Below are 55,888 nucleotides of genomic sequence, written 5' to 3'. Positions count from 1 at the left end.
CCCCGGCCCGACCGACACCGCGTCGAACCCGGCGGACAGCCCCATGGCGGACACGATCCGGGGGCTGACGGCCCTCGGCCGCTACGCGGAGCCGGACGACATCGCCGCGACCGTCGCCCACCTGGCCGGCGACGGCGGGCGCTACGTCACCGGCGCGACGATCAACGTCGACGGCGGCTGGACCGTCTGACGTTTGCCCGGGCACACCGCCCGACCGGATGCCGGCCGCTCGCCCCCCCGATCGCCCGCCCGGCCGCCGTCAGGTAGCGACCTGGACAGCGTGCGGAGCGACCTCGTCGGCCTTCTGGGCGGCGATCGCGGGGGAGCCGTGTCGGCCCGAGGACCGGTCGCGGGATGCGAGCACGGTGCCGGACGTCTTTGTCGGACCCGCCCGGCACGATGGCCGCATGACTGAAGCGCCCCCCATCGACGCGATCCCCGGCGAGACCGCCTACGCCGAGGCGGTCCAGCTGGCGGCCGACGCGGCTGCGGCCTACTACGGTGACGGCACCTCCCCGCTGGACGACGACGCCTACGACAGGCTCGTCCGTGGCATCGCCGCCTACGAGAAGGCCCACCCCGACCAGGTGCTGGAGGCCTCACCGACGGGCAAGGTCGCCGGAGTCGTGGGTGATGTCCCGCACACCGTGCCCATGCTCAGCTTGGACAACGTGTTCGGGCCCGAGGAGCTGGCCGGCTGGGCCGCCTCGCTGGAGCGCCGCCTCGGGCGTCCGGTGACCGCGTGGTCGGTGGAGCCGAAGCTGGACGGGCTGGCGATCGCCGCACGCTACCGTGGCGGCCGCCTCGTCCAGCTGGTCACCCGCGGCGACGGGAGCGCGGGCGAGGACGTCTCACACGCGATCGGCACGATCGTCGGTCTCCCCGGGCGGCTGGCCGACCCGGTCACCGTGGAGCTGCGCGGCGAGGTGATGATGACGGCCCGGCAGTTCGAGGAGGCGTGTGCGAAACGGCAGGCGCATGACGGGACCACGTTCGCGAACCCGCGCAGTGCCGCCGCGGGCACGCTGAGGGCGCAGGACCGGCCGTACGTGTGCGAGCTGACGTTCTTCGGGTACGGCGCGCTGCCGCTGCCCGATGACACCTCCGATCTCGCGACGCGGCTCCGGGAGTCGCCGCACAGCCAGGTGATGGACTGGGTCGCCGGCCAGGGTGTGCGGACCACGGCCGGGACCGCGGTCGCCGGGATCGTCGCGACGACCGTGGAGCAGGCGCAGCAGCGGATCGAGGAGATCGCGGCCGCGCGGCCGGAGCTGCCGTTCGGGATCGACGGCATCGTGGTCAAGGCGGATGACGCGGCGGACCAGGCGCAGGCCGGGTTCGGCTCGCGGGCGCCGCGGTGGGCGATCGCCTACAAGCTGCCGGCCGTGCAGAAGATCACGAGGCTGCTCCAGGTGGAGTGGAACACCGGCAGGACCGGCGTGATCGCCCCGCGGGCGGTGCTGGAACCGGTGGAGCTGGACGGCTCCGTCGTGACGTACGCGACGCTGCACAACCCGTCCGACATCAAGCGCCGCGGGCTGATGCTGAGGGACAGCGTGGTCGTCTACAAGGCCGGAGACGTGATCCCGCGGGTGGAGTCCCCGGTGGTGCACCTGCGCACCGGCGACGAGCAGCCCATCGTGTTCCCGGAGGTGTGCCCGACCTGCGGCGACGAGATCGACACCTCGCAGGAGCGGTGGAGGTGCGTGCGAGGCCGGAACTGCCGCGCGATCGCCTCGATCCGGTATGCGGTCGGCCGCGACCAACTGGACGTGGAAGGGCTGGCCGACAACCGTGTCCAGCAGATGCTGGACGCCGCTCTGATCGCCGACTTCGGCGACCTTTTCTTCCTCACACGCGAGCAGCTCCTGGGCCTGGAACGGATGGGGGAGGTGTCCACCGACAACCTCCTGACCGCCATCGACAGGGCCAGGACCAGACCGCTGAGCCGGGTGTTCTGCGCGCTCGGGGTGAGGGGAACGGGGCGCTCGATGAGCCGCCGCATCGCCCGGCACTTCGGCACGATGGAGGCCATCCGCGCGGCGGACGCCGAGGGATTCCAGTCGGTGGACGGCATCGGCCCGGAGAAGGCGCCCGTGATCGTCGCCGAGCTGGCCGAGCTGAGCGACCTCATCGACAAGCTCGTCCGCGCCGGGGTCAACATGATCGAGCCCGGTGTGGCGGCGGTGGCCGGTGACGAGGGCGGCGCGACCACCCCGGCGCCGGACGGCGACGAGCCGGTTGCTCTGCCACTGGCCGGGATGACGGTCGTGGTCACGGGCGCGATGAGCGGGCGGCTGGCAGCGTTGTCCCGCAACCAGATGAACGAGCTCATCGAACAGGCCGGGGGCCGGGCGTCGTCCAGCGTTTCGGCGAAGACCTCGCTGGTCGTCGCGGGAGAGAACGCGGGGTCCAAGCGGGCGAAGGCCGAATCCCTCGGCGTGCGAGTGGTTTCCCCGGAGGAGTTCGCCGAGATGGTCGCGCCGCTGTTGTAGGCGACCCTGTTCGTCCGCGTGCAGCCACAGCCGGCGGGCGAGCCGAGCAAGCTCAGGAGAGGTCTGATGGTGACCTGGTCCGGCCCGGCGTGGCCGGACCAGACCTCCCGGACGCCGCCTCGTCCGGGCGACGGGACCCCGGAGCGATATCTGTCCGAGTTCACCGCCGGTTCCCGGCCTGAGACGACCGATGAGGATCGGCGCGTACGTGTGAACGCACCCCTTGCAGGCCGAACAGGATGAGAAGCTCGACCACGCCGCCGTCGGCGCTGCCCAGCCAGTGCGGCACGGACGTGTCGAACTCGGCTGCTTCACCGGGCGGCAACGTCAGATCGCGCTCGCCGAGCACGAGACGCAGGCGACCGTTGAGCACATAGAGCCATTCGAAGCCTTCGTGAGTCTGCGGGGTCGGTTCGAGTGGTTCCGGCCGGCCCGGGATGATCATCTTGAACGCGTGCACCCCGCCGGGCCGCCGGGACAGGGGCACGAACGTCATCCCGAAGCGCCTGATCGGCTTGAGGTGTATCCGGGGGTCGCCGGTGCGCGGGGCGCCGACCAGGTCGTCCAGCGGAACGTCGTAGATACGAGCCAGCGGCAGCAGCAACTCCAGGGTCGCCCGGCGCTGCCCGCTCTCCAGCCGGGACAGGGTGCTCTCCGACACGCCGGTCGTCGCCGCCAGGTCGGCGAGGGTGAGGCCGCGGTCACGACGCAGCGCACGCAGCCGTGGCCCCACCGCGTCGAGAACATCGTCGTCCGTCTCGCGATCCACGAGGCCAGCTTGCCAGAACCGCAAGATTTCTTACCAGGCCTGGCCCGCCTGGCAAGACTTAGGGCAACCGAAAGAGGAGTCTTGATGAGCACCACTGATGCGGTCACGTTCTGGGACGGGGTCCACGCGGCCCGGCTGGCGGCCGGCGACCCGCAGCCGAATGCCCGCCTCACCGAGACGGTCGCGGGCCTGCCACCCGGCGACGCGTTGGACCTCGGATGCGGCGACGGCGGCGACGCGCTGTGGCTCGCCGGCCAGGGGTGGCGCGTCACCGCCACCGACATCTCGGCCGTGGCGGTCGAGCGGGCCGACGCGCCACGCCGGATCGCGACCGGGCCGGGCGGGCGCACCGCCGAGGTCACCGACCATGTCCTGCTCATCCGCCGCACCGCCTGACACGGCGGCCGCCGCCGCTCCCCGACGAAGGAAGGAGACCACGGTGCCCGGCACCATCCGCCCCAACCGCCGCGGCGACACTCCGCCGCCCCGGACCGGAGGCGACGAGACCGAGACCCTGCGCGGATTCCTCGACTACCTCCGGACCTCGATCGCCGCGAAGGTCGACGGCGCACCCGAACCGCAGGTGCGAACAGCCGCGGTGCCATCGGGCACGAACCTGCTCGGCCTGCTCAACCACCTGACCTTCGTCGAACGCGCGACGTTCCTCGGGGACGACGTCACCGACTGGCCCGCGACGTTCCGGGCCGCACCAACCGACAGCGTGGCCGATGTCCTCGCCCGCTACCGGCTGACGGTCGAGCTCGCGAACGAAGTGCTCGACGGGTGCACCGATCTCGGGGCGCCGATCCCTCGACCGCGGCCGGACCGCCCTGCTCCCAGCATCCGCTGGGCCCTCACCCACATGATCGAGGAGACCGGCCGGCACGCGGGCCACGCGGACATCCTCCGCGAACTGATCGACGGCGCGACCGGGCGCTGACCCCGGTGCCGCCGAGCTGCTCAAGGGCGGTCGGCAGCCGGAGGGGCGCTCTCGCGGTGCGGGCGGATGATGTGTCAGGCGCCGGCGGGTTCGACGTCGGCGACCACGCAGGAGATGTTGTCGGGTCCGCCGCCCTCGTTGGCCAGCTCGATGAGCCGGTGGACCGTCTCCTGCGGATCGGCCACGGTGGTGAGCACGTGGTGCAGCGTCTCGGGTTCGAGCACTGAGGTCAGCCCGTCGGAGCACAGCAGATAGCGGTCGCCCGGGTACGCCTCGCGCAGCGACAGGTCGGGCTCGGCCAGGCCGCTCGTCTCCAGTGCCCGGAGCAGCAGCGAGCGGCGGGGATGGCGGGCGGCCTGGTCGGGGCTCATGCGCCCGTCGTCCACCAGCGACTGCACCAGCGTGTGGTCGCGCGTGATCTGGTACAGCGCGCCGTCACGCAGCATGTACGCCCGCGAGTCGCCCACGTGGGCCAGGGCGAACTTCCCCTGGCCGTCCCAGAGCATCGCGGTGACCGTGGTGCCCATCCGTTCGAGCGCCGGGTCCTGCGCGGCGAGGTCGCCCAGGCGCTGCCCCGCCTCCCGTACGGCGTCCGCGAGGGTGGCCACGGGGTCGGCGGGAGCCGGGACGTCCTCCAGCTTGGCCAGGGTGGAGATGACGGCCGCGCTGGCGACCTCACCGTGTCCGTGCCCGCCCATCCCGTCGGCGATGGCGAGCAGGCGCTCGCCGGCGTGCACCGAATCCTCGTTGTTGGCACGCGAACGCCCGACGTCCGACCCAGCGGCGTACCGAATACGGTTGTGCGTCATGGTTTTGAGTAAACCATTGGTTGAGTCACTTCACAAGCATAGTGCTAGGCTCGTGTTCATGAGCCACGACGCCCAGGCGGACATCACGGCGGACACGTCGGCGCGCCCGGCCGCCGCGAGCCCGATCGAGGCCGCCGTCGAAGCGGCCGTCGAAGCGACCGTGAACGCGGGCGACATCGCCCGGCTCGCCGACGTCGGCAGGGCCGCGGTCAGCAACTGGCGCCGCCGCTACGAGGACTTCCCCCAACCGGTCGGAGGTACCGCGTCCAGCCCGCTTTTCTCGCTTCCCGAGGTGGAGGCGTGGCTGCGCAGGAACGGCAAGTCGTTCGAGGTGTCCCAGGGCGACCGCGTCTGGCAGCGGCTGCGCGCGTCGGCCGACGACCTGCGCCTGGGCGAGGTGCTGGGGGACGTCGGGGCGTTCCTGCTCTACACCCTGCGCGATCCCGACGGCTGGAAGCGGCTGTCCGCCGCCTCCGACCTCGCCGTACGGCTCCCGCGCGCGGTGGCCCGGGCGACCGCCGACCTGCCCCGGCGCGGCGGGGACGCCACGCCGGTGGAGCCCGGCGTGCTCCGGCTGGTCGCCGGGATGGCCGAGCGGCACGGCGCGGCCGGCGCCTTCGAGTTCCTCTGCGAGAGGTACGCCGAGGCGCACAGCCGCAGGCTGGCGCTGACCCGGCCCGACGTGGCCGCCCTGATGACCCGGCTGGCCTGTGCGGGGGCGCGTACGGTGCTTGACCCCGCGTGCGGCATGGGCACGCTCCTGCTGGACGCCGCCGCGGGGGCCGGCGGGGCGGCGGACGAGGTGCGGCTGCTCGGCCAGGACGCCAACGAGACCGTCGCGCTGCTGGCGGCGCTGCGGCTGCTACTGCGCGGCCGGGACGCCCGGGTCGTCCCCGGGGACGCGCTGCGGCACGACGCCTTCCCGCCGGACCGGCCGATTGACGCGCTCGGGGACGCGCTGGTGGACGCCGTCGTGTGCGACCCGCCGTTCAACGAACGGGCCTGGGGCCACGAGGACCTCGTCGGCGATCCCCGCTGGCAGTACGGCATGCCCCCGCGCGGCGAGCCGGAGCTGGCCTGGGTGCAGCACTGCCTCGCCCACGTGCGGCCCGGCGGGCTGGTGGCCATCCTGATGCCGGCCGCCGCCGCGAGCCGCCGCCCGGGCCGTCGCATCCGCGCGAACCTGCTGCGGGCGGGCGCGCTGCGCGCGGTCCTCACGCTGGCGCCCGGGGGTCCCGACCTCTGGCTGCTGCGCCGCCCCGAGCCCGGGGAGCGGCGGCCCGGCGCGATTCTCGTGGCCGACGCGGGCGACGACCCGGCCTCCGTCGAGCCGGCCTGGCGGGCCCACCTCGCGGAGACCGAACCGCCGTCCGGCGGCCGGGCGGTCCGGATCATCGACATCCTCGACGACGAGGTCGACGTGAGCCCGGCGCGGCACCTGTCGCCGAGGTCCGACACGCAGGGCTTCCCGGCGGCCAGGGAGCGCTTCAGGGAGGCGGCCGCGGCGCTGGCCGGCGACGTGCCCGATCTGGAGGTGCTCACCGGCGCCGCGGCCGGCTGGGACGCGTCGTGGGCGACCGTGGCCGAGATGGCCAGATCCGGGCTTGTCGCCATCCGGCACTCGACGCTGCGGGCGCTGCCCGCCGATGTCCCCGACGGCGAGACGCCCGAGGGTGGAGTGCCCGTGCTGACGGCCGACGACGTCGCGGCCGGGGCGGCGCCGTCACGGCGGATGCCGCCCGCCCCCGGCCTGGTCGCCGTACGCCGGGGAGACGTCGTGGCGTCGGCCGTCACCGCCCGGGTCGTCACCGTGGAGGGGGCGCTCCTCGGCCCGCATCTCAGCCTGTTCCGCGTCGATCCGGACAAGGTGGACCCCGAGTTCCTGGCGGGGTTCCTGCGCTACGCGGCGGGCGGCGGCCGGCCGCACCTGGGCAGCAGCCGGGTGGAGGCCCGCCGGGCCCGAGTCCCCCAGCTTCCCCTGGACGTCCAGCGGACGTACGGCACGGCCTTCCGGCGGCTGCTCGCGCTGGAGGACGGCCTGCGCGAGGCGGCCGCCGCGGGGGAGGCGCTCGCCCGGCTCGGGGTCGAGGGGCTCGTCGACGGACGTCTGCGCCCCCGCGGGTGACGCGCCGATGGTTCCCCGTGGTTGAGACCCGGTTGCCGAGCCCGAACATCGCGGACGGATCCGGTAGCTTTTTCCCCGATAGGCCGACGGGAGGGGCGCATGGTCATCGGCGACCGGTATGAGCTGGACGACCTTCCCCTGGGCCAGGGCGGCATGGGCGCCGTGTACGGCGGGCATGACCGGCGGCTCGACCGCAAGGTGGCGGTGAAGTTCCTGCGGCTGCCCGACGGCCCGGACGAGGAGCTGCAGCGCCGGTTCCTGCGCGAGGCGCGGATCCTCGCCAAGCTCGACCACCCGGGCGCGCCCGTCCTGTACGACTTCGGCACCTACGAGCAGCGGCTCTTCCAGGTCATGCAGTTCATCGAGGGGGTGACGGTCGCCGATCTGCTGAGCGAGCACGGCCCGCTGCCGGTGCCGTGGGCCGCGGCCGTCGCCGCCCAGGCGTGCGCCGTGCTGACCGCCGCGCACGAGCTGTCGATCTGCCACCGGGATCTCAAGCCGACCAACCTCATGCTCTGCCCGGACGGCAGCGTGAAGGTGCTCGACTTCGGGCTCGCCATGCTGCGCGAGAGGGATGTCGCAGGGGTGACGGCGCAGTTCACCCGGATCGGGCAGATCCTCGGCACCCCGGCTTACATGTCTCCCGAGCAGATCCAGCGTGGCGTCGCCGGGCCGAAGAGCGACCTGTACTCTCTCGGCTGCGTGCTGCACGAGATGCTGACCGGCAATCAGCTGTTCACCGGCCCGACGGAGTACGCCGTGTTCGACAAGCAGGTGAAGGAACGGCCGCCCCGGGTGCCGGGGGTCCCCGCCGAGCTGGACCGCCTGATCGCCGAACTGCTGGAGAAGGAGCCGGACAACCGGCCGCCCGACGCGCACACGCTGTTCGAGCGGCTGCAGCCGTTCGCGGTCGACCTGCCCCCGCTGCCCGGCTTCCTCAACCCGTCGACGGTCCCCAGCCCCGGGCGCATGTACGCCCAGATGGTCGGCCGCGTCCGCTGAGAACGCTTAGGCGCGCCAGGCGGTCAGGACCTCCTCGACCCGGGACCGGATCCGCTCGCGGGCGGTCATCCGGGGCACCCCGGACATCAGCAGCTCGTCGTAGTCGGTGTCTAGGTGGCGCACGCTCGCGACGACGGCGAGTGTGATGGCGCCCTCGTCCAGCACGCGGGCGGCGGCGGTGCGGCCGACCCGCCCGCTGCCGCGTACGGCGGCGTGCGCGGCGACGGCCTCGGCCCGTTCTGCCGGGCAGCGGGGGAACAGACGGCGGATCTCCACCGCCATCCTCGCCTGGAACTCGGCGTCCTCACCGGCCCTTCGCTCGCGGTCGCGTTCCCGGCGGCGCAGCCGCGCCTCCTCGTCGGCCAGGCACTGCTCCTCGGCCCGCGTCAGCGCCTCCTCCTCGACCAGCACGCCGAGCCGCTCGTATCTCTTGCGCCGCCGGTTGAAGCGGACCACCACCGCCGACAACCCGCTCTCCTTCTTGGCGCGGCGGCTCAGCGCCGCGTTCCCCGCGGGGAGGAGGCACAAGTGGTCCATGTCGGCGCAGGTCAGGCAGTGCGGCCGGTCGTCCTCCATGATCAGGTACGGCCCGGTCTCCCCGCAGCCTGCGCAGGTCCACGCGTCCAGCGGCGCGACCACCACGAGGTCGGGGGCCTTGTTGTGCCGTTCGGCGATCTGCCGCCGCCGCGCCTCGCTCAGCTCCGGCGAGAGCCAGTGGACGCGGAAGGCGCGCTCCAGGTCCTCGTCGCCCGCCGTCGTGAAGCGCAGCGGCCGCCGGTCGCGGGTGCCCGCCGTGTACGCCGCCTCGCTCTCCAGCAGGTCCCGGGACAGGGCCCACGCGCGCAGGTGCGACAGCGCCTCCTCCATCCGGACGGCGTCCACGGCGGCCAGCCGTTCCAGGCTGTCGGCGCGGCCCTGCCGCCAGGTCTCCACGTGGCGGTCGTGCAGCCACCGCAGGCCGGTGAGGACGTCGATCGGGGTCACGTACTTGCGGGTGGCCAGGGCGATCTCCGCCGCCTGGGCCACCCGTCCGCCGAGCTTGCTGCGCATTCCCCCAAGACTGCCCTATGCCGGCGTGCGCGTACGCCGGTTCACGGCCGCCAGCAGCCCCACGGCCGCCAGGCTGGAGATCGTGGCCGACCCGCCGTACGACACGAACGGCAGCGGCAGCCCGGCGACCGGCAGCAGGCCCATGGTCATCCCCACGTTGACGAACGTCTGGAACGCCAGCCAGCACACCACCCCGCCGGCCACGGCCGTGCCGAACGGCGTGGGGCTCTTGGCCGCGATCCACAGGCCGCGCCACAGCAGGGCGAGCATCAGCAGGATCACGCAGGCGGCGCCGACGAAGCCGAGCTCCTCGCCCGCGACCGTGAAGATGAAGTCGGTGTGCTGCTCGGGCACGAAGTGCCCCGCCGTCTGCTCGCCGTGGAACAGGCCCTTGCCCAGCAGGCCGCCGGAGCCGATCGCGATCCTGGCCTGGGTGGCGTTGTAGCCCACGCCCATCGGGTCGGCGTCCGGGTCGGCCAGCACCATCAGGCGCTGGAGTTGATAGGGCCGGATGAGGTCGAGCCGCCACACCAGGAGCAGCGCGGCTGCCCCGGCGGCGGCGAACGCCGCGAACCACCTCTTGGGCGCACCGGACACCGCGATCATCCCGGCGGCCACCACCAGGAAGACGAGCGCGGTGCCGTAGTCGGGCTGCAGCGCGATCAGGCCGACCGGCAGTGCGGCGAGGCCCAGGGCGAGCAGCACGGCCCCGGCGCCCGGCCTGCGCTCGCCGTCCCGCGGCTCGCCGAGCGCCGTCGCCAGCGCGAGCACCGTGGCCGCCTTGGCGAACTCGGACGGCTGGAACTGCAGCCCGTCGCCGAGCACTATCCACGCGTGCGAGCCGTTGACCGTACGGCCCAGCGGGGTCAGCACGGCGACCAGGCCGGCCAGCCCGATCAGGTACAGCACCGGAACGTAGGCCCGCAGCACGCGCAGGTCGATCCGCGAGACGGCCCACATGAGCACGAAGCCGATGCCCACGCTGAGCGCCTGCCGCTGCGGCAGCGTCGAGCCCGGCTCGTTGCGGGTGGCCGACCACACGAGCAGCAGCCCGATGGCCGACAACGCGGCCGCGGGCAGCATCAGCCCCAACGCGGGGAGCAGGGCGAGCCGCGCCTGCGAACGCCGCCTCGTCGCGCGGCCCGCCGGCAGCCGTACGGACAGGGGACCGAGCGTCGTCATCGCACGCCTCCCGGGTCGTGTCGGGAGACCACGCGCCGCCGCGCGTGGCCCAGGCCGGCGAGGGGCGGCGTTCGCCGGACGCGCTCCGGCAGCCGGGCCGCGGTCGCGGCGGCAGGTGCGCGGCCCGCGACGAGGCGGGTCAGGGCCGCATGGGCGGGCGGGCGGCGCGTCACCGCCCGCCGTCCTTCTTGTGCTTCTTCTGGTCCTTGTGCTTCTTCTGGTCGTGGGAGAGAGCGGCGATGCCCTCCCAGATCTCCCGCGCGGCGGGGGCCGCCGTGGTCCCGCCCGTGCCGCCCTGGGAGACGACGACCACCACGACATACTTGGGCTTCTTCAGCGGGCCGAAGGAGGCGAACCACGAGGTGTCCTGCCTGCCGTACGCCTCGGCGGTGCCGGTCTTTCCGGCGATCGGCAGGCGCTTGAACGCGTACCCGTCGAACGCCCCGGCGGCCGTGCCCGTGCGCGGCACGCCGGCCAGCGCGTCGCGGATGAACCGCAGCGTCTTGCGCGACGCGTCGACCTTGCCCACGACGGGCGGGGTGATCGTGCGGACGACGGTGCCGTCGGCGCGCACGACCTGCTTGCCGATCCTGGGGCTGAAGACCGTGCCGCCGTTGGCGAGCGCGGCGTATCCCCGGGCGAGCTGGAGCGGCGTCACCAGCACGTCGCCCTGGCCGATGGAGAAGTTGGCCGCGTCTCCGGCCCACCAGACCCCGCCGGAGCGGCAGTTGTCGGCGGCGAGCGCCTTGAGGTAGGCCGCCCGCCTACGGTCGGACATCTCCGGATAACCGGTCTTGGCCCGGCGGCAGGAGTCCGCCTTGGTCCGCTCCCAGTTGGCCTTCTTCCAGGCGCGGTCGGGCACCCTGCCCGCCGCCTCGTGCGGCAGGTCGACGCCGGTGGCGGTGCCGAACCCGAACTCCCCGGCCATCACCTGCATCGGGTCCTTGGGCCGCTTGACCGGCTTGAGCCCGCCGTCGCGCCGCCACATCTTCTCCGCGAACCGGTAGAAGATCGTGTCGCACGACACCACCAGGGCCCGGCGCATGTCCATCCGGCCGAGTTCGGCGCTCTCGAAGTTGTGGAACACCCGGCCGCCGATCTTGTAACCTCCGGGGCAGTCGTAGGAGGCCCGCAACGGGTAGCCCGCCTTCGCCGCCGCGGCGGTCGAGGTCACCTTCCACGTCGAACCCGGCGGCCACTGCCCCTGCACGGCGGCGCTGACCAGCGGCAGGTCCTCGTAGTCGCGCTGCGAGATTCCCCCGGTCCACACGCCCGGGTCGTAGGTGGGATAGTCGGCGATCGCCGTCACCCGCCCGGTCTTCGCCTCCAGCACCACCGCCGCGCCGCTGTCGGCGGGCTCGCCCCGCTTGCGCGCGGCGGTCACGGCCCGGGCCAGCGCCCGCTCGGCCACCTTCTGGACGCGCGCGTCGATGCTGGTCACCAGGGTGTCCCCGGCCACGGCGGCCTCCTCGCGGACCAGGCCGGTGACCTTGCCCGTGCTGTCCACCGCCATCTGCCTGATGCCGGTACGCCCGGCCAGCTCGCGGTCGTACTCCGCTTCCAGGCCGTCGCGGCCGATAAGCTCCGGGCCTCCCTCGGGGTCGTCGGGCGAGGGCGGCTGCAGGTAGCCGAGCACGTGCGCCGCGGCCGAGCCGAGCGGGTAGGTCCTGACCGGCCGCAACGCCGTGCTGACGCCGGGGAACTCGCTCTGCCGCTCGGCGATCCACAACGCCGTGCGCACGCTCACGTCGTCGGCGACGACGATGGGCTGGTACGGCGAGCCGGGCCAGCACGGCCGGGGCACGTTCCCGGCGCACAGCCGCGCCCGGTCGGCGATCTCCTGGTACGGCCGGCCCAGCGCCCGGGCGAGCCGGGTCAGCACGTCCCTACCGCCGTCGGGCTGGTGGATGAGGGCCATGTAGTCCACCGACACCTGCGGCTTGGTCTCGTTGGCCACCAGCGGCCGGCCGCGCACGTCGAGGATCCGCCCCCGCACCGGCGGCAGCACGACCGAGCGCACCCGCGCCTCCGTGGCCGCCCTGACGTACGACGGGCCGGTGACGACCTGCAGGTACCACAGGCGGCCGAGCAGGGTCAGCATGAGCGCGGTCACCACGACGAACACGAGCGTGAGGCGGCCCTGGGGCCGGTTGCGACCCGGACTGAGGAGACGCTGCTGGACGCTCCTACGACCCGGGCTGAGAGGACGCTGCTGGACGCTCCTACGCAAGCCGCCTCCCGGGCGCGTACGGATCGCGAGGTCTGTCCCGTGGTCCGCGCACCCGCCCGAACGACCGGCGGCGGGGCAGCAGGGCGAGCGCACCGGTCACGAGCGCGGCCAGGCCGGCGGTCCAGGCGAGGGCGCCGGGCGCGAGGGCCGTTCCCCAGGGCGTCCCGTCGAGCAGGGCCGCGAGCACGCCCCCGGCGAGCGTCGCGCCCAGGGCCACGGCGGCGGCGACGGCGGCGCGCCGCCCGGCCGTGGCGTCCGCGGTGAGCCGCGTGCACACCCACCCGGCCAGGCACAGAACCAGGGCGAGCCGCCCGATGGTGTGGTCGGCGGGTGGCGCGATGTCGGCGGCCAGGCCCGCGGCGAACCCCAGGAACGCCCCCGCTCCTCCTCCCGCAGCCCGGGGCCGCAGCAGCGGCGCGAGCGCGACCACCCCGACCAGCACGACGTCGGGCCCGCCGCCGGGCAGCGCCAGCCCGTTGACGACGGCGACCTGGAGCACGGGCGCGACGAGGACGACGAGTAAGGACAGGACGACCGCCTTCATCACGCCCCCTTCGCCTTGTCCGGGCCGCTCTTGTCCGGCAGCGGTCCGAGGACCACGGTGACGAGGCCGAGCGCGGTGAAGCGGGCGAAGGGCCGCACGAGCGCCGTCCTGGTCAGCGCGTCCGGCGCGGGCTCGACCGCGACCACGGTGCCGATCGGCACGTCCGGCACGTACGGCCGCATGTCGCGCGAGCCCAGCGTCACCACCCGGTCGCCCGGCTTCACCTCGGCGGAGGCGTTGAGCAGGCTCAGCCGCAGCAGCCCGCGCTCGGGGACGCCGGTCACCAGGCCGACCTCCCGCGAGCCCTCGAGCCGTGCGCCGATCGAGGCGCCGGAGGCGGTGGCGAGCTGGACCGTCGCCGTACCGGGACCGGACCGCAGGACCCGGCCGACCAGCCCGTTCCCGTCGAACACGGTCATGTCGCGGGCCACGCCGGCCTCGGAACCGGCGTCGACGGTGACCGTGCCGTCCCGGCCGAAGCCGACGACGTGGGCGGGCACGGCCCGGTAGCCGTCCGCCGGAGCAGGGGAGGAGGTCACGCGGCGGGCGGCGAGCAACTCGGCGCGCAACCGGGCGTTCTCGGCTTCGAGCTCCGCCACCCGGTGTTGTCCCGGCGCCCATCGGACGCCGGCGGACGCCGCGTCCTCCAGCCCGCCGAACACGGCCGACCCGAACGCCCGCAGCGGGTCGAGCGGCGTCAGGGTGTCGGCGACGATCAGGGCGACGGAGACGAGCGCCAGCAGCACGGGCGTCCGGCGTCCGGCGGCCCTCATCGACGCGTTTCGGGAAGGAACACGTCCTGCATGTCGTCGAAGCGCTCGACGCACCGGCCCGCGCCCAGCACCACCGACTGGAGCGGCTGGTCGACGAGGTGGATCGGCATGCCGACGGCGTCTCCGAGCCGTTCGGCCAGCCCGTCGAGCAGCGCGCCGCCGCCGGTCAGCACGATGCCGTTGTCGATGAGGTCGCCCGCCAGCTCGGCCGGGCACTGGTCCAGCGTGGTCTGCACGGCGTCGACGATCGTCTGGACCTGGTCCTCGATCGCCTCCCTGACCTGGGCCCGGTTGATCGTGGCGGTCTTGGGCAGGCCGGTCACCAGGTCACGGCCCCGGATCGGCAGCGAGGCCTCGTCGTCGCCGCCCGGCCGCGCGCTGCCCATCTTGATCTTGATGTGCTCGGCCGTGCGCTCGCCGAGCATCAGGGAGTGTTCCTTCTTGACGTAGTTGACGATCGCCTCGTCGAGCTCGTCGCCGCCGACCCGCACGGACTTCGACACGACCACCCCGCCGAGCGAGACGATCGCGACCTCCGTCGTGCCGCCGCCGATGTCCACGACCATGTTGCCGGTGGTGTCGCCCACGTTGAGTCCGGCGCCGATCGCCGCGGCCATCGGCTCCTCGATGATGTGGACGCGGCGGGCGCCCGCTTCGTACGCCGCCTCCCTGACCGCGCGCTGCTCCACGCTCGTGGTGCCGCTCGGCACGGCGACGACGACCCGGGGCTTGGCCAGGTAGCGGTTCTTGTGCGCCACCTGGATGAAGTGCCGCAGCATGCGCTCGGCCGCGTCGAGGTCGGCGATCACGCCGTCCTTGAGCGGGCGCAGCGTGGCGATGTGGGGCGGGGTGCGCCCGATCATCTCCTTCGCCGCGGTCCCGACCGCCACGATCCTGTCCGTGTGCAGGTTGATCGCCACCACCGAGGGCTCGTCGAGGACGACGCCCTTCTTGCGCACGTACACGAGCGTGTTGGCTGTGCCGAGATCGACCGCCATGTCCCGGCCGAGCAATCCCCACGGGAAACCCATCGCCGACCAGCTTTCAGAGAGGAGGGAGAGCACGCGTGATCGCTGCCCGGCGGCCCCGCCTCTAAACAGAACGGCCCCTCCCGTACGAACCGGACACGCTAGGCGACGCTGAGATAGAGGTCTCTCGCCAGCTTCGTCACCCGCTCCGCCGACTTCGTGAAGGACGCCCCCGAGGGCTGCAGGGTGAGCACCACCATGATCAGTCGGTCGCCGATCACGCCAGTAGTGTGGAGCACCGGACGGCCGAAATCAACCGGGTTGCCGCCCATTGTGACCGCCCCGATACGGAGTGACGCCACCGTCGCGCGGGTGCACTTGACGGGAGGAACCGCGCCGTATCCCGACCACCCCTGCTTGATCGCCCAGGGCCTGGGGACGGCGCGCGGGATCCCGAAGTACTGGTCGAAGCCGTCGCTCGCGCACTTCGACGCACTGTGCAGGTTGCCGAGGACGAAGTCGCGGACGCGGGGTTCGGCCCGCCGCAGCAGATACCGGTAGACGAGCGCCATGTCGGCCGCGCTGACGGCGGTGTAGCCCCAGAATCCGGGTTTGGCGGCGGGCGGCGGGGCGGTTTCGGTCAGGCCGATCCGGCGGGCCATGCGGCGGACGATCTCGCCCTGGCCGCCGCGCCGCCACAGGGCCGTCGCCGCGTCGTCGTCGCTGCCGCGCAGCATGGGCGTCAGAAGCGCCCTGTCCCGGGCGGGCACGGCGCCCTTGTGCCGCTCCAGGTAGTCGACGGCGATGAGGATCTTCACCACCGACGCCGACCGGAACCGGTGGTGCGCCAGATGCCGGGCGACCGTCTTGCCCGTGGTCACGTCCACCACGGCGTACCCCGCCGTCACCCCGGCCGGCACCCGCACGGTCCCGGCGGGGGAGCGGACCGGACGGGCGGCCTCGGCCGCCGCCTCCCCGGCGGCGGCGCCGCCCGCTCCCGGCGTCTTCGGGGCCGCGGACGCCGCCGTGTCCGTGTCCGGGTTCGGGGACCGCGTCGCCGGCCGGGCGTTCGCCGCGCACCCGGTCAGCAGTGCGGGAAGCACGGCGGCGACGGCCAGAAGCGAGGCGGTTCTCGATCGGGTCACCCGACCATGCCTACCAGATCGCCGCGAAGCGCGACGGCACTCGCCTGGTCGCGCTCTTCTCAGCGGAAGGCCGCGTGGCCGGTGAGCGCCTGTCCGACGACGAGGGTGTGCATCTCGGGAGTGCCTTCGTAGGTCAGGACCGACTCCAGGTTGGTCATGTGCCGGATCACGGGGAATTCCAGCGAGATGCCGTTGGCGCCGAGAACGGTGCGCGCGACGCGGCAGATCTCCAGCGCCTTGCCGACATTGTTCAGCTTGCCCATGCTGATCTCGTGCGGACGCACCGTGCCGGCGTCCTTGCGGCGGCCGAGGTGCAGGGCCAGCAACTGCCCGGTGGCGAGTTCGGCCGCCATGCCGGCGAGCTTGGCCTGCGTGAGCTGGAAGGCGGCGATCGGCCTGCCGAACTGGGTGCGCTGTCCGGCGTACTCCAGGGCGGCGGCGAACGCGGAGCGGGCCGCGCCCATGGCGCCCCAGACGATGCCGTAGCGGGCCTCGTTCAGGCAGGACAGCGGTCCCCTGAGGCCGCGTACCTCCGGGAACGCCGCGTCGGCGGGCAGCCGGACGCCGTCCAGGACGAGCTCGCTGGTGATCGAGGCGCGCAGGGACAGCTTGTGCTTGATCACCGGCGCGGAGAAGCCGGGGGTGCCGGTGGGGACGACGAACCCGCGGATGCCCTCGTCGGTGTTCGCCCAGACCACCGCGACGTCGGCGACCGAGCCGTTGGTGATCCACATCTTCCGCCCGTCGAGGATCCAGTCGTCGCCGTCGCGGCGGGCACGGGTGCGCATGGCCCCTGGATCGGACCCGTGATCGGGCTCGGTCAGGCCGAAGCAGCCGATGGCCTCGCCGGCCGCCATGCGGGGCAGCCACTCCTGCTTCTGCTCCTTGGTGCCGTGCTTCCAGATCGCGAACATCGCCAGCGACCCCTGCACCGACACCAGGGAGCGGATGCCCGAGTCGGACGCCTCCAGTTCCAGGCACGCCAGGCCGTAGTCCACCGCGCTCATGCCGGCGCAGCCGTATCCCTGCAGGTGCATGCCCAGGAGGCCGAGCGAGCCCAGCTCCTTGGCGAGGTCCCGGATCGAGGGCAGGCCGCCCTCCTCGAACCAGGTGGCGACGTACGGATCGATCAGCCGCGCGCACAGCTGGCGCACGGCGTCGCGTACGGCCTTCTCGTCGGAGCCGAGCAGGTCCTCGATGCCGATCGGGTCGAGCGGGTCGACGGGGGCGGGGCGGCCGGGAGCGGTCATGACGGTGTCTGTCCTGTCGTAGGGAGATCGATCGGGTCGAGATCCGCGAGCGACCCGTTACCGGAGGCGAGCCAGGCGCGCACGGCGGGGTCGTGTTCGCCGAGCGCCGGCGGCGGCCCCGCCGGGCGGACCAGGTCCTCGGAGTAGTCCACGGGGTGGCGCACCTGCGGTGCGCGATCGGAGCGGGGGCGTACGGCGGGTGCCAGGCCGAGGCGTTCGGCCAGGCGGAACGCGTCGGCGAGGTCCTGCACGCGGCCGGCCGGCACCTGCTCGGTGGTCAGCCGTTCCTGCCAGTCGGCCGCGTCCGCGGCGGCCAGGAGGCGTTCCAGCGCATCGACGAGCTCCTCGCGGTGGGCCACCCTGGCGGCGTTCGTCGCGAAGCGATCGTCGGTGGCCAGGCCGGGGTCGCCGAGCACGCGGGCCAGCCGGGCGAACTGGCCGTCGTTGCCGCAGGCCACGGCGAGCAGGCCGTCGCGGCAGCGCAGGGTCTCGTACGGGGCGATGGAGGGGTGCCGGTTGCCCATCCGCTTCGGCGGCACGCCGGTCTCCAGGTAGCCCTGCGCCTGGTTGACCAGCGCGGCCAGCAGGCTGGACAGCAGGTTCACTTCGACGTGGCATCCCCTGCCGGTGCCAGCCCGGGCGGCCAGCGCGGCCAGGATCCCGATGGTGGCGTCCTTGCCGGTCAGCACGTCGACCAGGGCCACGCCCGCCTTCGTCGGCTCTCCATCGGCCGCGCCGGTGATCGACATCAGTCCGCCCACCGCCTGGACGATGAAGTCGTAGCCCAGCAGGTCGGCCCCGGCGCCGGCGCCGAAGCCGCTGACGGAGCAGTAGACGACTCCCGGGTTCGTGGCCGCCACCTGCGCGTAGCCCAGGCCGCGCCGGTCGAGCGCGCCCGGTTTGAAGTTCTCCACGAGCACGTCGGCGCGCCGCGCCAGCTCGCAGGCGAGCGTCAGGTCCGCCGGATCGTCCAGGTCCAGCGTGACGCTCCGCTTGGAGCGGTTCACGCTCTCGAAGTAGGTCGACGACGTGGCCGACCACGGCGGGCCCCACGATCGGGTGTCGTCTCCCGTGCCGGGGCGCTCGACCTTGATCACGGTCGCTCCCAGGTCGGCCAGCGTCATCGTGCAGGACGGTCCGGCCAGCACGCGGCTGAAGTCGGCCACGAGAACACCGTGCAGCGGACGGGTCACGGCCGCGCCTCCGGTTCCCGCGGCGCGCCGATCGGCGGCTCTGGGTCGCGCATCACATCTCCTCGGTCGGGGTGCGGTTGCCGGGACGTCTCGAGGCTAGGACCGGGTGCGGCCCTCGTTCTTCGGATGTTCCGCCGGAGTTCGGCGATCACCGGGCGAAACCGATGAAGATCGCCGCACCGCCGACATCCGACCGATGAGTCGGACAAAATACGCAATGCAGATGTAAGCTCCCGAGGAGGAATCGCCCGCAACAAGCCCGGGACCTGGGGCTTGAGGTGCGGCTGTAGCGTGTGGAAACGGATCACCGGCCCGCCCCGGGCGTACGAAAGCAAAGGATCGACTCCCGCATGTCCGAGAAGGGCGCCGAGTTCGAAACCGGGTTCGGCGACCCCCACTGCCAGATCGAAGGCCCGGTCGTCAGTCTCGAGATGGACGGGGGCGCGACGTACACCGTGCCCGACGTGATCGAGGCGATGCCGGCGCTCGGCGCGGGTGCCGCGGGGACGTGACCGATGCCCCGGCTCGCCGAGCTCAGCCGCGCCCTCGGGCATGACCTGCGGCCCGTCTCCGCCGGGCCGCTGCCCGACCGCGTCGTGACCGGAGTGCACGTCAGTGAGCTGACCGATCCCACGCCGTACCTTGAGGGCGGCGAACTTCTCCTGACGACCGGCATGGGACTCACCGGACAGGCCGCGCAGGCACGGTCGTACACCGCCCGGCTGGCGGAGAAGGGGATCGCCGCCCTCGGTCTCGGGCTGGGCCCGATCTACCGGGAGGTGCCCGCCGTCCTGGCCGAGGCGTGCGAGGCGGCCGGGCTGCCGCTGCTGGTGGTGCCCGATCCCACGCCGTTCCTCCTGGTGGCGCGCACGTACTGGTCGCTGCTGGCCGAGGCCGGTCAGGAGGAGGCCGACGCGACCCTCGGCGCGCACCGTGAACTCGTCCGCGCGGCCGCGGGCCCCGACCCGGTGTCCGCCGTGGTCCGGACCCTCGCGGGCGCGGTCGAGGGGTGGGCCGCCCGGCTCACCCCGCAGGGACACATCGTGGAGGTCTGGCCCCCGGAACGCCGTCGCGTCGCGCGGCAGATCGCGGGGGTGCTGGCCCGGCTGCGCGCGGCCGGCCCGCACTCCTCGGCGACCCTGCCCATCGACGGGGACGACGTGGTCGTGCAGCCGCTCAGCGCACAGGGGCGGCTGACCGGGTTCGTCGCGATCGGCTGCCCCCCGCCCATGAGGGCGCGGGACCGGCAGCTCGTCCTGGCGGCCTGCTCGCTGCTGGCGCTGCGGGACGAGCGGGGACGGTCTCACGGGCGGGCGGCCCGGGCCGCCCGCGACGCGGTGGCGCGACTGTTGCTGCTGGGCTACTGCGACGCGGCGCGCGCCCTCGCCGCCGACCTCGGCATGCCCGCGCCGCCCTCACGCCTGCGCGTCCTCGCCGTCGCGGGGGCCGCCGCGGCCGGATCCGACCTGCTCGACGCGCTGGAGCAGACGCTGCCACGCGGGCATGGGCGGATCCTCGCCGCGGCCGGCCCCGGTGAGCTGTGGATGCTGCTCGCCGACCGGAACCGGCCGGCGGTCCAGGCCGTCGTCGCCGACTTCGTCGCCGCCGGTGCTCCGGCGGCGCGCGCGGTGCTGTCCCGTGAGCTGGCCGTCCGCGACCTGGCCCTGCACCTGCCCGCGCTGCGTGCCGCGCTCGCCCGGGCGGACGGGGGGTCGGTAAGGGACCTGGCCGCGGACGGGCGGCCGTCCGCCGGCTCGCCCGATCTGGAGCCGCTGCTGTCGTACGCGCGGGCGGATCTCGTCGGCGCCGTCGTCGCCTACCTTCGCCACCGGGGGCGTTGGGAGGACGCGGCCAGGGAGCTCTCCGTCCACCGCAACACCCTCCGGCACCGCATCGGCACCGCGGCCAAGGTGCTCGGCGCGGACCTCGACGATCCCGACGTGGCGAGCACGGTCTGGCTTCGCCTGAGAGAGCGAGGCCTGGCCTGAGACCGCGGTTTCTCCCGCTACCGAGGGCTCAGCGGCCGTCGAGGAGGGGCTGCCCGGGGTCCCAGCGGGTGCCTTCCGCGGCGTCCCTGCGGCGGCGGGCGATCGCCGACAGCGCCTCGAGGACGACCCGGTTGCCGAGGTACGCCGTGATGTCCGCGTGGTCGTACGGCGGGGCCACCTCGACGATCTCCAGGCCGACGACGGGCAGCTCGTAGCAGGTGCGGCGTACGGCGTCGAGGAGCTGGCGGGCCGACAGGCCGCCTGGCTCGGGCGTGCCGGTGCCCGGCGCGTGGCCCGGGTCGCAGACGTCCACGTCAACCGACAGGTAGACCCCGTCGCAGTCGTCGAGCGCGATCGCGTACGCCTCGGTGAGGCACTCGTCGAGGCCCCTGGCGACGATCTCGGTCATCTCGTACGACCGCATGCGCTGCCCGGCCATCCAGTCGAGGATGTCCGGCCCCGGCCAGTAGCCGCGCAGCCCGACCTGCAGGAAACGGTCGCCCCGGATGGCGCCCGACTCGATGAGCCGCCGCATCGGCTGCCCGTGGCCGTGCAGGTGGCCGAACTCGATGTCACCGGTGTCGGCGTGCGCGTCGAAATGGATCATCGAGATCCGGCCGAAGCCGTGGTGACGGGCCACACCGGTCGCGTCGGGCAGGGCGATCGTGTGGTCGCCGCCGAGGACGACGGGGATCGCCCCGGAGGCCGCGATCGCGGCGACCGCGTCCTCGATCGCGCGCAGGCTGCCTTCGATGTCCCCGGCGTAGGTCTCCACGTCCCCGGCGTCCAGCACCCGCAGGTCCTTGAGGGCGTCCACGCGCAGTGCCAGGCTCGGGCGGGAGCCGTCATGGGGGAGATAGCAGGTCTGGCGGATGGCGTTCGGGCCGAAGCGCGCACCCGGACGGTGGGAGGTGCCGCCGTCGAACGGCGCGCCCAGGATGACGACGTCGGCGTCCGCGTAGCCGGCGGGGTCGTCGAGGTCGCACCGCTCGACGCCGAGGAACGTGATGTCGGGGCCGAACATCTGGCCGTAGCGGGACAATCCAACTCCTGACGAAACCGGTCTTATCGGGTATCACATGCTATTAGCCGACAAGGTGGACATGGTGCGGGCCTCGACGATGAACGGGTCGAGCAGGCCCGGGGTGCTCGCGGCGGCGAGGCGCAGTGCCTCGGCGAGGTCCACGTCGCGCACCTGGTAGCCCTGCTTGCCCGCCGCGGTGGTCGCCGTCAGCGTCGCCAGGCGGGCCCGGCGCTGGAAGAACGACCGCTCGATGTTCCAGCCGATGACGCCGTCGCACTCCAGCACCACGCGGCGGCGCACGATCGAGCCCCAGCGGGTGACCAGGTAGCCGGACGTCAGTGCGTGGCCCAGTGAGCGGTAGCGGTCGGCGGCCAGCAGGGCCGTCAGCGGCAGCAGGGCGGCGGCGGTGAGCCACGTCCACGAGGGCAGGCCGGCCCACTCCCACGCCGCGAGCAGTGCGGCCAGCACCAGCGCGTGCACGCCGTACGCACGGGTGAACCTGCGGCGCAGCGCGGCCGGGCCGTGCGCGGTCAGGCCCGCGGTGACCGGCGAGGCGGCGGCCTCAGGCGTGCCGGAGGAGACGCGGGGGAGCACGAGCCGGGCCACCGACACGGCCCGCTCACGCGGCGCGGGTGGCAGCAGCATCGACCCGCCGCGCTGGGCGCCCTGCGCCGCGCGCAGGCCCGTGGTCACCGCCGCCAGGCGGGCCCCGCGTACGGCGCGCAGGAGCAGCGGCTCGCCGACCTCGACGCCGCGCAGCCGCCGTTCCTCGATGGTGGTGGCCCGCGTGGTCAGCAGTCCCCGGGTCACGTGCAGGGTGCCCTCGGCGTGCCGGGTCAGCCGGAAGTTCCCGAAGGCCAGCACGTAGCCGAGTGTGGAGGCGACGCTCACGAACACGACCAGCACGAGCACCACCGTCGCGATCTCCAGCGGGAGCGACATCGCGCTGAACCACCGCCAGGTCTCCCGGACGGGTCCGACTCTCCCGAGGTCGACGTTGCCCTCCGAGACCAGGCGGGACACGAAGCCGGCGACGACGCCCACGGTGACGAGCCCGGACATCGTGAACGGCCCGAACCTCACCCATTCGGGACGCATCCGCGCGAGCTCGGTCTCCGCCGCCGGCGTGCTCCCTGCGGGAGGCGTCACGGTGACCGCCGTGGTGGACGCGGTGGTGGAGGCAGCGGGAGAGCGGTGCAGCAGTTCCACGCGCAGGCGGGCGGCCTCGGCGGCGGTCAGCGCGTCGAGCTTGAGCCGGCCCTCGTGCCTGCGCTCCGACGTGCCCGTCCCCACCTCCACCCGGGCCAGGCCGAGCACGCGGTGCAGCACGTGGGAGGTGACGTCCACCGTGCGGACCCGGTCGCGGGGCACGGTCAGCACCTTCCGGGTCAGCAGGCCACGGCGGACCTGCACGTGCTCCGGGGTGATCCGATAGGTCGTGGTGAACCAGCGCAGCATGCCGAGCACGACCATGAGACCGACGCCGGCGACGCTCCACAGGTGCCCCTTCCCGCCGCTGCTCGACCCCGCGACCAGCAGGCCGAGCAGCGCCGGGGCGGCCCGTACGACCTCCTGGAAGGGGTGGACCACCAGCATCCGCGGGCTCAGCCGGCGCCAGACCGTCTCCACCACGGGGTCGATCACGTGGCGTCACCCGCCGTGGCCTGCGCGGCGGCCGTGAGGTCGGCGACCAGGCGCTGGGCGGTGTCCCGGTCGAGGCCGCCGACCTTGATCGGGCCGGCCGCGGAGGCGGTCGTGACGGTGACGTTGGCGAGGCGGAAGAGCTGCTCCAGCGGGCCGCGCTCGCTGTCCACGGTCTGGATGCGGGAGACGGGGGCGATGCGCCACTCCTGCTTGAACCAGCCCGACTGCGTGAAGACGGCCGCGGAAGTGGCCTCCCAGCGGTGCACCCGATAGCGCCACTGCGGCATCACCGTGACGTGCGCCACCGCGACGACGGCGGTGACGACGAGAGCGGCCACGTGCGTGGTGACGGGCAGGGCGTTCTCGTCGTCCATCACGAGCCAGAGCACCTGGGCCGCGATGACAACGAGCCAGCCGAGGGCGGCCCGGGCGGCCCAGTACCAGACGGCGGTACGGCTCACTTGGTGCCGGGGGGATCGGAGGGTCGGGGTGTCCACGTCCCAACTCTGCCCGATCGCCCGCGTTCCGGCGTAGTGGAGCCGATCCTGTCCTTCTCAGGACAAATGTCATGCCCCGGCGTCGTACGGCGGATCAGAGGGCGGACAGGAGCTTGTGGACGTGGGAGAGCGGGTCGACGCCCACCGGGCGGACGGCGACCGTGGTGACGCCCGCCTCCCACAGTGCCCTGACCTGCGCGGACGCCTCCTCCGGCGAGCCCGTCGCCATGACGACCTCCTCGGGTGGCACCTGCAGGAACGCCGCCTGCTCCTCCGCCGCGGGCCGCATGGCCTCCCGTGCGCCGTCGCCGACGTAGAGGTGGACGAACGCCACCACTTCGTGATCGCCGGTCGCGCCGATCCGCTCGATGGTCGACCGCACCCGCTCCGGGCCGAGGCCCTCGGGAAGGATCGTGCCCTCGGCCACCCGCCCCGACAGGGCCAGCGAGCGCGGGCTCACCACTCCGGCGAGGACCGGCGGCGGCTCGGCCGGCGGGTGGACGAGGCGGACGCCGTCCAGGCGCACCTCGCGTCCGTTAAGGGTGACGGTCTCGCCGCGCAGCAGCGCCCGTACGGACGTGATCGTCTCCTCCAGCAGCGACAGCGGGGACGAGGCGGCTGCGCCCACCTGGCGCATCCACGCCTGCACGCCGTGCCCGATGCCGGCGGCCAGCCGCCCGGGGTGCAGGCGGGCCAGGTTGGCCAGCTCCATCGCCAGGAGCATCGGATTGCGCAGGGGCGCCGGGGTGATGCCGATGCCCACGCGCAGGCGTGATGTCGCGGCCAGTGCCGTGGCGGCCGAGGAGATCCCGCCCGTCCAGCCGAGGTCCTCCACCACCCACAGGTCGCAGACCGCCGTGCCGTCGAGTTCCCCGGCGAACGCCGGGAGCGACTCCGGTGGCAGGTCGCGGTCGAAGACGACTCCAAGCCTCACGGACGGCCCTCCAGTTCAGGCGAGATCGGCTCTGCGGCTTTCCGAGTATCCAGGACCCGGGGACGCGCCGCACACGGGGGCCGCGAAGGCCGGACGGCGGAGGAGATGAGTGGTGCGGGGGAGGGCCGGGCCCGGACAGGGCCGGGCCCGGATCACGGCGTCACCGCGGACAGCGGATCACTCGCCCTCGGCGGGGCGGTTGGCCTTCTTGGCCTGCTTAGCCGAGCGGGCTTCCTTTATGGCCGTCCTCTTCGCCTTGCCGGTGGACTTCACCGGCTTCTTCTTCTGAGCGTCGTCAGCCATGATTCCCCCGAATGTACGAGGATGCGCCTTATGTGCGCATCTGTGGGGGTTGATACCCAAGAGGGGCGTGTGCCATCCGGTCTGCCTCCTCGCACCGGCGAGTCACGCTTGCCGGGTGCGATGTCCTGTCGGGCTCACGCCGATGTGCGCGGTCCGGGACGTGGGATCCTGCGGTACGCCTCGGGGTCGACCTCGCGGGTCGCGTTCCAGTAGGCGAGCAGCGGGAACGGCCAGCACTGCGACACGCGTCCCCTGCTGTTCTTGTACCAGCTGCTGACCTCGGCCGCGCCCCAGACCACTCGCTTGTTCTCGGCGTCGACGGCGTCGTTGTAGCTCAGGTAGGCGTCCTCGCGGCAGTCGAGGGCCGCGTCGCCGTCGCGCACCAGCCTCTCGACGACCTTGACGATGTATTCCATGGAGAGCTCCGTGAACAGCACGGTGCTCCCGTTCAGGACGTGGTTCGTGTTGGGGCCGTAGAGGAGGAACAGGTTGGGGAAGTGCGGGATGGTGACGCCGAGATACGCCCGCGCGTCGCCGTCCCAGAAGTCCTGGAGGTCCCGCTTCCCGGTGCCGGTGACCCGCATCGTCGACAGGAACTCCGAGGCGCTGAAGCCGGTGCTGTAGACGATGACGTCGAGCTCGTGCAGGGTTCCGTCCTCGGTGCGGATCCCGTTCGCCGTGAACTCCCGGATCCGGTCCGTCACGAGGGCGACGTCGTCCCGCTTGAGGGTCCGGGCCCAGCTCCCGTTGTCCCGCAGCAACCGCTTCGCGCCCGGCGGGTACGTCGGGATCACCCGGTCGAGCAGGTCCGGCCGGTCGGCGTACTGCGCGGCGAGATGCTCGGTCAGGGCCACGCGCAGGACCTCGTTCTGCGCGGAGACCGAGCCCTCCTTGGTCCACTCGGGATCGACCTCGGCGAAGCGGCGACGCCCCTCCACCGACGTCCAGAACTGGAAGAACCGGTACCACTGCGCGTAGTACGGCACATTGCGGAAGAGCCAGATGAGCTCCTCCTCGATCTCGTCCACGTACCGCGGGGTCGGCAGCGTCCAGGGAGGGTTGCGCTGGAAGACGGTCAGGTGCTCCACCTGCTCGGCGATCGCCGGGACGACCTGGAAGCCGGACGCGCCGGTGCCGATGACGCCCACGCGCAGACCCGTCAGGTCCACGTCGTGACGCCACCGTGCGGTGTGCCAGGTCTCGCCCCGGAACAGCTCCTGGCCCTCGAACCTCGGTACCAGCGGCTGGTTGAGCTGCCCCACGGCGCTGACGACTGCGTCGAAGACCTCGGTGGCCTCCGCCCCGTCGCCTGTGCGGTATCGCACCCGCCAGTTCGCGTCCGGCTCCTGGAAACCGAGCGCGACGACATGCGTCGAGAGCCGCAGGTGCGGGGCGAGGCCCGCGTCCTCGGCGAACTTCACGAGGTAGGCCTGGATGGACTCTCGGCTCGAGAAGTAGCACGGCCAGTCCGGCTTCTGCGCGAACGAGTAGCTGTAGGCGTAGTTGTGCGTGTCGAGCCGGCACCCCGGATAGGTGTTCTCGTACCAGGTCCCGCCGACGTCCGGGTTCTTGTCGAAGACCACGACCTCCACCCCGGCCTGCCTCAGCCGGTGAGCGGCGACGAGCCCGGACAGACCGGCGCCGATGACGGCGACGCGGAAGTCGCGCTCGGGATCGAGGTCCTTCAGCACCCAGCCGGGCGCGCCGCTGTCGTGTGGGATGTCGAGTTCGTGCGCCAGCAGGGGAAGGTAGGACTCGTCCGCCCCGTGGGAGATGAAGTCCAGCAGCCGGGTGAGGCGGGCCGGATCCGGCTCGGGGCCCGTCGCGAACCCCGAGTCGCGGAAACGTCGCAGCCCGTCGAGGCAGAGCGCGCGCGCCCACCGCTGCCGCTCCTCGTCGAGGCCGCCTTGGTGAAGGGCCCCCGCAGGCGGGATCACCGAGTCGGGGCGCAGGGCGGGATCGATGAACGCGTCGTCGTCCAGGATCTGCGCCAGCGTGGTGAGGAGGGCGGGAAGGTCGGCGGTCGCGACCGCGCTTTCGAGTCTCTCGTCGCTCCACTCGGCGTGGTCGGGCACCGGTGCGGTGACCCGGTCGACGGCAGCCTGGTCCATGGTGAGTCCTTCGGTGGGTGGGAGGAGGTCAGGGGAGGCCGGACCGGCGCCCTTTCCGGGGCGGGGGCGGGGCGGGGTCAGCTCGGGACGGTCAGCTCGGGATCGGGGGCTGGAGCCGCTCCTGGTGCCGCCGCCAGGCGTCGGAGAGCCACGGGACGTATTCACCGAGGGCCGCGAACGCCTCGGGCTCCCGGCCGGCGGGTGCGGCGGCCGCCACGTACCGGTCGGGGCGGACGAGGAGCGTCACCGGCTCGGCGAAGGAGCGGGAGCGGTCCGCCACGACGATCCGGCCGTCCGCCGCGCCGGGTGTCGCGCCGGGTGTCGCGTCGAGGGGGACGACCTCGATGCCCGCGCCCGCGGTGAACCGCAGCGCGTTCCACCCCGTGCCGAGCACCGTGTCCAGCGGTGCGGTCTCGCCCCCGGGCAGGAGGACCGCCGGCTGGGAGAGGGCACGGCCGACGACGCCGGCGACGGGCTTGGGCAGCTCGCCGGGGACCGGGGCGACGCAGCCGCCGGTGAAGTGCGGCTGCCTGAGGAACTTCATCGCCGTGATCCAGCTCTTCAGCGACGGCACCAGACCGGTGCCGCGCAGCAGCAGGTCGCGCGTCAGGGTGACCTTCGCATCCGTGCTCATGACGATCTGCCCGATCCGCCGCGACAGCTTGACCATCTGCTCGGCGTGGGGGCGCCGCTCGGTCTCGTACGTCGCCACCAGCGCGTCCGTCCCGGTGCCGTGGACGGCGGCGGCGATCTTCCAGGCGAGGTTGGCGGCGTCGCGGATGCCGGCGTTCATCCCCTGTCCCGCGAACGGCGGCATCATGTGCGCGGCGTCGCCGGCGAGCAGGACGCGGCCCTGGCGGTAGCGCAGCGCGACGCGCTGGTGCGCGACGTAGACCCTCGCCCGCCGGATGTCCTCGGGGGCGATGCGGCGGTGCAGGTACGGCTCGACGAGCGTCGCCACCATGTCGGGGGTGGTCACCTGCTCGGCGGTCTCACCGGGCAGGAGCATGAACTCGAACCGGCAGCGTCCCTTGACGCCCGGGACGACCACGGCGGGCCGGGTGCCGTTGCAGTGGAACTCGGCGAACCTCTCGTGCTCGCCGGTGCCCAGCAGGTCGACGACGATCCACTCCTCGACCTGCGTGGAGCCCTCCATCGGAATGCCCAGCTGGCACCTGACGGGACTGCGCCCGCCGTCGCAGGCGATGACCCACTTGGCGTGCACGACGGTCCTGCCCTGCGGGCCCAGGACCGTCGTCTCCACGTGGTCGCCGGCGTCCCGCACGGAGAAGGCCTCCGTCTCGAAGCGGAGCGTGACACGGTCGCGCCCGCGGACGGCGTCGAGCAGCAGCTCCTCCAGCACCGGCTGGTCGAACTGGGACTTGCCCGGCTGCCCGAGCCGGGAGCTCGCCGGGCGGACCTCGGCCAGCAGCCGCCCGTCCCGGCCGAAATAACGCGCTCCGGTGTCCAGCAGCGTCTCCGGCCTGAGCCGGTCCATGATGCCGATCTGCTGCATCACCCGCAGTGTCTCGTCCGCGACGCTGATCGCCCGCGGCTCGTCGCAGGTGCCCGGGTTCTTCTCCACGACCACGACACGCACGCCGTGGTCGGCGAGGAGGGCTGCGGCGGTCAGCCCGGTGGGCCCGGCCCCGACGATCAGTACATCGGTGTCCATGACAGGGTGCATCGACTGTCTACCTTCCGACGCTGGATTCCGGGTCGACTGGCCTCAGCGCTCGCGCCGGACGGTGTTGCGCAGGACTCCGAGACCGGTGATCTCCACCTCGACCACGTCGCCCTCGGAGAGCAGGCCCTGCGGGTCCATGAACATGCCGACCCCGCCCGGCGTGCCGGTGACGATCACGTCGCCGGGAGCCAGCCGGGTGAACCCCGTGACGTGCGCGATCAGCTCGGGGATGCCGAAGTACAGGTCTCCGACGGAGGCCTTCTGGCGCACGTCGCCGTTGACCCTCGTCTCCAGCACGAGCTCGTCGACCTTCCCGAGGTCCGTGGCGGACACGAGATAGGGCCCGAACGCGCCCGTTCCCGGGAAGTTCTTGCCCGGGATCCACTGGCTCGTGGCGCGTTGCCAGTCACGGACGGTGAAGTCGTTGTAGACGGCGTATCCGGCGATGTGGTCCCAGGCGTCGGCCTCACCGACGTGGAAGGCCTCCTTGCCGATCACCAGCGCCAGCTCGCCCTCGTAGTCGAACTGGGTGGTCGACGCGGGCATGAGCGCGGGCCGCAGGTGACCGATCTGGGTGTCCGCGAAGCGGGTGAAGACCGTGGGGGCCTTCTGCTCGGTGCGGCCCGTCTCCTGCTGGTGGCTGCGGTAGTTGACGCCGATGCAGATGATCTTCGACGGGTTGGTGATCGCAGGGAGGAACTCGATCTCGGCCTCCGGCCGAGCCGGCGCGTCCAGGTAGCGGTCCCCGACCTGGCCGAAGACGCCCGAGACCACGGCGTCGCGCAGATCGGCCGCGAGGCCGAGCCCGGAGGGGCCGAGGTCGTAGGCGGTCCCTGCGACGATCACTCCCCAGGTGGGCGATCCGTCGGGGGCGGAGAAGCTGGCGTGGTGCATGGGTGTTCCTTCGGTGGGGCGTTGGTGATGAGAGAGGCGATCCGCGGGGGACGCGCGTCAGGCCACGTACGAGATGGCGTCGAGCAGCTTCTCTGTGGTCGGGTCGGCCTCGACGGCCAGGCACTCGGCCGCGATCACGCGGTCGGGGCGGAGGAAGAGAACCGAGTAGGGCTTGTCGTCGAACCACTTCTTGACCCGGCCCAGGGCGTCGCCGATGACCGTGACGCCAGGGGAGGCGTTGGCGGCCGTCCACTCGCGCTGCACCTCGGGCACCACCTGGACGAAGGCCGCACCGAGACGTTCGAGCGCCTCGACGGACTTCTCGGACAGGATCCGGCGCGGGTCGTTGTTCCAGGTCAGGACGGCCCATCGCAGGCCGATGACGTCGTCGAGTAGTTTCACCGCTCCGTCGGGCGCGGACACCTTCGGCTGGATGAACAGCCTGCCCGCCGAGCGGTTCACGCCGTGCACCGGGAGGATCGACCTCGACTTGTGGATCTCGGTCCGCACCACGGCGCCGCGGGTGTAGGTCGGCATCGGCTTGAAGCGCATCGAGGCGACGTAGCGCTTGACCGGCGGGAGATAGTCGACCGCGGTCCCGACGACGGTGCGGGCCACCTCGCGCAGCCGGCCGCGGGAGGCGAACGCCTTGCCCATGCCGACCGACAGTTCGACCATGCCGCGCACGTGGTCACGGCGCTCGATCTCGTAGGTGTCGAGCAGCGCGGGCGACGAGGTGCCCTCCAGCACCGCGGCGAGCTTCCAGCCGAGGTTCACGGCGTCGCGGATGCAGGAGTTCCAGCCCTGGCCGGCGTTCACCGGCATGACGTGCGCCGCGTCGCCCGCGATGAAGACGCGGCCACGACGGAAGGCCGAGGCGATCCGCGCGTTGTGGGTGTAGACCCGCCTGCGGATGATGTTGAGCCGTTCAGGGCTGCGCACGTGGTCGGCGAGCAGGCCGCGCACGAAGGCGTCCGACTCGGCCAGCTCGTTGTCCTCGTCGTCGCCGAGCATGAACTCCCAGCGGCGGATGCCGTGCGGCAGCCCGAAGGTGGCCCAGCTTCGTACGGGATCGGCTCCGAAGATCGCGTTCGGGGTGCCGAGCGGGTCGTCGGCGACGTCGATGACGAGGCAGCGGTCGGGCAGCGTGACGCCCTCGAAGTTGGCGCCCAGCCAATCCCTGGTGAACGAGCGGCCACCCTCCGCGCCGACCATGTATTCGGCCGTGACCCGGGTGACCTCGCCGGAGTCGACGTCCTGGATCGTGCAGACGACCTGCTCGGCGGTCTGCTCGATCTTGAGGAGCTCGTGTCCGAGCCGCACGTCGACGTGCGGGAAGCGGTCGAGACCGGTGAGCAGCGCCCGGTCGACGAGGGGCTGGATGAAGCCGTTGCGGCGCGACCAGCCGAACTCGTCGGTCTGCGGCGCCATCTCGGCGATGACTTTGCCCTGGGCGTTGACCGCCCGCACCATGTGGTGCGGGACCGTGTGCGGGAGGACCTTGTCGACGAGGTCGATGGCCTGCATCGAGCGCAGGGCCTCGTCGTCGATGCCGATCGCGCGCGGGTAGTCGATGAGATCGTGGAGCCGCTCGATGATCAGGGTTCGCACGCCGTAACGCCCGAGCAGGTTGGACAGCGTCAGGCCCGTCGGGCCGGCCCCGACGATGACGACCTGGTAATCAGCGGCACTCATGCTCGATAACTCCCGATAAGAAGCTGTGTTGCCCGGGCCACGAGGCCCACGTCGCTGCCGAGCCCGACGAAGTCGGCCTGCCCGGAGCCGGTCATGCGGCGGGCGTACTCGCCCGAGACGCAGAAGATACCGACGTCGACGCCGGCCTCGCGGGCGGCGGCGACGACGAGGTCGATGGCGTCCTTGACCGGGCCGTCCTCCCAGTCCAGACGCGGCGGGTGGCCCATCGTGAGGGCCAGGTCGGCAGGGCCGATGTAGACACCGTCGAGGCCGGCGACGGTGAGGATCTCGCGTCGCCGCTCGACCCCGAGGGCCGACTCGATCTGGACGTACGCGCGCACGCTCGCGTTGGCCGAGGCGCACATGTCCGGCCCCTGGTAGAGCCCGGGGCGCTGGGGACCGAGGCTCCTGGCTCCGACCGGCGCGAACTTCGTCGCGGCCACCAGGGCGCGGGCCTGCTCGGCGCTCTCGACGCAGGGGGCGATGATCCCTCCCGCGCCCGCGTCGAGGACGGCGCCGATGACGCCCGAGTCGATGCCTGGCACCCGCACCAGCGTGCGGCTCAGGGAGCCGGGCACCGAGCGGATGATCCGGGTCGCCGAGCCGAGGTCGTGCTCACCGTGCTGCATGTCCACGACCACGCCGGTGAACCCGCCGGCCACCGCGTGCTCGGCGATCAGCTGCGATCCGACGCTCAGGTGCAGGAACGCGGGTGCGCTCACCTGCCCTCATCCTCCGTGCCGGCGACCTCCGGACTCGCGACCACGGGCCTCGGCGCGTCGGCGTTGGTGAACACCGGCACGACGCGCCGCTCGGCGAGCAGCCACTCGTCGCCCACCTTCTCGAAGGTGTCGTGATACTCGCCCACGCTCGCGGGGGTCGCCGCGTTGGCGTGGGTGTCGCGGAAGGCCACGTAGTAGGAGGTGGCGCACAGGCGTCCCTCGCTCCAGAACACGCGGATGTTGCTCAGCACGTGGCGGACCTTGCTGGGGTTGCCCAGGCGCCGGATGCCCCACTGCCTGATGGCGTCGCGCCCGACCATGGTGCCCATCGGCCCCTCGGAGCGGCACTTCTCGCCGTACAGCTCCCAGAGGGTGTCGGTCAGGCCGTGGTCGTTGCGGTAGGCGTGCTCGGCGAGCAGCGCCATCACGGCCAGGCGGTCCTCGGTGCTCACACTGGTCATCAGTTCACTCCTCGGCGAAGCGCGCGGTCACGGACCCCACGCCGGTGATGTCGGCCCGGTAGAGCGGCCCGAAATCGAAATCCATGATCAGACCGATCGAGCCGGGCAGGAGAAGCTCGCCGGCCTGCAACGGGACGTCCTGCTCGCAGGCGGTGCGGGCCAGCCAGGCGATGGCGTTGATCGGGTTGCCCATGACGTTGCTGCCGACGCCGGAGGTGATCTCCACGCCGTCCCGGGTGAGGGACAGGCGGACGTCCCGGAGGTCCACCTTCCCGTAGGGCTGTCTGGCGCCCAGGATGATCCCGGCGCAGGCGGCGTTGTCGGCGATCGTGTCGACGATCTTCATGCCGTAGTTCTCGTAGTGGCAGTCGACCAGTTCGAACGCCGGCGCGATGTAGTCGATCGCATCCTCGATCGTTGGGATGTCCCAGGCGTGCAGGTCCTTCTTGAGGGCGAAGGCGACCTCGGCCTCGATCTTCGGCTTGACGTAGTCCTTCGGGTCGAACACGACTCCGTCGTGGAAGACCATGTCGTTCATGATCGTTCCGTAGTCGGGCTCGTGCACGCCCGCCTTGGCCTGGACCAGGGGGTTGGTGAGACCGACCTTGCGCCCGACGCGGGTCCGTCCCGAGGCGATCTTGCGCTGGACGATCCGGCGCTGGATCTCGTACGCCGAGTCGACGTCGTCGTCGGCGATGAATTCTCGGACGAACGGCATGCGGGTCCGGTTGACGTTCGCCTCCCAGAGGAGGTCGGTCACCGTGTCGAGAACCCCGCTCATGACGCCTGCTCCCGGAGGAATCGGAGGACCGCCGCGTTGAACTGCTCGGGTTCCTCCCACTGCGGCCAGTGGGCGGCGCCCTCGACGAGCACGAACCGGCCGTGCGGCATCTTCTCGGCCAGGGCGCGCCCCACGCCGGGGTCGCCCGACGGCTCGTGGTCGGTCCAGACCAGCAAGGCCGGCAGCGGCTGGTTCTCGTAGTCGGCGTCCGTGACGCTGTTGCGCCGCCTGATCTCGGGATCCTGCAGGGCGAGGATCGCGTTCATCGAGTCGATGAACCCGGGCTGGGCGTAGATGGCCTGGCGCACCGCGACGAGTTCGTCGCTGATCGCCTCGGCGTCGTGGATGACGACGTTGAGGCGTGCCTTGACGTTCTCCCAGGAGGGGTCCTCGACCGACCGGCGCGACATGCTCTGGGCCCGCGCCATCCGGTCGGCCGGGATCATGCGCCCGCCGGGCGCGCTCAGGATCAGGGAGGCGAAGCGCTCGGGGTGCCGCCGCGCCACCTTGAGGGCGATCCAGCCGCCGAGGGACTCCCCGCACAGGTGGGGCTTGTCCAGGCCGTAGTGGTCCATGAGCGCGAGCAGGTGCTCGATGTAGTCGGCGATCTCGAGCGTGCCCTTCACCAGCGTCGAGTAGCCGTGGCCCGGGTAGTCGTACGCGATGATCTGGTAGTGCTCGCCGAGCGCGCGCAGGTTGTGCGTGTAGGCCTCGATGTGCCCGCTCGTACCGGCGAGCATGAGGATGGTCTGGTCGCCCCGGCCCATGCGGAGCACGCGGGTGCGGATCCCCCCGATCTCGGGGAACTCCAGGACGTGGGGCAGATCGGCGATCTGTGCCCACAGGGTCCGGTGGTGAACGTCGCGGATCGTCATGCGAGCGACCTCGCCGTGACCACGCCGAAGCCGGCACCCCAGGGGACGGAGGACCAGTAGCCCTCGTTCACCGTCTTGTACTCGCCGAGGGCCGACAGCGCCGAGAACGCGGCCAGCCACGTGCGCACCTCCTGCGCCCCGGATCCGCCCTCGCGCGTGATCCAGTCGCCCCGCCACTCGTCGGCCTGGGCCAGATCGTTCGACCCCAGGACGCGCAGGATCTCGCGGTCGAAGGCCTCGTTGACCGGCTTGCAGTCGCCCTCGCCCCGGGCGTGCGCGTGCGCGGCCCGCATGATCATGGCCTCGCGCTCGGCGCGCTGCTCGGGGGTGACGACGGCGCTCGTCAGCCGCTGACGCACCGGCTCGGGGGCGGTGTCGAAAACCGCGATCGGCGGGTCGTGGGACAGGCCTCCCGAGGCGAGGAAGAGCACCCGCTTGCCGAGTTGTTCCGCCGTCCTGCCCACCGCCTCACCGAAGAGGCGGATCCGCCCCATCGGGCCCAGCGGAAGGCCCACACAGTTCACGAAGATCGGCACAAAGGGTTTGGTGAATTCCTTGCCGAAGATGAACTCCATCGACTGAAGCATTCCGTGGTCGACTTTCAACCGCTCCGAGCGCGGCACGTCGATGCCCTGGGCCAGTACGCCGGCGTGAAGACGTCGCGCGGTTTCCGAGTCGACGGGAAGAGGCCCGTGCCGCGTTCCCCAGTCCCCGATGCCCTCGGCCTGAGCGCCGATGCAGAACGACGGCATCATTTCGTACAGCACGCCATTGAAATGGTCGGGGCCGAACGAGACCACTACCTCCGGATCGAACTCGGCCACGAACTCCTTGACGCCTTCGATCGCATCGAGGATCTCTTCGTAGATCGTCCCGCCGGGATCGACCCTGCCCAGGGTCGGAGCATGGCTCATTGCCGCCAACGCGAAGCTCACGGGTCCTCGCCCCCCTCACTAGAATCGCGGTTCCAGAATCAACGTACTAGCAGGTTGACGCTGTTGCAAGGCCCGGTGTCGCCTCGTCGGACTCCTCCTCGCCCATGCCGGGGGCGGTGTGGCCCACGGGTGCGGGAGCGGGAAGCGGGGGCCCGGGGAGGACCATGTGGCGGCCCTGGCCTCGCGTACACTCCCCCTATGGCGCAAGGCACTTCACGGCGGGCGAGATCCGAGAACTCCAAGGAGCAGATCCTTCAGGCGGCGCTGCGCCTCGCCGTCGAGCGGGGTTACGAGGGCACGACGATGGCGGACGTCAGCGCGGAGTCGGGCCTGCCCATCGGCTCGGTGTACTGGCACTTCAAGAACAAGGAGCAGCTCTTCGTCGAACTGCTCGAGCACAGCTACGCCGAATGGATCAAGATCCACTCAGGCCCTATCGCGGTCCGCGACAAGGTGACGCGCGGCATCGCCGGCCAGGTCCGCGAGGACCCCGGCGGTTACTCCCGCGAAGAGGCGCTGTTGAAGGTCGCGATGATTCTGGCCCTCGACAAGCGTCTCGGCGGCCTCGGTGAGGACAGCGAGGTCCGCCGGACGTATATAAGAATCCGGTCCAAGATGTTCGAGATCAATGTCAGGCATCTCGCGGATTCGCTGCCTCCGGACGTGGTCGAGGCGTTTCCCGAATTGCCGGAGAAGTTGGCGGTGCTCAGTCTCGCCCTCACCGACGGCTTTTATGTGCACGCCAACTCGGCCATTCGCATTGATTTCGCCGAGTACGCCGACCTCGCCGCCCTGGCACTCGAAGGATTGGTCGACCGGTATGTGAATCTCGCGCGCGAGCGCAAATCCGTCTCCACCGCCGCCGGCTGATCAGCCGCCGGCAGGAGTCAGACGCTCCGGGTCACGCCTCCGTCGACACGTACGTTCTGGCCCGTGATGTACGCGGCGTCGTCCGACGCCAGAAATGCCACGGTACGCGCGATCTCGGCATAGCCGGCCGGGCGTCGCATCGGGATGTTCGCGACCCAATCGCTCGGGACCGTCGCCGGGTCGGCCACGGTGTATCCGGGCAGGACGTTGTTGACCCTGATCCCGTCCGCGGCCACCTCGGCGGACCACAGCTTGACCCAGGTCGTCATCGCGGCCCGCGCCACCATGGACGTCGGGAACCGAGGCGAGGGCTCGGTGGGGGCGGCACTGGAGATGTTGACGATCGCACCGCCACCCTGGGACCGCATGACGGGGAGCGCCGCCTTGCAGGCGCGCACCACGTTGTAGAAATACAGGTCGAAGCCGAGGGCCAGTTGCTCGTCCGTGAGCTCTTCGAGAGTGCCCTTCGGCCCATGACCGGCGCTGTTCACGACGACGTCGAGACGTCCCCATTCACCGGTCACCCGCTCCACGGCGGACTCGATCGTTCCCCGTGCCGTGTAGTCCCCGCGGATGGCCAGGCCGCCGATCTCGCGGGCGAGGTCCTCCAGCGCCTCCCCGCGGGCCATCACCGCGACGCGGTGACCGCGCGTCGCGAGCTCGCGGGCCGTCGCCGCACCGATGCCGCTGCTCGCGGCGATGACCAGCGCGGCCTTCTTTCCCCCGATCAAGGTGATCCTCCTGGTGCGAGATGTCGTGTTCGGTGTGTCTCAGGCCGTCCCTCAGGCCGCGTTCAGTGCCGTCGCCGGCTCGACACCGGTGCTGACGCGCCGCACGTGGCCGTGCAGGAACAGCAGCACGATGGCCGAGAGGACGAGTGGCAGCGCGAACAGCGTGAAGGTCAGGCGTGGTGCCACCCCGGCGTCGAAGAAGGCGCCGCCGAGGGTCGGGGCGATGATGCCGCCGATGCGCCCCACTCCCATCACCAGTCCGTAGCCGGTCGAGCGGACCTTCTCCGGGTAGAGCAGAGGCACGGCGGCGTAGAAGCCTGTCGTCGAGGCGCTCAGGAAGAACGAGGTGGCGGCGATGGCGAGGAAGGGAAGCGTCTGAACGGTCGCCGCCTGGCCGAAGACGACGAGGAGGACACCGCCGAGGACGATGACGATCGCGGTCATCCGGTAGAGGTTGCGCCGGGCGATGACGGCACCGAAGACGAGGACGCCGATCACTCCGCCGATGCCGTACCACGACATGGTGCCGGCGGCCGCGCCTCGGTCGTGCGTGACGTCGGCCATGTACTTGGCGGCCCAGTTCGTCGTGAAGTAGAAGCCGACCATGAAAAGGAAGTAGGCGAGGCTCGACAGCATCGTGTTGCGCAGGAGCCTGCCCCTGAGGACCTCGGCGAACGGGGCCCTCGTCCTGGTGAGGCGCTCCTCCTGGGGGAGGGCGCTCACGGACTCGAGACCCATGCGGCCGAGAAGCCTGTTGAAGCGCTCGATCGCGCCGCGCTTGCGGGAGGAGGCGATGTAGGCGAGGGACTCGGGTAGCAGCAGGTGCACGAGGACGACGCTGAGGAGCGCGCCGCCCAAGCCGATGCCGAAGGCGAAACGCCACCCGTGCTCGTGCAGCATCGGGCCGACGAAGGTCGAACCGAGGAACGTTCCGATGGGGATGCCGGCGGCATACCCGGTCATGACGATCGGATAGACGCGGGCGTTGACGTACTCGGAGAAGAGAACCGCCACGACGGCGATGAGGGTCCCGATCCCCGCGCCCGTCACGATGCGGCCGAGAGCGAGGAACGCGACACCGTCGGCGAAGGTGGAGATCGCCATGCCGATCGCCACGATGTAGGCCCCGAGAAGGCCGGTGGCCCGGCGGCCGATCCTGTCGCCGAGAGGTGCGAGCGCGACCGCTCCGATGAACAGACCGACCAGGGCGCCCGACATCGCCATGCCGAGTTCCTTGGAGGTGATCCCGAAATCGTCGGCGATGTAGGGCGACGCGAACGACGTCAGCGAGATGTCATAGCCGTCCATCAACACGAGGAAGAGACCGGTGGCGACCACCCACCATTGCATCGCCGACATCTTCCTGGTCTTCAGGGTGTCGAAGACTCCTACCGCTGCCATTCCCCTTCTCCTCCCTGAGATGGGATCGGGTGCCGCTTGAGGGGCACCCGGAGGAAGAACTCTAGAATTAAGGATCTAGAATCATGATTCTGGTCGGAACAGTAACGAACCTCACAAGTGGCGTCAACGGGTTGTGTTACCGGGCGAGTGAGCCCATCCCGCATCGCGGGGCCGGGGGGCGAACCCGGCGATGATCCACGGCTCGCCCGGTTCAGGCGAAGAGCCGAGCGTTCATGTGGCGACCGCCCCCACCTGCGCGCCGGGGCGTTGACGGCCGTAGCGGGGGAGGCCGTAGCGGGGGAGCGACCCGCCCTGGCGCCGCGACCGCCAGAGTTTACCCGGGGCAGAGGCCGGCGGGAGTGGCGCCAGAACGCGCACAGGCACCTGCCGAGGGCAGGTGCCTGTGCCGGAGACGTGGAGCGTGCGCCCGGCGACGTCCTGACCCGTGCCGTCCTGACCTGTGCCGTCCATCGCGCGGATCGGCGCCTCTGCCGGCCGGGCGTCTCCTCCGGGGCATGCGGACGGGCGAAGAGGTCCGGCCGCGTGATCGCAGTCAGACCATCTGGTGCTGTTCGGAGCTGAGGGGGGCGGCGATGTCCTCCAGCGAGCGCCGGGCCGCCTCCACGCCCATGAACCACTGCACCAGCCCGGCCGCCATCATCAGGACCGCGCCGATGACGTAGCCGACCACGACGTTGCCGACGACCCCGCTCTCCACTAGACGGCCGAACAGCACGGGGCCGATGATGCCGCCGAGCCCGGTGCCGACCGCGTAGAACAGCGCGATCGCCAGGGCCCTGGTCTCCATCGGGAAGATCTCCGAGACCGTCAGGTAGGCGCTGCTCGCCCCCGCCGAGGCGAAGAAGAACACCACCATCCAGCAAACCGTGAGTGTCATCGGGGTCAGCACGTGCGCGTTGAACAGCGCGGCGGTGCCCAGCAGGAGCAGGCCGGACAGCACGTAGGTGCCCGCGATCATCGTCCGGCGGCCGATCGTGTCGAAGAACCGGCCGAGCAGAACCGGGCCGAGGAAGTTCCCGATGGCGATCGGGATGAGATACCACGGCGTGGTGCCGTCCGGCACCTTGAAGAACGTCGACAGCACCAGCGCATACGTGAAGAAGATCGAGTTGTAGAGGAACGCCTGGCCGACGAACAGCGACAGGCCGACGGTCGTGCGCTTGGGATAGCGGCGCAGCAGCGTCGCCGCCACCTCCGTCAGCGGGGTGCGCTCCCGCTGGGTGATCCTGATCTCCCCGTGAGCCGGTTCGAGCGTCTTGCCGCTCTCCTCGCGGACCTTCGTCTCGATCTCCGTGACGATCTCCTCGGCCTCGCGTTCGCGGCCGTGGATGAACAGCCAGCGTGGGCTCTCCGGCACCGTACGGCGGACCAGCAGGATCCCCACGCCGAGGACGGCGCCGAGGCCGAACAGCAGGCGCCAGCCGAGATCGGCCGGCAGCAGGCCGGTGTCGAGGGCCGGGATCGCGATGAGCGCGCCGAGCGCGGTGCCCAGCCAGAAGGAGCCGTTCACCACCAGGTCGACCGTGCCGCGTACGCGGGCCGGGATGAGCTCGTCGATCGCCGAGTTGATCGCGGCGTACTCGCCCCCGATGCCGGCGCCGGTGAAGAACCGGCACAGGTAGAAGTACCAGGCGTCGTGCGAGAAGGCCGTGGCCACGGTGGCGGCCAGGTAGAGGGCGAGGGTCGCCAGGAAGAGCTTCTTGCGCCCGAACCGGTCCGTCAGGTGGCCGAAGAAGAGAGCGCCGAGACAGGCTCCCGCGACGTACACGCCGGCGGCGATACCGACCTCGCTGTCGGTGAGTCCCAGCCCGCTGTCCGGATCCGTGATCCGGGGCCCGATGACCCCGACGATGGTCACTTCGAGTCCGTCGAGGATCCAGACGGTGCCAAGCCCGATGAGCACGAGCCAGTGCCAGCGGGCCCAGGGGAGCCGATCCAGCCGCGCGGGAATGTCGGTGCTTATTTGCGCCATATCGTCCCCTTCTTCGGAAGATATGGCGCCCGTCTACCCCGTATCGGGCCAGAAATTCGTTCTGCTTCTCACCGGTCCCGGCCGTGGGCGGTGCGAACCGGAGTTCACGCCGTCCTCGTCCCCTCGCTCTCCACGCCCCTGGGCGGCGGCACGGGGGCGTCGTGCCCGAGCTCGAACCACACGCAGACTCCCGTGCGGCTGGCCGACACGCCCCAGCGCCGGGTGAACAGGTCCACGAGATGGACGCCGCGGCCCGGCGTCAGCTCGGGGGACGTCCAGCACCCGCAGCCCTGGGTGGACAACGTGACGCGGGCCGCGGCGGGCGTGACCAGGACCGACACGCCATACCCCGGAGGGCGCCCGCAGGAGACGGCGTGCCGCAGGGACTCGGCGACCAGCTCGCCGATCAGTTGCACGGCGTCGTCACGGCAGGGGTGGTCGTCACCGAGACGGCTCGCCACGAACCGCCGGGCGGCCCGCACCTGGGAGGGGGCTCCCGAGAAGGGGCGTGAGATCGCGATTCTCCCCGAGAGGTTGAGAATTGTCATCCCGTGATAACTCCCTGTGCACCCGTCTGCGGATGGCGATTCGAGGTCCGTGCAAGACTTCGTTCATCCTGCACTTTGCAAAACGGCTACGCAATATGGCGAATGCACGATTGCATAGTTTCCTTTTGCGACGAAAGGGAGAGTTCGGCTCATGAGGGGAGTAGGCGGCCCTACGGTCCGGCTCCGCCGGCTTTCCGGCGAGCTGACGCGTCTACGGCGTGAATCCGGGTTCGTCCGCGAGGAGGTCGCACGGCGGCTCGGCGTGGCGGTCTCCACCGTGTACCGGATCGAGGCCGGCCACTCCCGCCCGCACACCCGGACCATCCGCGACCTGCTCGACCTCTACGGGGTCGAGGGCTCCGCGCGGGAGGCGCTGATCGCGCTGGCCAGGGACGCCGGCCGGCGCGGATGGTGGCGCGCCTACGACGACGTCCTGCCCGGGCCGTACGTCGGCATGGAGGCCGAGGCGTCGTCGGTGCGCAACTACGAGCCGCTGCTGGTGCCCGGGCTGCTGCAGACCGAGGACTACGCCCGCGCGGCCATCGGCGCCGCCCTCGTCAAGGACCCGGCGGAGATCGAACGGCGCGCGGCGGCCCGGATGGAGCGCCAGCGGCGCCTGACCGGGCCCGGCGCCATGGAGTTGTGGGCCGTCCTCGACGAGGCGGCGCTGCGCCGGCCGGTGGGAGGCCCGCCGGTGATGGCCGAGCAGCTGCGCACGCTGCGGGACAGGGCCCTGCAGCCGAACGTCACCGTGCAGGTGCTGCCCTTCGACGCGGGCGCCTACCTCGGCATGGGCAACTCGATGGCGATCCTTGCCTTCCCCGATCCCGGCGACGCCGACGTGGTGCTGCTGGAGAACATGAGCGGCGAACTCTATCTGGAGGGTTCGGCGGAGATCCGCGAGTACGCCCAGGTCTTCGATCATCTTCGTGCCGCCGCGCTCGGCCCGGAGAAGTCCATGGAAATGATCATTTCGGTCGAGAAGGAGATGGCAGGACGATGAGGGGACTCGTACCGGCGGACGACCTGGCCTGCGCGGTCTGGCGCAAGGCGGCGCGCTCGAACACCGTTGGGAACCAGTGCGTGGAGGTGGCGCGTCTGCGTGACGGCGTCGCCGTACGCGACTCGAAGGATCCCCAGGGATCGCGGTTGATGTTCACCCCCGGCGAGTGGGAGGCGTTCATCGAGGGGGTGAAGGGCGGGGAGTTCGATCTGTCCTGAGGCCTTCGTCCCCGTACGGCCCACCCCTTGTCGCGCACCTGCCGCGAGGGGCGGGCCGTACGGCGTTCCGGGGACGGTCCGGTGCGGCCGGACCGGTATGGCGGGCGCTTCACCGGGCAGGAGACCTGGCATGCGAAAGGAAGACGACCGATACATCGATACCGAGGACGAGCCGGACATCGCCGGAGAGTTCGCCCCGTCCGCCACGGACCCGCCCAACGCGGAGCCCGACGACAAGAACCCGGACGAGCGCTGGGACAAGCCGACAGAGGTGTGAGGGAGGACGTCATGACCATGGGAGTCGACCCGCGGGACCTGGGCGACGAGGACCTGATCCGCGAGTTGCGCCACCTGCACGAGACCCGGTCGGAGACGTTCTTCCACGGGTCGGACGACGCGCTGGAGCGCCACACCTCGCGGACGCAGGAACTGGAGGGCGAGTACCTCGCACGCTACCCGGACCGGCAGGTCGATCCGGAGCGGCTGCGTGAGGGGGCGAGACAGCGGAGTGCCTGACGAGAAGAGCCTGGAAGACGCCCAGGAGATGTCGACGGCGGAGATGACGGTCTACGAGGCCGCCGCCGCCCTGAACGTGAAGGAACAACCGGCGACCGCCGCCGAGGTCGCCGGGATGACCGGCCTCCCCGAGGACACCGTACGGCGGTGCCTCGACAGGCTGGCCGAAGGCGGCAGGCTGCTGCCGAAGGGCGGCGCCTATGTCCTCGGCGACCACGACTGGGGGCTCGAGTACTGACGGCGGGGCCTGGCGCGGACGAACGTGCTCCGGCTCCGCCGGGCAGGGACGTTGCAGAACGGCGCTGCGTCCGGGCGGGAGCACGTTGGGCGCGCAAGAGAGGGGTGTCTCGGCGGCGACCCAGCGCCTCGGTCATCGCCCGGGCGCCTGGGTGGCTTGAGACGAGTCGTTAGAGGGGGACCTTGACGGAGGTAGGGATGCTCCAGGGGCCGCAGTCGGAGCCGAAAGTGCCGCGGTCGCAGCCCTGGACGATGAAGGAGGCCTTGACGTATCCCCCGTGGCCGTTGGTGGTGACGCAGATGTTTTCACCATCCTCCTTGCTCCAGTAACACGCGGGGCGCACCGAATAGACGCCGCTCCACGGGGTCAGCCTGCCGACCTTCACCTGGGTGGTTTGGCCGCCGGCGGTGGTGCTCCAGCGGACCTGGAAGAAGTCCCAGTCGCGGCCGAGGCCGCTCCAGCGAAAGACTGCCTTGCCGCCTGCGTAGTAAGCGCGGACCAGGGCGCCGTTGCCGAGGCCGGGGGACCACACGATCTTGCCGTTGCGGAACTCCTGGTAGGAGCCGCGCTTGTCGGCGTAGCCGTACTCCTTGGTGACCGGGCAGCCGTAGACGCTTGTCTCTCCGCCGTTGGAGCGCCACAGGTCGCCGATGAGGCTGCCGGCCGGCGCCACGCGGGACGGGTCGCAGGTCGCGGCGTTCGCGGTGGAGGTGCTGACCGCGACGGTCGTGGCGACCGTTCCGAGAGCGGTGGCGAGGCCGAGGAGGGCGCGGGTGGTGCGTGTCATCGCAGGTGGTCCTTTCTGGTATCGGGTGCCACCTTTGGTGTACGTCGGACCGCTTTCAGTGGGGTTACCGATGTTGCAAGTCGCTTGCGCGAGCCTCCCCGGCGACGTCGCGCGCCGGGCGGGTGGCTCAGGTCACTCGGCGGGGCTTTAGCAGCGATGGAGCGGCCAGTGGCGGTAGCGGGTCGAGAACCGGCTCCCTGTCGTCGGGTGCCGTCGGGCGGGAGTACCGCAGGACCGCCGATTCGCCACGCCCCCGCCCCGGCACCGCTGGCGGTCCTGGTCATGGTCGCGGGGCGTCGCTGGACCGTCGTCGAGGAGTTCCTGCGTCAGCGGCCGGCAATCGGCGTGTCCCTGCGCGACTACGCCCGCGCCGCCGGACGTGGCAGGATGCTGTGAACCGGCGGCCGTCGCGGGCGCGGTGGTACAGGGCACGGTCCTACGCCGGCCTCCGCACCCGCCCGCCCCGGCGCTTCGCGCCGATGGCGGGGCGGGCCGGAGGTCAGGAGCAGGCGGAGGCGAGCTGCTGCGTCGCCTGGGTGGCCTTCTGCCCGAACTCGGCGAGCTTGGTCGCGGCGGCCGGGTCCGACAGGTCGATCTTGAAGGACGCCCACGAGTCGGCCATGCCGGCGAGCGCCACCTTCAGGTCGCCGTCAGCCTTGCCGGACAGGTCCTTGAGCTGCGCGGCCAGGTCGCCGGTCGCGGCGTTGAGGCCCTTGATGTCGCCGGCCGCGCCGGCGGCCTTGGCGCTGTAGTCGGTGAACGCCTTGGTCGCCTCCTCGCAGACGGCCGTCTGGCTCCCGCTGCAGGCGGCGGTCAGGCCGAGAAGGGCGGACACCGCGACGACGGCGAGGCTGTTCCTGAGGATGTTCATGATGCCTTCCTGAGTGATCTCTGACGCGTCAGACACTAGGAATCGCCTCTTTCACCGTGCTTTCAGGCCGCTTGCACCCCGTGCGGCTGATCATCCCTGGCCTGGTTGCTCCGCGTCGTATGCTTGCGGCCATGACGCGACGGCTTGCGGAGGTTGCGAAGAAGGTCGGGGTCAGCGAGGCCACGGTGAGTCGCGTCCTCAACGGCAAGGCCGGGGTCTCCGAGGCCACCCGGGAGGCCGTTCTCACGGCTCTCGACGTGCTCGGGTACGAGCGGCCCACGCAGTTGCGCGGTGAGCGCGCCCGGCTGGTCGGGCTCGTCCTGCCCGAGCTGCAAAACCCCATCTTCCCGGCGTTCGCCGAGGTCGTCGGCGGGGCGCTGGCCCAGCAGGGGTTCACTCCGGTGCTGTGCACGCGTACGGTCGGCGGGATCTCCGAGGCCGACTACGTGGACCTGCTGTTGCAGCAGCAGGTGTCCGGCGTGGTGTTCGCCGGGGGGCTCTACACGCAGAACGGCGTCGTCCACGAGCACTACGTGCGGCTGGTCGAGCGGCGGCTGCCCACCGTGCTGGTCAACGCGGCCGCCGATCACTGGGACTTCCCCCGCGTCTCCTGCGACGACACGATCGCGGTGGAGCAGGCGCTCGGCCACCTGCGCGCGCTCGGTCACCAGCGGATCGGTCTCGTCGTCGGTCCCGCCGACCACATGCCGTCCGTACGGAAGCTGGAGGCGTTCCGCGCCGCGGGCGGCGAGCTGGTCGAGCACACCATGCACTCGCTGGAGGGCGGCCACGCGGCGGCGCTGAAGCTCGTGCGGCAGGACGTCACCGGCATCATCTGCGGCAGCGACCCGCTGGCCCTCGGGGCCATCCGCGCGGCGCGGCGGGCCGGCAAACGCGTGCCTGCGGACGTGTCCGTCGTCGGGTACGACGACTCCGCGCTCATGACCTGCGTGGACCCGCCGCTGACGACGGTGCGCCAGCCGATCGAGGCGATGGGCAGGGCCGCGGTGGAGCTGCTGGTCAGCCAGATCGAGGGCGCCGCCGTCGCGACGGGCGAGCTGCTGTTCGAGCCGGAGCTGGTCGTGCGCTCCTCCACCGGCCGCGTCGGCGTCCCCGTCACCTGAGCACGTCATGCTGTGTGCGGAGCCCGGAGGAGGAGGCGTCCACTCCTCCTCCGGGCGTCCCGTTCCGGGTTACGAGGCGTACGCCTCGAACTCGGAGATCTGCGCGGCCGGCCAGCCGGTGTTACCGGTGACGTTGAGCCGCAGGTAGCGCCGGGCGCCGGCGGGCACGGTGACCGTGACGGTGTTCCCGGTGGCAGGGTCGAACGTGCGGCCCGCCGAGGCGGACAAGGTGGTGTAGTTCGTGCCGTCCGTGCTGCCGAGGACCGCCAGTGTCTGGGTGCGGGTGGCCCAGGCGGCGCTCGGCGGCAGCTTGAGCACCACCCTGCCGACCGTGACGGACGCGCCGAGATCGACGGTCAGGGTCTGGGGGAAGGCGTTGTTGGCCGACTCCCAGTAGGTCGAGGCGTTTTCGTCGGCGGCGTTGCCCGCGACGTACACGTCGGCGTGACTGCTCGCACTTATCGCCCTGCCGGCGGCGAGGTTCCCCGTGGGCAGCGGCCCGGGGGAAGCGCTGGGCGACGGTGACGGGCTCGGGGTGCCTCCGGTGCCGTACACCTCGAAGGCCGACAACTGCCCGGCCGGCCAGCCGGTGTTGCCGGTGACCGTCACCCGGACATGGCGGATGTTCACGCCGGTGAGCGGGATGGTCACCGCGTTCCCGGTGGCGGGGTCGAACGTGCGGCCCGCCGAGGCGGACAAGGTGGTGTAGTTCGTGCCGTCCGTGCTGCCGAGGACCGCCAGTGTCTGGGTGCGGGTGGCCCAGGCCGCGCTCGGCGGCAGCCTGAGCACCACGCGCTGCACCGGCGTCACCGCGCACAGGTCCACCGTGATCGACTGGGGGAAGGCGTTGTTCGCCGACTCCCAGTAGGTGCCCGCGTCGCCGTCGACCGCGTTGGCCGCGACGTACGACTGGGTGCTGCTCGTCGCCGTGGCCGCCTTGCCCCGGGCGAGGTCGCCGCTGCCGGGAGCGCACGCCGTCGGGCTGGGCGAAGGCGAGGGGGAGGTGGACGGCGAGGCGGACGGCGACGGGCTCGGGCTCGGGTCGCCGCCCTCGTAGATGTAGTTCGGCGCGGGCCACTGGCCGGTGCAGACGGTGGAGCCCAGGCTCCAGCCGGAGTTGCCGCTGCCGTACGTGGGGGCGAAGCCGGTGCCGACGCAGTTGTGGATGGCGACACCCGCGCCGATGTGGGCCGCCCTGACGTTGGTGAAGGTCGCCTTCGCCGCCGCCTGCGCCTGGATCATGTACGTCCCGGTGCCGTCGACGTTCACGTTCGAGAAGTTGACGGTCTGGGTGCTGCCCTCGATGAACTGGATGGCCTCGTAGGAGCTGTCGACGATGTCGGTGTCGGTCACGTTGATCGTCGCGTTGACCGGCTCGTTGAGGCCGTCGAACCAGATCGCGCCGACGCCGAAGTTCCAGTTGTAGTCGCTGTTGCCGGCTCGGATGAGCGTGTTGCGGGCGACCGTGATCGTGCCGGCGACCGCGGTGCCCTGGCCGGAGTTCACCCCGGGGTAGCGGTTGGCGACGTGGATGCCGCCGCCGTTGGTGACCGTGTCGCTCACCACGTTGTCGGTGATCTTTATGTCCCGGCCGCCGTACGTGACGATGTTGTTGGCCAGGACCGGCGCCACCACGGTGTTGAATGTGAACGCGTTGTTCACGTTGGCCATCCGGTCGGGCCACATCGCCAGACCGTCGTCGCCGGTGTTGCGGACGAACGTGTTGGTCACCGTGGAGTTCGTGACGCCGGTGTGGAAGTTCACGCCGTCGGCCGTCTGGTCGAGGATGCGGCTGTTCTTCAACGTGAAGCCGTCCATCGGGCCGTCCATCCAGGCCCCGACCTTGGTGTGCTGGATCCACAGGTTGTCGACCACCGAATCGGTCATCGCGCCGCCGATGGCGTTGACCTGGTCGTCGTCCACGCGTTCGGTGATGTCCCCGATGATCGCGAAGTCCCGCAGGGTGACGCCCCGGCTCGGGCCGCCCGCCTCGTGCGGTCTGATCCCGCCGGTGTACCCGCCGCCGCTGACGTACTTGCCGTAGACGCCGACGGCCCGGTTGCGCTGGGTGGGATGGCGGCCGGTGAGAACGCTGTACCAGGGGCCGGCGCCGCGCAGCGTCACGCCGTCCACGACCACGTGGTCCCACAGGGTGTAGGTGCCGGACGGGATGTAGACCTCCTTGCCCTGGGCCCGGCCGGCGTCGACGGCGGCCTGGAAGGCGGCGGTGGAGTCGCCCGTGCCGTTGCGGTCGGCGCCGAAGTCGTCGACCGACAGCGCCCCGGCGGGCCGGGGGATCGCGTCGGGCACGAGCTCGAAGTCGGCGAGGTCCACGACGAACCAGGGCGCGACCGCGGTGGAGGCCACCTGGATCCTGACCTTGGTGCCCGCCGCGAGCGTGGACCCGAACATCGTGCGGGTCTCGTCGTAGAAGTGGTGCGGCTTGTCGCCGGGTGTGTTCCCGAACGGGTAGCCGCCGTAGTACCAGCCGTACCGGGAGGTGAACTGCAGGTCCTTGAGCTTGGTCCCGTTGATCCTCAGGTCGACCGGTGCCGTGATGCCCGTTCCCGCCGCGTTGTCCGGCACGCTGTAGCGCACGGTCATCGCGTTGGCGGGCTTGGGCAGGGTGAACTCGACGTACTCGCCCGGCGCGTCGAGGCGCACGGCCCGGCGGCCCGAGGCCTCGGACGGCAGGCGGGTGTAGACGCGGTCCGGGCCGATCTGCTCGCCGTTGGTCACGGCGGCCTCGGCCTCGATCTCCGTGAACGGCACGCTCGCGCCTCTTCCCGGCACGGAGAACGGCGACGGTGACGTCGCGGCCGACGACGTGCCGGGGAACGCCACCACGCCGCCCACGGCGATCAGCGCCCCCGCCACCGCGACGGCGGCTCCGGATCTTCTCATGAGGATCCTTTCTGCATGCGAGATCCGGGAGATGCGGCGTGGACGCTGGAACCGCCACACCTCCGAAGAAGGTGAGTGGCCACACGATAAGTTGACAGACATCCTTCTGCAATATTGCGACGAGAAGTCGCAAGATAACCCGCATGTTACGTCGGGCCACCGCTCCAGGAGATCGGCACTCCACCGAATCTGGGGATACCCCCACAACCATGGGCCGAGGCGAAAGATGCCGACAGCCTGCATGCGCAAGCGGATGAAAACATTTGCGCTCGCTGTCGTATAGTTGCGTCCATGACACGACGGCTTGCGGAAGTAGCCAAGAAGGTGGGCGTGAGCGAGGCGACCGTGAGTCGCGTGCTCAACGGCAAGCCGGGGGTCTCCGACGCCACCAGAGAGGCCGTGCTCACCGCGCTCGACGTGCTGGGATACGAGCGGCCCACCCAGCTGCGCGGCGACCGCGGCCGCCTCGTCGGCCTGGTCCTCCCCGAGCTGCAGAACCCGATCTTCCCGGCGTTCGCCGAGGTCGTGGGAGGCGCGCTGGCGCAGCAGGGCTTCACGTCCGTGCTGTGCACCCGGACCGTGGGCGGCGTCTCCGAGTCCGACTACGTGGACCTGCTCCTCCAGCAGCACGTGTCCGGCATGGTCTTCGCCGGCGGTCTGTACGCCCAGGGGGACGCCTCCCACGGCCATTACCGCAGGGTCCTCGAACGCAAGCTGCCGACCGTGCTCGTCAACGCGGCGGTCGAGTATCTCGGGTTCCCGCAGGTGTCGTGCGACGACGTGGCCGCGGCGGAGATCGCGCTCGCCCATCTCATGGCGCTCGGGCACCGTCACGTCGCGATGCTGCTCGGCCCGCCCGACCACGTGCCGTCCCAGCGCAAGCTCGCCGCCTTCCGCGCGTACGCCGCCGCCAACGGCCTCGAACTGGACCCCGATCACGTCGAGCACACGATGTTCTCGCTGGAAGGCGGGCACGCCGTCGCCACGCGCATGATCGCCAGGGGTGTGACCGGCATCATCTGCGCCAGCGACGTGCTCGCCCTCGGCGCCATCAGGGCGGCGCGCCGGGCGGGACTGTCGGTGCCGGAGGACGTCTCCGTCATCGGCTACGACGACTCCGCGCTGATGAACTGCGTGGACCCGCCGCTGACCACGGTCCGCCAGCCCATCGACGCGATGGGCCGGGCTGCCGTCGAACTGCTGGTGGCCCAGATCGACGCCGCCGTCGTCCCCGGCGACGAACTGTTGTTCGAACCCGAACTGGTAGTGCGCGCCTCCACCGCCCCCGCCCCCCGCTCCTAGCGGGGCTTGTCCGCGAACCTCGGCTGAGGCGGTTATCAACAGGCGCGCGGAGCGCCGGGGCGGGCGGGTGTGGAGGCCGGCGTAAGACCGTGCCCTGTACCACCGCGCCCGCGATGGCCGCTCCCGAGGCTCACCGGACCGCAACCATCACGGCCGGCCGGAGCACCCGCCCGCTTTGAGCGCGTCCAATGGCAAGAAGCCAACCCCCGGCTCTCAAGTCCAGCGGCAACGAGCAAACCCCAGGCACTGAGGCGTCCAGCGGCAACGAGCCGTAGGAGGTTCTCGGGCGGTGTCCTTGCTCCGAGACGCCGTAGGCCCTGCACTGTCACTTTTTTGCACAGTTCCTGCCGCTCTATTGCTCAGTCCTGCATGCCTCTGTATGTTTCTCGCAATCGAGCGGATCGGGGCGCTCCAAGTCGGCCCCGAGCCGCGTGCTTCGACGGGTCGTGGTGCGCGGTTCCAGAAGGGAACGAGGATGAAATCCCACAAGCTCTCGATACTGCTGGTCTCGGGACTTGCCATTGCAGCGGCCGCGGCGTGCGGCACCGACAACAGCGGCGGCAGCGGTGACAAGGCGAGTGCGGCGCCCGAGGGCGCCGGGCCGGTGTCGATCTCGGTGAACTGCGAGCCGCCGAAGACGAACAAGGCGGAGCGCGCGACGTTCGAGGAGGACCTGGCGGCCTTCCAGCAGCTGAACCCCACTATCAAGGTCGCGAAGGTCACCGACGCGTTCCCCTGCTACGACCCGCGCACCTTCGAGCCGAAGCTGGCCAGCGGCGAGCTCGAGACGGTCTTCTACGTCAACTTCCCCAACGTGGGCCGCCTCATCGAGAGCGGCCAGGCCGCCGACCTCACGCCGTACGTCAACGAGATCAAGACGTTCCAGGACTACAACAGCTCGATCGACCTGTTCAAGAAGGACGGCAAGGTCTACGGCCTGCCGACCGACGGCTACGGCATGGGCCTCGTCTACAACAAGGAGGTCTTCACCAAGGCTGGTCTCGACCCGAGCAGTCCGCCCAAGACGTGGGCCGAGGTGCAGGCCGCCGCGAAGAAGATCGCCGGGCTCGGTCCCGGTTACGTCGGGTACGGCGAGTACAGCGGCAACAACGTCGGGGGCTGGCACTTCACCGCCTCCGTCTACGGTCGCGGCGGGTCGGTCATCACCGACGACGGCAAGAAGGCCGCCTTCAACACCCCCGAGGGCAAGGCCGTGCTGGAGAACCTGCACCAGATGCGGTGGGCCGACAACAGCATGGGCTCCCAGCTGTACATCGACTGGCCGGCCCTGATGAAGGCCATGGCCGGCGGCAAGATGGGCATGATGCTGGGCGCGCCCGACGTGCTGATCTCGCTGCGCAACGACTTCGGCGGCAAGTTCGAGAACTACGCCATCACCGCCCAGCCCGAGGCCAAGGCCCTGTTCAACGGCGGCGCCGGTTACATGATCAACCCGAAGGCCACGCCGGAGCAGATCAAGGCGGGTCTCAAGTGGATCGAGTACAAGTTCCTCACCCCCGGCAAGGGCCAGTTCGACTACGCGCGGGCCAAGAGCGCGGACCTGACCGTCGGCCAGCCCTACCCCGACCTTTACCGCCCGGACACGCCGTCCGGCCAGGCCGTCGACGAGCTGCGTAAGGCGAACGCCAACATCGACCTCGCGCAGTTCGCCGGATGGGTGGAGGGCTCCAAGGGCATCCCGCCGAAGGCCGAGCCGGGGCCGTACGCCCAGGAGATCTACAAGATCCTCGACACTCCGATGTCGGCCGTGCTGACCCGCAAGGACGCGAACATCGACCAGCTCCTGGCCGATGCCGAGTCGAAGGTCAACTCCCTGCTGGCCTCGAAGGGCTGACCGCCCTGATAATCCGGGGCGCCGCCCGTGGCCGTGACCCACGCGCGGCCGGCGCCCCGGCGAACCGTGCAGGGCGAATCGAGTGCAGGGCAATCACGTCGAGATCGGATCCACAACGATGACCACAGCGAGCATCCCGGCAGCGAGCGGCAGACGGCGGCAGCCGACGAAACTGCGGCGCGCCGTGCGGCGCAACGTGACCGCCTACGGATTCCTGTGCGGCGCTCTGATCTGTTTCGCGTTCTTCTCCTGGTATCCGATGGTCCGCGAGGTCATCCTCAGCTTCCAGAGGACCAACTTCGTGGACCCGCCCCGATGGGTGGGGCTGGAGAACTTCCGTACTGTGATCAATGACCCCGCCTTCGGGCCGGCCTGGGTCAACACCGCGGTGTTCACCCTGCTCGCCCTGCTGTGCGGCTACGGGATCCCGTTCGTCACCGCGATCGTGCTCAACGAGCTGCGGCACGCGAGGGCGTACCTGCGCTTCGTGGTCTACCTGCCGGTGATGCTGCCGCCCGCGGTGAGCGTCCTGCTGTTCCAGTGGTTCTACAACCCCGACTACGGGCTGTTCAACCAGGCCCTCGGCCTGGTCCACCTGCCGGGCCTGCAGTGGCTCAATTCGACGAGTACCGCGCTGATCTCGCTGGTCATCGTCTCCACCTGGATGAACATGGGCAGCGGCACCCTGATCTACCTCGCCGCCCTGCAGACCATCCCGAGCGAGCTGTACGAGGCCGCCGAGCTCGACGGCGCCGGCCTGTTCAAGCGGATCTGGCACGTCACGATCCCGCAGACCAAGCTGATCCTGCTGGTGATGCTGCTTCTGCAGATCGTGGCGACCATGCAGGTCTTCATCGAGCCCTACCTGCTCACCGGCGGCGGCCCCGAGAACGCCACGGTCAGCGTCGTCTACCTCATGTACCAGTACGCCTTCAACTTCGGCAATCTCAACGCCGGCAACGCGCTCGGCCTGATGCTCATGATCGTTCTCATGGTGTTCTCCGCGATCTACCTGCGCGTCTCGCGCGACAACACGGTGTGAGGGGGGAGCGACCATGCCAGACACGACGACCGACGTCACCGTGATGCCCGACAGCCCGGCCGGAACGCCCGCCGCCACTGCCCGGAACGAGCGCCGTGGGCGGCGGCGGCCCCGCAAGCCGTTCGGCACGCAGTTCCGCACCGCCGTCTCGCCGCACCAGCTCAACACGACCCGCGGCCGGATCATCTACTGGATCGTGCTGGCGATCGTGGTGGTGAGCTTCACCGCCGCGTTCGTCTTCCCGCTCTACTGGATGGTCACCGGTGCGATGAAGTCCACCGAGGAGCTCAACTCCATCCCGCCGACCTTCCTGCCGTCGCACTTCTCGCTCGACGGCTACCTGGAGGCGTGGGATCTGCTGGACCTCGGCACGCTGCTCGGCAACACGGCCCTCTACGCCGGCGGCGCCTGGCTGCTGACACTCGCGGTGGACGTCTCGGCGGCCTACGCGCTGTCGAAGCTCCGCCCGGCGCTCGGCAAGGTCGTGCTGGCGCTGATGCTGTCGACGCTGATGATCCCGCCCATGGTCATCATGCTCCCGGCGTACCTGACGGTGAAGGAAGTGCCGATCTTCGGCTGGAACCTGCTCAACACGCCATGGGCGATCTGGCTGCCGGCCGCGGCCAACGGCTTCAACGTCTTCCTGCTCAAGCGCTTCTTCGACTCGATCCCCAGGGAACTGCTCGAAGCCGCCGAGATCGACGGCGCGTCGCCGGGCCGCATCCTGTGGTCGGTGGTGATACCGATCTCCCGGCCCATCCTCGGGGTGGTCTCGATCCTCACCGTCGTCAACGTCTGGCGCGACTTCGTCTGGCCCCTCCTGGTCCTGCCGGACAGCGACAAGATGTCGGTGAGCATCGGCATCGCCTCGCTCTCCTCGCAGATGCCGCAGAACGTGCTGGTCGCCTCCCTGGTGATCGCGAGCATCCCGACCATCGTCGTCTTCTTCCTGTTCCAGCGGCACATCATGGCCGGTCTCACCGCCGGCAGCCTCAAGGGCTGAACGACCCCACCCCTGCCGCCGTCACCCCGTAAGGAGTTGTATTCAGCATGCCCGGCAACACCTCGACCCACGATTGGTGGCGCGGGGCCGCGATCTACCAGGTCTACCTGCGCAGCTTCGCCGACGGGAACGGCGACGGGACGGGCGACCTGGCGGGGCTGCGGTCGCGCCTGCCGTACCTGGCGGACCTCGGCGCCGACGCCATCTGGCTGAATCCGTGGTATCCCTCGCCCATGGCCGACGGCGGTTACGACGTCGCCGACTACCGCGGCATCGAGCCGGTCTTCGGCACCCTCGCCGAGGCGGAGAAGCTGATCGAGGAAGCCCACGGCCTGGGCATCCGTACGATCGTGGACGTCGTCCCCAACCACGCGTCCGACCAGCACGCCTGGTTCCAGGAGGCCCTGGCGGCCGGTCCCGGTTCGGAGGCCCGGGAGCGGTTCTGGTTCCGCCCCGGCGTCGGCGACGGCCCGCCGAACGGCTGGCGGTCGATCTTCGGCGGCCCGGCCTGGACGCGGGTGCCGGACGGCGAGTGGTACCTCCACCTGTTCGCCCCCGAGCAGCCCGACTTCAACTGGAACAACCCGGCCGTACGCCAGGAGTTCCTGGACGTGCTGCGGTTCTGGTTCGACCGTGGCGTGGACGGCGTCCGCATCGACTCGGCGGCCGTCCTCGTCAAGGACCTCGACAGCGTGGAGGAGTCGTACACCGACCACGACGGCGTCCACGAGATCTACCGCGAGTGGCGGCGGGTGTCCGACTCCTACGGCGGGCGGATCCTCATCGGGGAGGTGTGGCTGCCCGACCAGGAGCGGTTCGCGAACTACCTGCGCCCGGACGAGCTCCACACGGCCTTCAACTTCGACTTCCTGTCGAGCGCGTGGGAGCCGGCCGCGCTGCGCCGCAGCATCGACCTGACCCTCGCCACGCACGTGCCGATCGGCGCACCCGCGACCTGGGTGCTGTCCAACCACGACGTCGCCCGTCCCGTCACCCGGTACGGCCGGACCGTCACGTCCTGGGACAACGCCGAACGCCGGGACGGCATGCCGTCCGACCTGGAGCTCGGCCGGCGTCGGGCGAGGGCGGCGGCGCTGCTGGCGATGGCCCTGCCCGGCAGCGTCTACGTCTACCAGGGGGAGGAGCTCGGCCTGAACGAGGTCGAGGACATCCCCGAGGAGCTCATCGACGACCCGATGTGGGAGCGTTCCGGCCACACCGTCCGCGGCCGTGACGGTTGCCGGGTGCCGCTGCCGTGGTCGGGGGAGGAGCCGCCGTTCGGCTACAGCACGGGCGAGCCCTGGCTGCCCCAGCCGGCGGCCTGGCGCGACCTCACGGTCGATGCCCAGCAGGCCGACCCGGACTCCATGCTCTGCCTCTACCGCTCGGCCCTGCGCCTGCGGCGCGAGCTGCTCGGCGACGGCACGCTGACCTGGCTGCCGACCGGAAACGACGTGATCGCGTTCCGGCGCGACTCCGGGCTGGTCTGCGTCGTGAACCTCGGCGCCGAGCCTGTTCCGTTCCCCGTCCAGGGCTCGGCGCTGCTGGCCAGCGGCCCGATCGACGGAGGCCTGCTCCCGTCCGACACCGCGGTCTGGATCCTGGAGGCCCGATGAGAATTCTGCTGGCGGCGGCCGTCGCCGTCACCGGGCTCGTGGCAGTGCAGGCCCCGGCGTCCGCCTTGGCGAAGGCGCCCGTCGTGACCCGGGCCGCCCTCGACCCGGCTCTCGTCGCGGGGCGCGGGGCCGACGTCGACTTCGCCGAGCAGGAGGCGGAGAACGCCGCCACGAACGGGACGGTCATCGGCCCCGGCCGCGACGCGTACACGCTGCCGGCGGAGGCGTCGGGCCGTAAGGCGGTGCGGCTGACCCCCGGGCAGTACGTCGAGTTCACGCTGCCGAAGGCGGCCAACGCGATCACGGTGCGCTACAGCATCCCGGACGCTCCCGGGGGCGGCGGCATCACCGCGCCGCTCGACGTCGCGGTGAACGGCCGCAAGCAGGCCACCATGACCCTCACGTCGCAGTACGCCTGGCTCTACAACCAGTATCCGTTCTCCAACGACCCGGGCGCCGGGCTGCTGCACCACGACTGGTGGATCACCGAGTGCTCCTGCGTGCCGGCCGCCACCACTCCCACCCCGGAGATCGCCAAGCCGTTCCGCCCGAACCACTTCTACGACGAGCAGCGCCTCCTGCTCGGCCGTACGTACCGGGCGGGTGACACCGTGCGGCTGACGGTCCCGGCGGGGAGCAACGCCGAATGGACGGTCGTCGACCTGCTCGACTCGCACCTCGTCGGCCCGCCGCGGGTGGAGGTCGTCGCCGCGAACGTGCTGGCCTTCGGCGCCGACCCCACCGGCAGGCGCGACTCCGCCGGGGCGATCGATAAGGCGATCGCCTTCGCCAAGCGCACGCGCCTGAAGGTCTACATCCCGCCGGGCACCTACCAGGTGA

General features: G+C 71.3%; 53 protein-coding genes (2 of these 53 cut by a window edge). 21 read left to right on the top strand and 32 right to left on the bottom strand.

The window, feature by feature from the left end; translation table 11 throughout:
- On the top strand, window positions 1-190 hold the 3' end of the coding sequence (locus HHX30_RS13015) for an SDR family NAD(P)-dependent oxidoreductase (protein WP_249349948.1). 560 nt of this gene lie to the left of the window's left edge; only the last 190 of its 750 coding nucleotides appear in the window; its start codon lies off the left edge, out of view; it ends in the stop codon at window positions 188-190.
- A gap of 217 nt (window positions 191-407) precedes the next feature.
- Window positions 408-2,495, top strand: coding sequence for an NAD-dependent DNA ligase LigA (gene ligA, locus HHX30_RS13010; RefSeq protein ID WP_169982145.1), 2,088 nt, complete (start codon window positions 408-410; stop codon window positions 2,493-2,495).
- A 160-nt stretch (window positions 2,496-2,655) separates the two neighbouring features.
- Here ligA and HHX30_RS13005 read toward each other — a convergent pair whose 3' ends face one another.
- Window positions 2,656-3,264 carry a helix-turn-helix domain-containing protein gene (locus HHX30_RS13005; protein ID WP_169982144.1) on the bottom strand — a complete coding sequence of 203 codons (609 nt, stop codon included), beginning with the start codon at window positions 3,262-3,264 and terminating at the stop codon, window positions 2,656-2,658.
- 84 nt (window positions 3,265-3,348) lie between these two features.
- Here HHX30_RS13005 and HHX30_RS13000 point away from each other — a divergent pair, with 84 nt between their 5' ends.
- Both HHX30_RS13000 and HHX30_RS12995 read left to right on the top strand, forming a co-directional pair.
- Window positions 3,349-3,660, top strand: a complete 312-nt coding sequence (locus HHX30_RS13000) for a bifunctional 2-polyprenyl-6-hydroxyphenol methylase/3-demethylubiquinol 3-O-methyltransferase UbiG (protein ID WP_169982143.1) — start codon at window positions 3,349-3,351, stop codon at window positions 3,658-3,660.
- Window positions 3,661-3,703: 43 nt separating this feature from the next.
- Complete coding sequence (locus HHX30_RS12995; RefSeq protein WP_169982142.1) at window positions 3,704-4,204, top strand: DinB family protein; 501 nt, start codon at window positions 3,704-3,706, stop codon at window positions 4,202-4,204.
- 74 nt (window positions 4,205-4,278) lie between these two features.
- On the opposite strand, the gene HHX30_RS12990 is transcribed toward HHX30_RS12995, so the two are convergent.
- Window positions 4,279-5,013, bottom strand: a complete 735-nt coding sequence (locus HHX30_RS12990) for a PP2C family serine/threonine-protein phosphatase (RefSeq protein WP_169982141.1) — start codon at window positions 5,011-5,013, stop codon at window positions 4,279-4,281.
- Between the two features lie 58 nt (window positions 5,014-5,071).
- Between HHX30_RS12990 and HHX30_RS12985 the strand changes: the two genes are divergently transcribed.
- Window positions 5,072-7,138, top strand: coding sequence for an N-6 DNA methylase (locus HHX30_RS12985; RefSeq protein ID WP_169982140.1), 2,067 nt, complete (start codon window positions 5,072-5,074; stop codon window positions 7,136-7,138).
- 99 nt (window positions 7,139-7,237) lie between these two features.
- Window positions 7,238-8,140, top strand: a complete 903-nt coding sequence (locus tag HHX30_RS12980; protein ID WP_169982139.1) for a serine/threonine-protein kinase — start codon at window positions 7,238-7,240, stop codon at window positions 8,138-8,140.
- A gap of 6 nt (window positions 8,141-8,146) precedes the next feature.
- Here the strand turns inward: HHX30_RS12980 and HHX30_RS12975 are convergent, their stop codons facing one another.
- From HHX30_RS12975 to HHX30_RS12935, 9 genes are all read right to left on the bottom strand, one after another.
- A complete protein-coding gene (locus HHX30_RS12975) occupies window positions 8,147-9,190 on the bottom strand; it encodes a DUF2293 domain-containing protein (protein WP_169982138.1) in 1,044 nt (347 codons plus the stop codon).
- 15 nt (window positions 9,191-9,205) lie between these two features.
- The gene (gene rodA, locus HHX30_RS12970; RefSeq protein ID WP_169982137.1) at window positions 9,206-10,372 is read right to left on the bottom strand and encodes a rod shape-determining protein RodA; all 1,167 of its coding nucleotides are present in this window, start codon (window positions 10,370-10,372) and stop codon (window positions 9,206-9,208) included.
- A gap of 169 nt (window positions 10,373-10,541) precedes the next feature.
- Complete coding sequence (mrdA, locus tag HHX30_RS12965) at window positions 10,542-12,602, bottom strand: penicillin-binding protein 2 (RefSeq protein ID WP_249349947.1); 2,061 nt, start codon at window positions 12,600-12,602, stop codon at window positions 10,542-10,544.
- Window positions 12,595-13,146 carry a rod shape-determining protein MreD gene (gene mreD / locus HHX30_RS12960; protein WP_169982136.1) on the bottom strand — a complete coding sequence of 184 codons (552 nt, stop codon included), beginning with the start codon at window positions 13,144-13,146 and terminating at the stop codon, window positions 12,595-12,597. Before mreD ends, mrdA begins: the two co-directional genes overlap by 8 nt.
- Window positions 13,146-13,919 carry a rod shape-determining protein MreC gene (gene mreC / locus HHX30_RS12955; protein ID WP_169982135.1) on the bottom strand — a complete coding sequence of 258 codons (774 nt, stop codon included), beginning with the start codon at window positions 13,917-13,919 and terminating at the stop codon, window positions 13,146-13,148. The genes mreD and mreC overlap by 1 nt, the downstream gene beginning before the upstream one ends.
- On the bottom strand, window positions 13,916-14,950 hold the full coding sequence (locus HHX30_RS12950; protein WP_249349946.1) for a rod shape-determining protein: 1,035 nt from the start codon (window positions 14,948-14,950) through the stop codon (window positions 13,916-13,918). The genes mreC and HHX30_RS12950 overlap by 4 nt, the downstream gene beginning before the upstream one ends.
- Window positions 14,951-15,048: 98 nt before the next feature.
- A complete protein-coding gene (locus HHX30_RS12945) occupies window positions 15,049-16,032 on the bottom strand; it encodes a hypothetical protein (RefSeq protein WP_211591920.1) in 984 nt (327 codons plus the stop codon).
- Between the two features lie 59 nt (window positions 16,033-16,091).
- On the bottom strand, window positions 16,092-17,282 hold the full coding sequence (locus HHX30_RS12940) for an acyl-CoA dehydrogenase family protein (protein WP_169982134.1): 1,191 nt from the start codon (window positions 17,280-17,282) through the stop codon (window positions 16,092-16,094).
- A complete protein-coding gene (locus HHX30_RS12935) occupies window positions 17,279-18,475 on the bottom strand; it encodes a CaiB/BaiF CoA-transferase family protein (RefSeq protein WP_169982133.1) in 1,197 nt (398 codons plus the stop codon). Before HHX30_RS12935 ends, HHX30_RS12940 begins: the two co-directional genes overlap by 4 nt.
- Before the next feature lie 350 nt (window positions 18,476-18,825).
- Between HHX30_RS12935 and HHX30_RS12930 the strand changes: the two genes are divergently transcribed.
- Both HHX30_RS12930 and HHX30_RS12925 read left to right on the top strand, forming a co-directional pair.
- Window positions 18,826-18,987: a hypothetical protein gene (locus tag HHX30_RS12930; RefSeq protein ID WP_169982132.1), complete on the top strand. Its 162-nt coding sequence runs from the start codon at window positions 18,826-18,828 to the stop codon at window positions 18,985-18,987.
- A gap of 3 nt (window positions 18,988-18,990) precedes the next feature.
- Window positions 18,991-20,463 (top strand): PucR family transcriptional regulator, encoded by a 1,473-nt coding sequence (locus HHX30_RS12925; RefSeq protein ID WP_169982131.1) that lies wholly within the window; start codon window positions 18,991-18,993, stop codon window positions 20,461-20,463.
- A 28-nt stretch (window positions 20,464-20,491) separates the two neighbouring features.
- Here the strand turns inward: HHX30_RS12925 and speB are convergent, their stop codons facing one another.
- The 14 genes from speB to HHX30_RS12860 all read right to left on the bottom strand — a co-directional run bounded on the left by speB (window position 20,492) and on the right by HHX30_RS12860 (window position 35,026).
- The gene (gene speB / locus HHX30_RS12920) at window positions 20,492-21,505 is read right to left on the bottom strand and encodes an agmatinase (protein WP_169982130.1); all 1,014 of its coding nucleotides are present in this window, start codon (window positions 21,503-21,505) and stop codon (window positions 20,492-20,494) included.
- A 33-nt stretch (window positions 21,506-21,538) separates the two neighbouring features.
- Window positions 21,539-23,131, bottom strand: a complete 1,593-nt coding sequence (locus HHX30_RS12915) for a PH domain-containing protein (RefSeq protein ID WP_211591919.1) — start codon at window positions 23,129-23,131, stop codon at window positions 21,539-21,541.
- On the bottom strand, window positions 23,128-23,628 hold the full coding sequence (locus HHX30_RS12910; protein WP_311922345.1) for a PH domain-containing protein: 501 nt from the start codon (window positions 23,626-23,628) through the stop codon (window positions 23,128-23,130). The genes HHX30_RS12915 and HHX30_RS12910 overlap by 4 nt, the downstream gene beginning before the upstream one ends.
- A 94-nt stretch (window positions 23,629-23,722) precedes the next feature.
- Window positions 23,723-24,562, bottom strand: a complete 840-nt coding sequence (locus HHX30_RS12905; protein ID WP_169982129.1) for an LLM class flavin-dependent oxidoreductase — start codon at window positions 24,560-24,562, stop codon at window positions 23,723-23,725.
- A gap of 177 nt (window positions 24,563-24,739) precedes the next feature.
- Complete coding sequence (locus tag HHX30_RS42645; RefSeq protein WP_259401520.1) at window positions 24,740-24,865, bottom strand: hypothetical protein; 126 nt, start codon at window positions 24,863-24,865, stop codon at window positions 24,740-24,742.
- 134 nt (window positions 24,866-24,999) lie between these two features.
- The gene (locus HHX30_RS12900; RefSeq protein WP_169982128.1) at window positions 25,000-26,976 is read right to left on the bottom strand and encodes an NAD(P)/FAD-dependent oxidoreductase; all 1,977 of its coding nucleotides are present in this window, start codon (window positions 26,974-26,976) and stop codon (window positions 25,000-25,002) included.
- A gap of 91 nt (window positions 26,977-27,067) precedes the next feature.
- Window positions 27,068-28,663 (bottom strand): FAD-dependent monooxygenase, encoded by a 1,596-nt coding sequence (locus tag HHX30_RS12895; RefSeq protein WP_283246754.1) that lies wholly within the window; start codon window positions 28,661-28,663, stop codon window positions 27,068-27,070.
- A 42-nt stretch (window positions 28,664-28,705) separates the two neighbouring features.
- Window positions 28,706-29,557, bottom strand: coding sequence for a fumarylacetoacetate hydrolase family protein (locus HHX30_RS12890; RefSeq protein WP_169982126.1), 852 nt, complete (start codon window positions 29,555-29,557; stop codon window positions 28,706-28,708).
- 57 nt (window positions 29,558-29,614) lie between these two features.
- Window positions 29,615-31,252 carry a bifunctional 3-(3-hydroxy-phenyl)propionate/3-hydroxycinnamic acid hydroxylase gene (locus HHX30_RS12885; protein ID WP_169982125.1) on the bottom strand — a complete coding sequence of 546 codons (1,638 nt, stop codon included), beginning with the start codon at window positions 31,250-31,252 and terminating at the stop codon, window positions 29,615-29,617.
- Window positions 31,249-31,974 (bottom strand): aldolase/citrate lyase family protein, encoded by a 726-nt coding sequence (locus tag HHX30_RS12880; protein WP_169982124.1) that lies wholly within the window; start codon window positions 31,972-31,974, stop codon window positions 31,249-31,251. The genes HHX30_RS12885 and HHX30_RS12880 overlap by 4 nt, the downstream gene beginning before the upstream one ends.
- Complete coding sequence (locus HHX30_RS12875) at window positions 31,971-32,435, bottom strand: nuclear transport factor 2 family protein (protein WP_169982123.1); 465 nt, start codon at window positions 32,433-32,435, stop codon at window positions 31,971-31,973. Before HHX30_RS12875 ends, HHX30_RS12880 begins: the two co-directional genes overlap by 4 nt.
- Window positions 32,436-32,439: 4 nt before the next feature.
- Complete coding sequence (locus HHX30_RS12870; protein WP_169982122.1) at window positions 32,440-33,216, bottom strand: 2-keto-4-pentenoate hydratase; 777 nt, start codon at window positions 33,214-33,216, stop codon at window positions 32,440-32,442.
- Window positions 33,213-34,091 (bottom strand): alpha/beta fold hydrolase, encoded by an 879-nt coding sequence (locus HHX30_RS12865; RefSeq protein ID WP_169982121.1) that lies wholly within the window; start codon window positions 34,089-34,091, stop codon window positions 33,213-33,215. The genes HHX30_RS12870 and HHX30_RS12865 overlap by 4 nt, the downstream gene beginning before the upstream one ends.
- On the bottom strand, window positions 34,088-35,026 hold the full coding sequence (locus HHX30_RS12860) for a 3-carboxyethylcatechol 2,3-dioxygenase (RefSeq protein ID WP_169982120.1): 939 nt from the start codon (window positions 35,024-35,026) through the stop codon (window positions 34,088-34,090). Before HHX30_RS12860 ends, HHX30_RS12865 begins: the two co-directional genes overlap by 4 nt.
- A gap of 198 nt (window positions 35,027-35,224) precedes the next feature.
- On the opposite strand from HHX30_RS12860, the gene HHX30_RS12855 reads away from it, so the two are divergent.
- On the top strand, window positions 35,225-35,896 hold the full coding sequence (locus HHX30_RS12855; RefSeq protein WP_169982119.1) for a TetR family transcriptional regulator: 672 nt from the start codon (window positions 35,225-35,227) through the stop codon (window positions 35,894-35,896).
- A 17-nt stretch (window positions 35,897-35,913) separates the two neighbouring features.
- On the opposite strand, the gene HHX30_RS12850 is transcribed toward HHX30_RS12855, so the two are convergent.
- The 4 genes from HHX30_RS12850 to HHX30_RS12835 all read right to left on the bottom strand — a co-directional run bounded on the left by HHX30_RS12850 (window position 35,914) and on the right by HHX30_RS12835 (window position 40,569).
- The gene (locus HHX30_RS12850; RefSeq protein ID WP_211591917.1) at window positions 35,914-36,627 is read right to left on the bottom strand and encodes an SDR family oxidoreductase; all 714 of its coding nucleotides are present in this window, start codon (window positions 36,625-36,627) and stop codon (window positions 35,914-35,916) included.
- A gap of 51 nt (window positions 36,628-36,678) precedes the next feature.
- Entirely contained in the window at window positions 36,679-38,028 is a 1,350-nt protein-coding gene (locus tag HHX30_RS12845; RefSeq protein ID WP_169982118.1) for an MFS transporter, read from the bottom strand.
- 553 nt (window positions 38,029-38,581) lie between these two features.
- Window positions 38,582-40,021 carry an MFS transporter gene (locus HHX30_RS12840; protein WP_169982117.1) on the bottom strand — a complete coding sequence of 480 codons (1,440 nt, stop codon included), beginning with the start codon at window positions 40,019-40,021 and terminating at the stop codon, window positions 38,582-38,584.
- Between the two features lie 104 nt (window positions 40,022-40,125).
- Window positions 40,126-40,569, bottom strand: a complete 444-nt coding sequence (locus tag HHX30_RS12835; protein WP_169982116.1) for an ATP-binding protein — start codon at window positions 40,567-40,569, stop codon at window positions 40,126-40,128.
- Window positions 40,570-40,720: 151 nt separating this feature from the next.
- Between HHX30_RS12835 and HHX30_RS12830 the strand changes: the two genes are divergently transcribed.
- The 5 genes from HHX30_RS12830 (at window position 40,721) to HHX30_RS12810 (ending at window position 42,544) form a co-directional block, all read left to right on the top strand.
- Entirely contained in the window at window positions 40,721-41,572 is an 852-nt protein-coding gene (locus HHX30_RS12830; protein WP_169982115.1) for a helix-turn-helix transcriptional regulator, read from the top strand.
- The gene (locus HHX30_RS12825) at window positions 41,569-41,790 is read left to right on the top strand and encodes a DUF397 domain-containing protein (protein ID WP_169982114.1); all 222 of its coding nucleotides are present in this window, start codon (window positions 41,569-41,571) and stop codon (window positions 41,788-41,790) included. The genes HHX30_RS12830 and HHX30_RS12825 overlap by 4 nt, the downstream gene beginning before the upstream one ends.
- 130 nt (window positions 41,791-41,920) lie before the next feature.
- Window positions 41,921-42,067, top strand: a complete 147-nt coding sequence (locus HHX30_RS12820; protein ID WP_169982113.1) for a hypothetical protein — start codon at window positions 41,921-41,923, stop codon at window positions 42,065-42,067.
- An 11-nt stretch (window positions 42,068-42,078) separates the two neighbouring features.
- Entirely contained in the window at window positions 42,079-42,306 is a 228-nt protein-coding gene (locus HHX30_RS12815) for a DUF6158 family protein (protein ID WP_169982112.1), read from the top strand.
- Window positions 42,299-42,544 (top strand): hypothetical protein, encoded by a 246-nt coding sequence (locus tag HHX30_RS12810; protein ID WP_169982111.1) that lies wholly within the window; start codon window positions 42,299-42,301, stop codon window positions 42,542-42,544. The genes HHX30_RS12815 and HHX30_RS12810 overlap by 8 nt, the downstream gene beginning before the upstream one ends.
- A 169-nt stretch (window positions 42,545-42,713) precedes the next feature.
- Here the strand turns inward: HHX30_RS12810 and HHX30_RS12805 are convergent, their stop codons facing one another.
- Together HHX30_RS12805 and HHX30_RS12800 are read right to left on the bottom strand one after the other, a co-directional pair.
- Entirely contained in the window at window positions 42,714-43,331 is a 618-nt protein-coding gene (locus HHX30_RS12805; protein WP_169982110.1) for an LGFP repeat-containing protein, read from the bottom strand.
- A 499-nt stretch (window positions 43,332-43,830) separates the two neighbouring features.
- Window positions 43,831-44,202: a hypothetical protein gene (locus HHX30_RS12800; protein ID WP_169982109.1), complete on the bottom strand. Its 372-nt coding sequence runs from the start codon at window positions 44,200-44,202 to the stop codon at window positions 43,831-43,833.
- Window positions 44,203-44,333: 131 nt separating this feature from the next.
- Here HHX30_RS12800 and HHX30_RS12795 point away from each other — a divergent pair, with 131 nt between their 5' ends.
- Window positions 44,334-45,326 carry a LacI family DNA-binding transcriptional regulator gene (locus HHX30_RS12795; RefSeq protein WP_169982108.1) on the top strand — a complete coding sequence of 331 codons (993 nt, stop codon included), beginning with the start codon at window positions 44,334-44,336 and terminating at the stop codon, window positions 45,324-45,326.
- 69 nt (window positions 45,327-45,395) lie between these two features.
- Here the strand turns inward: HHX30_RS12795 and HHX30_RS12790 are convergent, their stop codons facing one another.
- A complete protein-coding gene (locus HHX30_RS12790) occupies window positions 45,396-48,230 on the bottom strand; it encodes a discoidin domain-containing protein (protein ID WP_169982107.1) in 2,835 nt (944 codons plus the stop codon).
- A 291-nt stretch (window positions 48,231-48,521) separates the two neighbouring features.
- Between HHX30_RS12790 and HHX30_RS12785 the strand changes: the two genes are divergently transcribed.
- From HHX30_RS12785 to HHX30_RS12760, 6 genes are all read left to right on the top strand, one after another.
- Window positions 48,522-49,532 carry a LacI family DNA-binding transcriptional regulator gene (locus HHX30_RS12785; RefSeq protein WP_169982106.1) on the top strand — a complete coding sequence of 337 codons (1,011 nt, stop codon included), beginning with the start codon at window positions 48,522-48,524 and terminating at the stop codon, window positions 49,530-49,532.
- 475 nt (window positions 49,533-50,007) lie between these two features.
- Entirely contained in the window at window positions 50,008-51,387 is a 1,380-nt protein-coding gene (locus HHX30_RS12780; protein ID WP_169982105.1) for an extracellular solute-binding protein, read from the top strand.
- A gap of 118 nt (window positions 51,388-51,505) precedes the next feature.
- Window positions 51,506-52,429, top strand: a complete 924-nt coding sequence (locus HHX30_RS12775) for a carbohydrate ABC transporter permease (RefSeq protein WP_169982104.1) — start codon at window positions 51,506-51,508, stop codon at window positions 52,427-52,429.
- Between the two features lie 13 nt (window positions 52,430-52,442).
- Complete coding sequence (locus HHX30_RS12770; RefSeq protein ID WP_249349945.1) at window positions 52,443-53,432, top strand: carbohydrate ABC transporter permease; 990 nt, start codon at window positions 52,443-52,445, stop codon at window positions 53,430-53,432.
- Window positions 53,433-53,479: 47 nt separating this feature from the next.
- Entirely contained in the window at window positions 53,480-55,048 is a 1,569-nt protein-coding gene (locus HHX30_RS12765) for a glycoside hydrolase family 13 protein (protein ID WP_169982103.1), read from the top strand.
- Window positions 55,045-55,888, top strand: partial view of a glycosyl hydrolase family 28-related protein gene (locus tag HHX30_RS12760; protein WP_169982102.1) — the beginning only. The gene runs 1,133 nt beyond the window's last position; 844 of the gene's 1,977 nt are visible here — the first part of the coding sequence; it begins with the start codon at window positions 55,045-55,047; its stop codon lies off the right edge, out of view. The genes HHX30_RS12765 and HHX30_RS12760 overlap by 4 nt, the downstream gene beginning before the upstream one ends.

Origin of the sequence: Microbispora sp. H10836 (assembly GCF_012999525.1) — a bacterium.
Lineage (GTDB): Bacteria > Actinomycetota > Actinomycetes > Streptosporangiales > Streptosporangiaceae > Microbispora.
The sequence above is the reverse complement of the archived record's forward strand: the minus strand, read 5'-3'. Positions and strand labels throughout refer to the sequence as shown.

What these genes read in the sequence shown, in the direction of transcription:
- ligA (WP_169982145.1), top strand. Translation starts at nt 408, where the DNA reads ATGACTGAAGCGCCCCCCATCGACGCGATCCCCGGCGAGACCGCCTAC.
- HHX30_RS13000 (WP_169982143.1), top strand. Translation starts at nt 3,349, where the DNA reads ATGAGCACCACTGATGCGGTCACGTTCTGGGACGGGGTCCACGCGGCC.
- HHX30_RS12990 (WP_169982141.1), bottom strand. Translation starts at nt 5,013, where the DNA reads ATGACGCACAACCGTATTCGGTACGCCGCTGGGTCGGACGTCGGGCGT.
- HHX30_RS12985 (WP_169982140.1), top strand. Translation starts at nt 5,072, where the DNA reads ATGAGCCACGACGCCCAGGCGGACATCACGGCGGACACGTCGGCGCGC.
- HHX30_RS12980 (WP_169982139.1), top strand. Translation starts at nt 7,238, where the DNA reads ATGGTCATCGGCGACCGGTATGAGCTGGACGACCTTCCCCTGGGCCAG.
- HHX30_RS12975 (WP_169982138.1), bottom strand. Translation starts at nt 9,190, where the DNA reads ATGCGCAGCAAGCTCGGCGGACGGGTGGCCCAGGCGGCGGAGATCGCC.
- rodA (WP_169982137.1), bottom strand. Translation starts at nt 10,372, where the DNA reads ATGACGACGCTCGGTCCCCTGTCCGTACGGCTGCCGGCGGGCCGCGCG.
- mreD (WP_169982136.1), bottom strand. Translation starts at nt 13,146, where the DNA reads ATGAAGGCGGTCGTCCTGTCCTTACTCGTCGTCCTCGTCGCGCCCGTG.
- mreC (WP_169982135.1), bottom strand. Translation starts at nt 13,919, where the DNA reads ATGAGGGCCGCCGGACGCCGGACGCCCGTGCTGCTGGCGCTCGTCTCC.
- HHX30_RS12950 (WP_249349946.1), bottom strand. Translation starts at nt 14,950, where the DNA reads ATGGGTTTCCCGTGGGGATTGCTCGGCCGGGACATGGCGGTCGATCTC.
- HHX30_RS12940 (WP_169982134.1), bottom strand. Translation starts at nt 17,282, where the DNA reads ATGACCGCTCCCGGCCGCCCCGCCCCCGTCGACCCGCTCGACCCGATC.
- HHX30_RS12930 (WP_169982132.1), top strand. Translation starts at nt 18,826, where the DNA reads ATGTCCGAGAAGGGCGCCGAGTTCGAAACCGGGTTCGGCGACCCCCAC.
- HHX30_RS12925 (WP_169982131.1), top strand. Translation starts at nt 18,991, where the DNA reads ATGCCCCGGCTCGCCGAGCTCAGCCGCGCCCTCGGGCATGACCTGCGG.
- HHX30_RS42645 (WP_259401520.1), bottom strand. Translation starts at nt 24,865, where the DNA reads ATGGCTGACGACGCTCAGAAGAAGAAGCCGGTGAAGTCCACCGGCAAG.
- HHX30_RS12900 (WP_169982128.1), bottom strand. Translation starts at nt 26,976, where the DNA reads ATGGACCAGGCTGCCGTCGACCGGGTCACCGCACCGGTGCCCGACCAC.
- HHX30_RS12895 (WP_283246754.1), bottom strand. Translation starts at nt 28,663, where the DNA reads ATGCACCCTGTCATGGACACCGATGTACTGATCGTCGGGGCCGGGCCC.
- HHX30_RS12890 (WP_169982126.1), bottom strand. Translation starts at nt 29,557, where the DNA reads ATGCACCACGCCAGCTTCTCCGCCCCCGACGGATCGCCCACCTGGGGA.
- HHX30_RS12885 (WP_169982125.1), bottom strand. Translation starts at nt 31,252, where the DNA reads ATGAGTGCCGCTGATTACCAGGTCGTCATCGTCGGGGCCGGCCCGACG.
- HHX30_RS12875 (WP_169982123.1), bottom strand. Translation starts at nt 32,435, where the DNA reads ATGACCAGTGTGAGCACCGAGGACCGCCTGGCCGTGATGGCGCTGCTC.
- HHX30_RS12870 (WP_169982122.1), bottom strand. Translation starts at nt 33,216, where the DNA reads ATGAGCGGGGTTCTCGACACGGTGACCGACCTCCTCTGGGAGGCGAAC.
- HHX30_RS12865 (WP_169982121.1), bottom strand. Translation starts at nt 34,091, where the DNA reads ATGACGATCCGCGACGTTCACCACCGGACCCTGTGGGCACAGATCGCC.
- HHX30_RS12855 (WP_169982119.1), top strand. Translation starts at nt 35,225, where the DNA reads ATGGCGCAAGGCACTTCACGGCGGGCGAGATCCGAGAACTCCAAGGAG.
- HHX30_RS12845 (WP_169982118.1), bottom strand. Translation starts at nt 38,028, where the DNA reads ATGGCAGCGGTAGGAGTCTTCGACACCCTGAAGACCAGGAAGATGTCG.
- HHX30_RS12840 (WP_169982117.1), bottom strand. Translation starts at nt 40,021, where the DNA reads ATGGCGCAAATAAGCACCGACATTCCCGCGCGGCTGGATCGGCTCCCC.
- HHX30_RS12835 (WP_169982116.1), bottom strand. Translation starts at nt 40,569, where the DNA reads ATGACAATTCTCAACCTCTCGGGGAGAATCGCGATCTCACGCCCCTTC.
- HHX30_RS12830 (WP_169982115.1), top strand. Translation starts at nt 40,721, where the DNA reads ATGAGGGGAGTAGGCGGCCCTACGGTCCGGCTCCGCCGGCTTTCCGGC.
- HHX30_RS12825 (WP_169982114.1), top strand. Translation starts at nt 41,569, where the DNA reads ATGAGGGGACTCGTACCGGCGGACGACCTGGCCTGCGCGGTCTGGCGC.
- HHX30_RS12820 (WP_169982113.1), top strand. Translation starts at nt 41,921, where the DNA reads ATGCGAAAGGAAGACGACCGATACATCGATACCGAGGACGAGCCGGAC.
- HHX30_RS12815 (WP_169982112.1), top strand. Translation starts at nt 42,079, where the DNA reads ATGACCATGGGAGTCGACCCGCGGGACCTGGGCGACGAGGACCTGATC.
- HHX30_RS12805 (WP_169982110.1), bottom strand. Translation starts at nt 43,331, where the DNA reads ATGACACGCACCACCCGCGCCCTCCTCGGCCTCGCCACCGCTCTCGGA.
- HHX30_RS12800 (WP_169982109.1), bottom strand. Translation starts at nt 44,202, where the DNA reads ATGAACATCCTCAGGAACAGCCTCGCCGTCGTCGCGGTGTCCGCCCTT.
- HHX30_RS12795 (WP_169982108.1), top strand. Translation starts at nt 44,334, where the DNA reads ATGACGCGACGGCTTGCGGAGGTTGCGAAGAAGGTCGGGGTCAGCGAG.
- HHX30_RS12790 (WP_169982107.1), bottom strand. Translation starts at nt 48,230, where the DNA reads ATGAGAAGATCCGGAGCCGCCGTCGCGGTGGCGGGGGCGCTGATCGCC.
- HHX30_RS12785 (WP_169982106.1), top strand. Translation starts at nt 48,522, where the DNA reads ATGACACGACGGCTTGCGGAAGTAGCCAAGAAGGTGGGCGTGAGCGAG.
- HHX30_RS12780 (WP_169982105.1), top strand. Translation starts at nt 50,008, where the DNA reads ATGAAATCCCACAAGCTCTCGATACTGCTGGTCTCGGGACTTGCCATT.
- HHX30_RS12775 (WP_169982104.1), top strand. Translation starts at nt 51,506, where the DNA reads ATGACCACAGCGAGCATCCCGGCAGCGAGCGGCAGACGGCGGCAGCCG.
- HHX30_RS12770 (WP_249349945.1), top strand. Translation starts at nt 52,443, where the DNA reads ATGCCAGACACGACGACCGACGTCACCGTGATGCCCGACAGCCCGGCC.
- HHX30_RS12765 (WP_169982103.1), top strand. Translation starts at nt 53,480, where the DNA reads ATGCCCGGCAACACCTCGACCCACGATTGGTGGCGCGGGGCCGCGATC.